The 57,671-nt window shown below is 57.2% G+C and carries 39 protein-coding genes (1 of these 39 running past the window's edge); 19 read left to right on the plus strand and 20 right to left on the minus strand.

All coding sequences use genetic code 11. The features are described from left to right. Positions 1 to 1,861, plus strand: a 1,861-nt coding sequence (locus JNN07_02855) for a hypothetical protein (protein MBL9166653.1), incomplete at its 5' end; no start/stop codon positions are given. Between the two features lie 55 nt (positions 1,862 to 1,916). Further along, complete coding sequence (locus JNN07_02860) at positions 1,917 to 2,522, plus strand: hypothetical protein (protein MBL9166654.1); 606 nt, start codon at positions 1,917 to 1,919, stop codon at positions 2,520 to 2,522. Positions 2,523 to 3,217: 695 nt separating this feature from the next. Here JNN07_02860 and JNN07_02865 read toward each other — a convergent pair. Then, on the minus strand, positions 3,218 to 5,209 hold the full coding sequence (locus JNN07_02865) for a hypothetical protein (protein MBL9166655.1): 1,992 nt from the start codon (positions 5,207 to 5,209) through the stop codon (positions 3,218 to 3,220). 1,262 nt (positions 5,210 to 6,471) lie between these two features. Here JNN07_02865 and JNN07_02870 point away from each other — a divergent pair. Both JNN07_02870 and JNN07_02875 read left to right on the plus strand, forming a co-directional pair. After that, on the plus strand, positions 6,472 to 7,206 hold the full coding sequence (locus JNN07_02870; protein ID MBL9166656.1) for a DNA alkylation repair protein: 735 nt from the start codon (positions 6,472 to 6,474) through the stop codon (positions 7,204 to 7,206). A gap of 121 nt (positions 7,207 to 7,327) precedes the next feature. Then, positions 7,328 to 7,693: a hypothetical protein gene (locus tag JNN07_02875; protein MBL9166657.1), complete on the plus strand. Its 366-nt coding sequence runs from the start codon at positions 7,328 to 7,330 to the stop codon at positions 7,691 to 7,693. A gap of 58 nt (positions 7,694 to 7,751) precedes the next feature. Here the strand turns inward: JNN07_02875 and JNN07_02880 are convergent, their stop codons facing one another. Further along, positions 7,752 to 9,494: an Ig-like domain-containing protein gene (locus tag JNN07_02880; protein MBL9166658.1), complete on the minus strand. Its 1,743-nt coding sequence runs from the start codon at positions 9,492 to 9,494 to the stop codon at positions 7,752 to 7,754. A 277-nt stretch (positions 9,495 to 9,771) separates the two neighbouring features. Between JNN07_02880 and JNN07_02885 the strand changes: the two genes are divergently transcribed. From JNN07_02885 to JNN07_02910, 6 genes are all read left to right on the plus strand, one after another. Continuing rightward, entirely contained in the window at positions 9,772 to 10,578 is an 807-nt protein-coding gene (locus JNN07_02885; protein ID MBL9166659.1) for an SGNH/GDSL hydrolase family protein, read from the plus strand. A 523-nt stretch (positions 10,579 to 11,101) separates the two neighbouring features. Further along, positions 11,102 to 17,863 carry a carbohydrate-binding protein gene (locus JNN07_02890; GenBank protein MBL9166660.1) on the plus strand — a complete coding sequence of 2,254 codons (6,762 nt, stop codon included), beginning with the start codon at positions 11,102 to 11,104 and terminating at the stop codon, positions 17,861 to 17,863. A gap of 368 nt (positions 17,864 to 18,231) precedes the next feature. Continuing rightward, positions 18,232 to 19,251, plus strand: a complete 1,020-nt coding sequence (locus tag JNN07_02895; protein MBL9166661.1) for a hypothetical protein — start codon at positions 18,232 to 18,234, stop codon at positions 19,249 to 19,251. A gap of 5 nt (positions 19,252 to 19,256) precedes the next feature. Continuing rightward, positions 19,257 to 20,276, plus strand: a complete 1,020-nt coding sequence (locus JNN07_02900) for an ATP-grasp domain-containing protein (protein ID MBL9166662.1) — start codon at positions 19,257 to 19,259, stop codon at positions 20,274 to 20,276. 460 nt (positions 20,277 to 20,736) lie between these two features. After that, complete coding sequence (locus JNN07_02905; GenBank protein ID MBL9166663.1) at positions 20,737 to 22,038, plus strand: PRC-barrel domain-containing protein; 1,302 nt, start codon at positions 20,737 to 20,739, stop codon at positions 22,036 to 22,038. 151 nt (positions 22,039 to 22,189) lie between these two features. Beyond that, a complete protein-coding gene (locus JNN07_02910; GenBank protein MBL9166664.1) occupies positions 22,190 to 23,458 on the plus strand; it encodes a hypothetical protein in 1,269 nt (422 codons plus the stop codon). A 175-nt stretch (positions 23,459 to 23,633) separates the two neighbouring features. Here JNN07_02910 and JNN07_02915 read toward each other — a convergent pair whose 3' ends face one another. Beyond that, complete coding sequence (locus JNN07_02915; protein ID MBL9166665.1) at positions 23,634 to 27,164, minus strand: AAA family ATPase; 3,531 nt, start codon at positions 27,162 to 27,164, stop codon at positions 23,634 to 23,636. 172 nt (positions 27,165 to 27,336) lie between these two features. Here JNN07_02915 and JNN07_02920 point away from each other — a divergent pair, with 172 nt between their 5' ends. Beyond that, on the plus strand, positions 27,337 to 27,816 hold the full coding sequence (locus JNN07_02920; GenBank protein MBL9166666.1) for a hypothetical protein: 480 nt from the start codon (positions 27,337 to 27,339) through the stop codon (positions 27,814 to 27,816). Next, positions 27,813 to 28,505 (plus strand): ribose-5-phosphate isomerase RpiA, encoded by a 693-nt coding sequence (gene rpiA, locus JNN07_02925; protein ID MBL9166667.1) that lies wholly within the window; start codon positions 27,813 to 27,815, stop codon positions 28,503 to 28,505. The genes JNN07_02920 and rpiA overlap by 4 nt, the downstream gene beginning before the upstream one ends. A 6-nt stretch (positions 28,506 to 28,511) precedes the next feature. Here rpiA and JNN07_02930 read toward each other — a convergent pair whose 3' ends face one another. From JNN07_02930 to JNN07_02940, 3 genes are all read right to left on the minus strand, one after another. Next, on the minus strand, positions 28,512 to 29,054 hold the full coding sequence (locus tag JNN07_02930; protein MBL9166668.1) for an SRPBCC family protein: 543 nt from the start codon (positions 29,052 to 29,054) through the stop codon (positions 28,512 to 28,514). A gap of 252 nt (positions 29,055 to 29,306) precedes the next feature. After that, on the minus strand, positions 29,307 to 29,489 hold the full coding sequence (locus JNN07_02935) for a hypothetical protein (protein MBL9166669.1): 183 nt from the start codon (positions 29,487 to 29,489) through the stop codon (positions 29,307 to 29,309). 4 nt (positions 29,490 to 29,493) lie between these two features. Beyond that, entirely contained in the window at positions 29,494 to 30,414 is a 921-nt protein-coding gene (locus JNN07_02940) for a helix-turn-helix domain-containing protein (GenBank protein ID MBL9166670.1), read from the minus strand. 165 nt (positions 30,415 to 30,579) lie between these two features. Between JNN07_02940 and JNN07_02945 the strand changes: the two genes are divergently transcribed. Beyond that, a complete protein-coding gene (locus JNN07_02945) occupies positions 30,580 to 31,317 on the plus strand; it encodes a trypsin-like peptidase domain-containing protein (protein MBL9166671.1) in 738 nt (245 codons plus the stop codon). A gap of 64 nt (positions 31,318 to 31,381) precedes the next feature. Here JNN07_02945 and JNN07_02950 read toward each other — a convergent pair whose 3' ends face one another. Then, positions 31,382 to 31,801 (minus strand): cytochrome c, encoded by a 420-nt coding sequence (locus tag JNN07_02950; protein ID MBL9166672.1) that lies wholly within the window; start codon positions 31,799 to 31,801, stop codon positions 31,382 to 31,384. A gap of 405 nt (positions 31,802 to 32,206) precedes the next feature. On the opposite strand from JNN07_02950, the gene JNN07_02955 reads away from it, so the two are divergent. Then, positions 32,207 to 35,350, plus strand: coding sequence for a hypothetical protein (locus tag JNN07_02955; protein MBL9166673.1), 3,144 nt, complete (start codon positions 32,207 to 32,209; stop codon positions 35,348 to 35,350). Between the two features lie 283 nt (positions 35,351 to 35,633). Continuing rightward, positions 35,634 to 38,465, plus strand: coding sequence for a CRTAC1 family protein (locus JNN07_02960; protein MBL9166674.1), 2,832 nt, complete (start codon positions 35,634 to 35,636; stop codon positions 38,463 to 38,465). Here JNN07_02960 and JNN07_02965 read toward each other — a convergent pair. Together JNN07_02965 and JNN07_02970 are read right to left on the minus strand one after the other, a co-directional pair. Beyond that, the gene (locus JNN07_02965; GenBank protein MBL9166675.1) at positions 38,462 to 41,782 is read right to left on the minus strand and encodes a VCBS repeat-containing protein; all 3,321 of its coding nucleotides are present in this window, start codon (positions 41,780 to 41,782) and stop codon (positions 38,462 to 38,464) included. The two genes, JNN07_02960 and JNN07_02965, sit on opposite strands and share 4 nt — an antisense overlap. A 53-nt stretch (positions 41,783 to 41,835) precedes the next feature. Then, a complete protein-coding gene (locus tag JNN07_02970) occupies positions 41,836 to 42,294 on the minus strand; it encodes an Rrf2 family transcriptional regulator (GenBank protein ID MBL9166676.1) in 459 nt (152 codons plus the stop codon). A 261-nt stretch (positions 42,295 to 42,555) separates the two neighbouring features. Between JNN07_02970 and JNN07_02975 the strand changes: the two genes are divergently transcribed. Further along, the gene (locus JNN07_02975; protein ID MBL9166677.1) at positions 42,556 to 43,557 is read left to right on the plus strand and encodes a tyrosine-type recombinase/integrase; all 1,002 of its coding nucleotides are present in this window, start codon (positions 42,556 to 42,558) and stop codon (positions 43,555 to 43,557) included. A 102-nt stretch (positions 43,558 to 43,659) separates the two neighbouring features. Here the strand turns inward: JNN07_02975 and JNN07_02980 are convergent, their stop codons facing one another. The 5 genes from JNN07_02980 to JNN07_03000 form a co-directional block, all read right to left on the minus strand. After that, the gene (locus tag JNN07_02980) at positions 43,660 to 44,736 is read right to left on the minus strand and encodes an AAA family ATPase (GenBank protein ID MBL9166678.1); all 1,077 of its coding nucleotides are present in this window, start codon (positions 44,734 to 44,736) and stop codon (positions 43,660 to 43,662) included. A 506-nt stretch (positions 44,737 to 45,242) separates the two neighbouring features. Beyond that, the gene (locus tag JNN07_02985; GenBank protein MBL9166679.1) at positions 45,243 to 47,249 is read right to left on the minus strand and encodes a hypothetical protein; all 2,007 of its coding nucleotides are present in this window, start codon (positions 47,247 to 47,249) and stop codon (positions 45,243 to 45,245) included. Next, the gene (locus JNN07_02990) at positions 47,246 to 48,406 is read right to left on the minus strand and encodes a hypothetical protein (protein ID MBL9166680.1); all 1,161 of its coding nucleotides are present in this window, start codon (positions 48,404 to 48,406) and stop codon (positions 47,246 to 47,248) included. Before JNN07_02990 ends, JNN07_02985 begins: the two co-directional genes overlap by 4 nt. Positions 48,407 to 49,056: 650 nt before the next feature. Continuing rightward, a complete protein-coding gene (locus JNN07_02995; protein MBL9166681.1) occupies positions 49,057 to 49,425 on the minus strand; it encodes a hypothetical protein in 369 nt (122 codons plus the stop codon). 420 nt (positions 49,426 to 49,845) lie between these two features. Beyond that, positions 49,846 to 50,769: a tyrosine-type recombinase/integrase gene (locus JNN07_03000; GenBank protein ID MBL9166682.1), complete on the minus strand. Its 924-nt coding sequence runs from the start codon at positions 50,767 to 50,769 to the stop codon at positions 49,846 to 49,848. Between the two features lie 490 nt (positions 50,770 to 51,259). Between JNN07_03000 and JNN07_03005 the strand changes: the two genes are divergently transcribed. Both JNN07_03005 and JNN07_03010 read left to right on the plus strand, forming a co-directional pair. Beyond that, positions 51,260 to 52,063 carry a hypothetical protein gene (locus JNN07_03005; protein MBL9166683.1) on the plus strand — a complete coding sequence of 268 codons (804 nt, stop codon included), beginning with the start codon at positions 51,260 to 51,262 and terminating at the stop codon, positions 52,061 to 52,063. Positions 52,064 to 52,104: 41 nt separating this feature from the next. Then, positions 52,105 to 52,542: a hypothetical protein gene (locus tag JNN07_03010; GenBank protein ID MBL9166684.1), complete on the plus strand. Its 438-nt coding sequence runs from the start codon at positions 52,105 to 52,107 to the stop codon at positions 52,540 to 52,542. A gap of 156 nt (positions 52,543 to 52,698) precedes the next feature. Here the strand turns inward: JNN07_03010 and JNN07_03015 are convergent, their stop codons facing one another. The 6 genes from JNN07_03015 to JNN07_03040 all read right to left on the minus strand — a co-directional run bounded on the left by JNN07_03015 (position 52,699) and on the right by JNN07_03040 (position 56,668). Beyond that, a complete protein-coding gene (locus JNN07_03015) occupies positions 52,699 to 52,962 on the minus strand; it encodes a hypothetical protein (GenBank protein ID MBL9166685.1) in 264 nt (87 codons plus the stop codon). Between the two features lie 3 nt (positions 52,963 to 52,965). Continuing rightward, complete coding sequence (locus JNN07_03020) at positions 52,966 to 53,691, minus strand: hypothetical protein (GenBank protein ID MBL9166686.1); 726 nt, start codon at positions 53,689 to 53,691, stop codon at positions 52,966 to 52,968. Positions 53,692 to 54,307: 616 nt separating this feature from the next. Next, a complete protein-coding gene (locus tag JNN07_03025) occupies positions 54,308 to 55,165 on the minus strand; it encodes a hypothetical protein (GenBank protein MBL9166687.1) in 858 nt (285 codons plus the stop codon). Positions 55,166 to 55,204: 39 nt separating this feature from the next. Next, positions 55,205 to 55,672: a type II toxin-antitoxin system VapC family toxin gene (locus tag JNN07_03030; GenBank protein ID MBL9166688.1), complete on the minus strand. Its 468-nt coding sequence runs from the start codon at positions 55,670 to 55,672 to the stop codon at positions 55,205 to 55,207. After that, complete coding sequence (locus tag JNN07_03035) at positions 55,672 to 55,923, minus strand: CopG family transcriptional regulator (GenBank protein ID MBL9166689.1); 252 nt, start codon at positions 55,921 to 55,923, stop codon at positions 55,672 to 55,674. Before JNN07_03035 ends, JNN07_03030 begins: the two co-directional genes overlap by 1 nt. Positions 55,924 to 56,290: 367 nt before the next feature. After that, complete coding sequence (locus JNN07_03040; GenBank protein MBL9166690.1) at positions 56,291 to 56,668, minus strand: hypothetical protein; 378 nt, start codon at positions 56,666 to 56,668, stop codon at positions 56,291 to 56,293. A 134-nt stretch (positions 56,669 to 56,802) separates the two neighbouring features. Here JNN07_03040 and JNN07_03045 point away from each other — a divergent pair, with 134 nt between their 5' ends. After that, a protein-coding gene (locus JNN07_03045) for a type IV secretion system DNA-binding domain-containing protein (protein MBL9166691.1) crosses the window boundary here: on the plus strand, positions 56,803 to 57,671 show its 5' portion. Its footprint extends 727 nt past the window's final position; only the first 869 of its 1,596 coding nucleotides appear in the window; its start codon is at positions 56,803 to 56,805; its stop codon lies off the right edge, out of view.

Genomic DNA, 57,671 nt, shown 5'->3' on the forward strand with positions numbered 1-57,671 from the left:
GGTGGACTGGTCGGTGGAACATCCGAACCCAGACGAGTTCACCTTAGATTTTGCCCAAGGCAATGGTGTGATGGTGCGCGTCGGATACGTTTGGATGACGGACGGTACCCAGCATACGGCCATTTGGTTTTCTAGGGACGGTTCTCGATGGACCCTGTCGGACGCTGGACGGAGTCATGTGTCTGGAGTCGAGCATGTCGCCTTCGGCAATGGGCGATTTGTGGTCCCCTATGAGGTGCGCACTTCCCAGGGCCTGGGTGGCTGCTTGGTGAGCACGGATGGGGAGCATTGGGTCCAGAGTCAACCGGTTGACCCCCCGATTGAACGTGTTCGCTTGCTTCACTTCAGCGAAGGGAGGTTTACGGCTGGTTTTGGAGGGAAGGTGCTTTATGAGAGCGAAGATGGCCTTCGCTGGAGGCGGCTTTCCGGACCGGCTCTGCAAACAACTCCCATCGGCCTGGCGAGATCCGGTTCCATTTGGGTTGCGGTTGGACCGTCGGCGGCCATCTTGTGGTCCAAGGATGATGGTGCATCATGGTCTTCTGCGGTACACCCCGAAGCTCGTTCGTTGAGCGACGTGGCTGCGGCCGAGGGAGTCTTTGTCGCCGTCGGGGAGGGCGGTAAGATCCTCACTTCCACTGATGGCGCCACCTGGACGTCTCGAGACAGCGGGATTGTAGCACCACTGGACCGCGTTCAGCATGAGCGGGGAGTGTGGTGGGTGTTTGGGGCCAAGGGACTCGTCCTCACCTCAGCGGACGCTCTCACCTGGAACATTTTATCCTCGCCCGCTCCTGGTCTTTTCAGTGTCGCGGGTGGTGAGAAGGGCTTCGTGGCGGTCGGGCCCGATGTCAGGGGATATTCGCCCGATGGACTAAAATGGCAGTTCGAGCCGGCTACCAACTTACGCTCGGTTGCTTACGGCAATGGCATCTTCGTCTGCAATTCGGATCGCCTCCTGGTCTCAAGCAACGGGCTGGATTGGGTCGACGTGGACATCGGACTGAAGTTGCTTCATGGTCGAGTGTTGTTTGGCCAGGATGAGTTCCTGCTCGTGACTCAAAGGGGCCCGTTTAATACAGCGTTTACCTCCAAGGACGGGTTTCACTGGGAGGAACGATATCGGTTTGAGACCTGGGTCTTGAATGATGTCATCGCCGTTGGAGGACGTTACTTCGCAAGCGACGAGATTTTGCAGAGGGCAGGCTTTCTCGATGAACTCCCTTGGACTACAGCCGGAAGTCTTGACCCATTCTCACGTGAAGCTTTCTCAGCTATCGCTTCCGTCCACAATAAGGTGCTGTTTTTTTCGGAAGAGGGTTGCTTCGGTTACTCCCCGATCGCTGATTGCAGCAATAGGGGAAATTTTTTAGGTGTTCCTGTGATTCAGGATGCTATGACGGTTGGACGAGACATTTTTCTTATCGGAGATGGGCACGGTTACATGAATTCAGGGCTACTTCCGCAGCTCTGGAGACTGGATGTGGACGAGTTGGGTTTCGCGGTCGACACCATGCCTCCCGTGACGCGATCTATACGGAGTGTTGCCAGTGACGGACGTTCTGCAGTTGTGGCCGTCGGGGATGGCCTGGTGATGCATCACCGCTTGGGAGATGATTTTCTGGATACACCCAAACTTAATATCTACAGTGACACCGTCGGCACCATCGGCATCTCTTTCTATCATAGCCCTGGGTTTATCTACACCCTTCAATATTCGACGGACCTTGACGACTGGGAACTCGAACCGCACTCGCCTGAAGGTGTCAGGTTTTGTGCCTTCGATTTCGTGGGAGGCATGACGAAATGGAAGCTACCCGCGTTTCTAGGGACCAAATTTTTGCGCCTGCTGGTGGAGTGAGATTACGACAAACTCGAGGCGTCGTTCTACATAACCTTGTAAAAATCGGATGCTTATGGAGATACCTATCACTCAAATCACGAAGTCCTTTCGGGAGTTCTATCCTGAAGCGGTCCTTCGCAATAAAGTCCATTACGCCTTCGCGCATCAGTTTCTGCCCGGTTACGTCTGGCAGAATCCGTTTGCGTGGTTCTCCTATCTGCTGAATGAGGAGATGCCCGGTGGAAAGGATGAGCCGACTGATTTTATCCAACGGCGATGGTCGGCGATTTTCGAGACTCGTTACCAATTGGTGCGGCCTCATCCGAACCCGCTTGCGGAGGGAATGACCTTTCGGCGAGTGAGCGATTTGGCCATGTCGATGGAGTTCGTCGGCGGGCGACACTGTGCTTTGGTGTCGATGCCCACCCCCGAGGAATCCCCGCAGGCCTACTTTGTAGCAGTGGTCCAGACCAGCGGTGGAAATGATCCTAAAGCGTGGACGCAAGGTTCAGTTGCCGCTCGGATTTTCACTTTGGAACTCGCCCAGGATGGCAATCCTAACAATGCGGCTCTTGGAGAATGGGTCAGGGAAGGGAAGCATGCGTTGATAGGTTTTGGTGTTAAGGCGACGCGCGAGGACGTTCTGAGAGCGATAGCCGGCGTATTGGATCGTGGCTAGAGGCGAAAGATGCTGCCGACATCGCCAATCCACGGCCATGCGTTCAGCGGGGGATATAAGTCGATTGTCGTGTACGGCTTAGGCACCGTTGAACCTCAACCAGTTTGTGATTTTGTATATTCCAATCCGGCAAAGGCGAAACTTTTTACGAGCAAGCAACCGCTCCGGACGTTCACCTGAATTGGCTGGCCGCTGTATCTTTTAGCTCCCTTCAAACGCCCCCGTTGGTTGTGAGTGAAGGGATGGCTCGGGGAGCATGGGATCCCGAAAGGCATTACTGCCGGACGCCGAAAACTGGAGTGCCTGGACGGCGATCAGTTTTGCACGGAATTGCTAGCTGACATGACGTAACCACAGGCAGCTTACTGAGGGTGGTGATGATGCAAGCCCCCGACCTTCGGGATCTCATTTACCCCTTCCACAACAAGGCGACTCCAATGGCCGTGGGATAGGACTGTCGTGGGAAAGCGATCTATGAGTGTGTAATGACAATTGGTTTTCCACAGCGAGTAGTGCTCGAAAATTCGAACGAACTTAAGCGGTGACTTCATGCGACGCCTCCATACCGGCTCGCGCCACTATCCGCCAGGGGCTCGCTAAATCAGCGCTTACGCGACAATTAGTATTTGGTAACCGAGAACCGGGTCCTGCGCGGGCAGATCAAAGGCCCGCTCCAACTCGAACCGGCACACTGGTTAGGGAACTTGAGCCCGGTAGAATCTCCATCCATTTGTCGTAGAGGCTTCATCGGCAATCCGAACCGTGGCGTTGGAGGTTCGGAGTGTGGTGATCGTCGACCAGCTGACCAGGTTTGTGGAGGACTCTACCTGGACCAAGAGATTCGACGACGCATTGAGCAAGAGATGGAACTCAGTTCCGGTAGTGGGGAGAAGGATTCTCTCTAAGCTCAACTGGAGCATGAAGGAACTGGGAGACGTGCAACGCACGGTATTCGTGATCGATCGGTTCCCATCCTGGTCAACCGAGTATGCTCGTATCGTGTTGGTTCCGGCACTCAGAAGTGCGGTCGAGCTCCAGTTGGTGTACTGGTTCGTGGACGCCGCCAGCTGCCATGGGCCACTGCCGTTCTGCACATAAACCATAGCCACCTTGAAGTTGTCTGTGGTTGTGCCCTTAACCGTGGCTATAGCGTTGGAGAAGCGCTGATTTGCGGTAGGCAGTTGAATGCTGAGTGTGGGTTTGGTGATGTCCTTGAAGTTTGCGACTAGGGTTAGGTTGGATTGCATTAGGAACTTGAGCGTGTTGGCGTTGCTCACGTGCCCTTCAGTAAAGTTGGTCGAGATAACCCAATTGGTAAAAGCGAACCCCCCGACGCCGTTGGCCGTTACGCTATAGAGTTTTCCGATTTGGAGCAGGGCGTTGCTGTAGTTCGGAGTTAAGGAACCACGCCCTATGCTTTGTATTCGCAGGAAATCGCTCGGTACGTATGTGAATCGGACCAATCCCGTCGTGGAGTGGTTTCCTGATGGATCCTCAGAATACGCACGCAGCGAGTTCGTTCCCGGGGAGAGTAATAGTTCTGAAGTCCACTGAGTAAACGTGTTAGTAGAGGAAGCCGCCTTCCATCCCTGCCCGTTGAGGTCCAACCACACTTTAGAAACCTGGCTGTTGTCCGAGGAGCTTCCGATGGCTATCGCTACAGCGTTGCTGACTATCTGGTTCTGCTTTGGCTGTGTTATGGTGATGAGGGGCTTGCCAACGTCAGTGAAGTTAGCAGAGAGAGAATATCCCACCTCCATGGTAAAAACGATGGTGGCTGCATTGGTGTTGCGACTCCCAGTCCAGCCTGAAAAGGCATAGCCCGGACCGGGCGTCGCAGTCATGCTGTAGGTTTTTCCGAACTCGAGCAGTTTTCCGTCGTGATTAGGAGAGATTGCTCCCTTGCCAGTGATCTGGACGGCCATGGGGGCGGTAACTATGTAGACAAGCGAACGGCTTGGAATCGTCGAAGTGTTGTTACTCACGTCTTTCGCATAGGCTTCTATGAGGTTGCTGCCTGGATTCAATACGGCATCTGCGGACCAACTCGCCCATTGGTCCAACGTAGAGGCAGGGGACCAATCGGAACCATTTACCCTGTAAAAGACCGCATCGACTTGGTCGTTGTCCGCGGCTCGACCTTCAACGCGGAACACTGAATTGCTCCAGCGTTGTCCTGCCGTGGGAGCTATGAAGGTCAGAGTCGGGGGAACTTCATCTGGAATGGTAAACTCTCCAAGTTGGAAGGAACCCGAAGCGGTTCTCAGGGCGTAACCACCGTGTCGTGAGCCGAAGAATCCGACATAAATATCGGCTGTCCCTATTAGCGAATCAGAGATTCGCATTCGAGCGGTACTGCGGTTTACCAAGGTGTAAGAGTAAGTCCCCGCGCTGTCGGGAATCCCGATTTCACCTTGGATCCGGTAACGATTTCCCGTGGAAGGGATTAAAAAGCGGAAATTGCCTGCGGAGGAGAACGGCGAAATACCATCTTGGATCGCACAAGAAATGGTAAGCCCAGAAAGCGAACCAAGGGCGTTGACGCTTGCTCCTAGAAACTCGCCGGTTTGGTTGAGGCCCGGAAAGGATATCGAATCAAAAGAATAGAGCCCTGAGTTCGATGTTAGAAAATCCACGGTTATTTCTCCCCGGCCAACTTGGGAGCTGACCAGGTCAATTGTGGCCATAGATCCGCTTGCACGACTGTAGGAGTAAGTGCCTTGAAAATCGGGTATACCGTAGATTCCAATGGCCTGATACGTGTTCCCGCTGTTTGCAGGAAGCAGCAGGAAATAGCCTGATGTCCCGAGCGGTGGGGTACCGCTGTTAATGTCGATGAGGAACCCGTCGCCGGCAATGGAAGCTGGTGGGGTCTGAGCCTGTAGGCCTAAACAAAGTAAGAGGGGGAGAAGAAACGGCAACAAAGCCATCACGCGGTTGGTATTTCGTCGAGACCGGAGAACGTCCAAGATCACGCACAAATGGTAATGGTCACGTCCAGATGGATTTTTCCTCATCAAGTGATGACTCTAGAGAAACGCTGTGCGGATGGAAGCTGAATCAGCAAAAGAAATCCGCGCTGCCTCACCTTCGTTGAGTTGTTGGTGTAGACTCAGGCAGCTTGCCGGAGGCACGGATGATGTGTGAGCGAATGGAAAAAAGCAGACTAAGCCTGCCCGGGCGGCGCTCTGTTTCTCTCACCAGCCCTGCCACAAGGCAAGCTTGGCAGCACTGTTCTTTGGATTAGTGACCAACGCTTAACCGCAAAACGCGACAAAGTATCAGACAATATCAGACAGTCCGGCTTCGCTAACCGTCGTTTATCTTCTTGGTTTCAAAATTGGGATGCCGAAGCAAGTCGCTGATTTCGAGCTGCTAAGCGGATTTTTGCGAAATCATCCGAAAGCCGCTAACGGATTCGTAAACCGTAGGTCAAGGGTTCAATCCCCTTCTTTGGCTCCATTTTTTGCATCCGCTGCAAAAAATGCCACGCCATAGCTCCTCCGAGGAGCGACGGCGGGCGGGCAGCCTGAGCGGTTTGGGCCTGGCCACGCAACTTTCGGTCGGCACGACGCGTGTGGTGATTTCCGGGTGAGGCTTGTAAAGGCTACGTCACCAAGGTAGGGAGAAACTCTGTTGAGCCCACCAGGGCTCCAGGCTCAGCTGCACAGGGAAGGTTGCCCCCCGATGAGGGCCTCTCAACGTAGGTTATCCCTGTCCGCTTCTCGCCGCGGCTCCTTCAACCCTTTCGAACGTTTGGCATTCAGGGGCTCAACAGAGTTTCGCCCTACCTCGTCACGCGGAGCGCAACCTGAGGCTCACCCACGTCTAATCACACCCCTGCACGGCTGGGGATCCCCTTTGCCATTCTATTTCTCCCTGGGAACGCGTAGCTTCTCCCAAGCCGTCCAGAACCAGTATTACCTTCTGCGACCTAAACCCGAATCGAATGAGAGCTGCCTCGCCACCCAATCCCCTGACATCCCTACGGCGGGAACTGCACGCGCTGGGCAATCCGGTGCGAGCTGCAAGCTCGAGCCGGTTTTTTAAGACGGGGCCGGGCGAATACGGCGAGGGTGATCAGTTTCTGGGGTTAAGTGTGCCGCAGGTCCGCGCACTTCTTCCTGCGACCGACGCCCTCAGCGAGCCCGACCTGCTCTCCTTGCTGTGCTCGGAGTGGCACGAGGAGCGATTGCTTGCTCTCTTCATCCTGGTGCGCCGTTTCGGCAAAATGAAGCGAGACGAGGCTGGTCAGAAACACCTTGTCGATCTTTACCTGGCCAACACGCGATGGATCAACAACTGGGATCTCGTGGACACCAGCGCACCGCACATCCTCGGTGTCTGGCTACTTCAGCGGGACCGACGGGTTTTGAAACGGCTGGCCGCCTCGTCGAGCCTTTGGGAACAACGCATCGCGGTGCTGGCGACCCAGACGTTCATTCGTGAGGGCGATTTTAACGACACCCTCCAGCTGTGCGAAACCTTTCTGGGGCACCGGCATGACCTCATGCACAAGGCTTGCGGTTGGATGCTGCGCGAGATCGGGAAGCGCGAGCTATCCGTCCTTCGAACCTTCCTGAATTCCCATGCTCCACGAATGCCGCGCACCATGCTGCGCTACGCCATTGAGAAGCTTTCCGAGAAAGAGCGGCGGCATTACCTATCATCGACCTCGAAATGACGACTCAGTCTTTGACAACCCTTCCGTCCTATCTCGCCCTCCTAGGGAATGAAATATGAGTCGGCTTCCGCTGAAGACCTTAGATTAGAATGAGGAGATGTAACTCCGAGTCCCTCACTTGATGAAACCCCGCACGCTCAAGCCGCTTAGACCGAAGGTTCAACAGGAGCATCACCACAACGTCTATGTGGTGTTGCTGGATTCGGCGGCGGGTCGGATCCGAAAGATTCGTGCCGACAACCCGCATCGCGATCCCAAGATGCCCTGTGTCTACGTCGGGATGACCGGCTTGTTGCCGGACGAACGGTTTGCCAATCACAAGGCGGGAATCAAAGCGGCGTGGGTCGTGACGCGTTACGGTGTCCGACTGCTGCCGGAACTTTACGATCATTTAAATCCGATGCCGTTTGAAGCAGCGGTGCAAATGGAGATGGATCTAGCGGAGGATCTTCGTCGGCTCGGCTACACTGTCGCCGGCGGACATTGACTTCCAGAACAGACCGAGCTGTCCGCGCGACCGATTTTGCCGCCCGGGCGGCGGAGGCTTATCTGCCTACGCCGATGAAGTTACCGACGGCCTTATAGAACGCGGGGAGTTGCCCGACGGCGGTGGCATCTTCATAGGTGGCTGTCCCGATAGCGCTCATGGTGATTGTTCCGACTTGCGCCCAGGCCGTTCCCGGCAACGAGGAGGATCGCAAGATGGCGTAGGATTGTCCGGCGGTTCCGGAGAGGGTCAGTTCGGGATGGCCGTTGGGCAAGAGACGATACGTGAGGAAGGTCGCGGGAAGCACGGTCGGGGTGCCGCTGCCGGTGGCCTTCAACGGAAATGTCGTCGCCCGACTGACGGAACCGAAGCCGCTCATTTTCGGAACATCGTTGGTCGACAGGTAGAAGTTATACCCAAATTGCAAGGTCGCGCTGTAGCTGAAGCCAGCTTTGAAGTAATTCGCCGGAATCACGACTGAGGTGTCGGTCGGCGCGAGCGCACGGGGGACGCAGAAGTTGGGCGCTTGGAAAACGAGACTACCGAACGAATCGACGATAATGACGCTGATGAACGCCCCCGGCCGTTGCGGCGTGAACGCGTTCCACCGCAAAATGAAGTTCTGTGCGGGGTCAATTGTCTGCGCCTCTGCGAAATTAGAGATGGTGGGAATGCTCGCCGGCGCGGCGGGCATGTTCATGGTGACGGTCGATTCCATGGCGGCGCCTCCCACCTGTTCCTGAGTCAGGCGCATCTGGTATTGACCGGGCGGATAGCTCGTATCCAAAAGCGCTTCGGTGGTCGGAGTGGCGGCAAAAGTGAAGCCGATCCCAAAGAGGTTGGAAAGCGTCAGAGTGTTGCCTCCCGGAGGCGTCACCGAAGCGGAAAGCACTTTGCCCGAGGCACCGACATTCAATGGCGGGCTAGTGGCAAAAGCCTGGAACGCCGCCGGGGCATCTCCGGTGGGGATGACGCGATCCGCTGCGATTTGGGTATGCCCTATGTTTTTGTTAATGGTGTAGTACCCAGCCGTAACATTCGTTCCACCGCAGGTTTCGTTGGTGTTCGCACCCGAATTGAGGGCAATTCGATAGCTGCCGCCGATCCTGACCAACGGCGTTCCGACGGCACTGGTCAGAGGTGCTCTGGTGCCCGCCGGGTTGAGTGTCCAACTCACGGTGGTGCCCGGGAGGCTCACGGTGAGGGGGGAAAAGGTGAGCGATCGCTTGTCGGCACTCCAGACGCCCGACGACATGGGGACGGTGGACGGTTTGAACTCATAGTTGCCGATCAGGATGGGCGCCAAACTAGCCGTCAATACCACGTTGGTATCCATTTCGAGATCGAACAAGAAGGTGATGGGACTGGTCGGAGGGACGTTGGTCGCTCCTACCGCGGGTGTGACCGACACCAACGTTGGAGCCGGGCCATTCACAGAAAGGGCGGCGGTTCTGAAATTTCCGGAAACGGTGGCTAGCGGGGTTTTGGTGTCGCTGGCCAGGGGCGGAAACAATGTTCCGCCGGGAGGGTTCAAGGTCCATTCGATCAGCGTATCGGGCGGGAAAGGCTGCGTGCCCTTGATCGTGAGCGTTCGTTTGCCGGTTCCCCACGTCCCCGTAAAAAACGCGTTAGCGAGCTTGATCTCAAAGTTGCCGATCAAGGCGGGCCGAACACTGCCGATTGGCACCACGCCCAGTGTGTCCATATCCCTGTCGAAGACAAACACGAGGTCGCTGTTCGTCGAGACACCTGTTGCTCCGTTCGCTGGAGTGACCGTGAGGATAGTTGGCGCTTGTGCCATCGCGCCTTGGGCGCACGCGAGGAGCAACAGTTGAAGCAATCCAATCCACCCTGGGGAGAATCTTTTGATGAACGACATAAGGCATGAGGATGCTGGCGGATGTGAGGGGATTTTGCAACCTTCTTGCAGAGTTTTTGGAGACTTTAGCCTGGGTGACGATTCCCTTTCAGGCCCCCCTGAAAGAATCACACACCGTGGCTTCGGTCGGCGAATTCCAGCTTTGACCCTAGGCTCCGGAGAGGGCAGAATGCAGTCCTTAAGCCACCTCGATCCGCGCATGAAACAAAGCCTCCTGATCTCTCTTTTGCTGACACTAACGCTGGGCCACCTGGCCCTGGGTGCCGTCGCGGGATCCGGCCCCGAGCCGACCGAACTGAAGGTCAAGGAAGCGATCGGAAACAGCTCCACCCCAGCTGCTCCTAGCGGCAAAAAGGCTTCGGTTCCTGCGCCCGCGTGGGCGGGCACGCCTGATCCCTCGTTGCCGAACGTGTTGATCCTGGGTGACTCGATCTCGATCGGATACACGCTGCAAGTGAGGAGCCTGATCCAGGGTAAAGCCAACGTGTTCCGTCCGTTGACACCCAACGGCAGCAATCCCGCCAACTGCGAGGGCACGACACTCGGAGTCCTCAAGTTGGACGAGTGGCTCAAGGGACAAAAGTGGCATGTCATCTATTTCAACTGGGGGCTGCACGACCTGAAGCGGGTAAAAGTCCCAGGGTCAGGCCAGAACTCCAGCGATCCGGCGGACCCACCGCAAGCGGATCTCGAGGCCTACCGTCGCAACCTGCAGGCCATGATCCCGAAACTCAAGGCCACCGGTGCGAAGCTGATCTTCGCGACCACGACGCCGGTGGCGCCCGGGACGACCAATCCCTTCCGTGACCCCTCGGATCCGCCACGCTACAACGCGGCCGCGATATCCTTAATGCAAAGCGAAGGCGTGCGGGTCCATGATTTGTTCGCTCAGTGCGAACCGCTGCTGAGCAAGCTGCAGCAGCCCAAGAACGTGCATTTCACCCCGTCAGGCAGCCAGTTCCTCGCCGAGCGCGTGGCGGCAGTCATCGCAGAGGAATTGCGATGACCGCCTTAGCTTTTGCCCCTGGCGGAGCTGGGAGCTGGTTGTTCGCATTCACTGGTGGCAAATCGCCCGCCGGTCCTCGCCCGGGTGTTAATTGAAGAGGGGTAGAAGGGGGGTGAGTTCGCGACGGACTCGGTGGCCGTATCTCGGGCTTGCAGCCCTCAGCGTGTGCGGGTTGACGCAACCTGGGGTTGTCACCCCAGGCTGAGATGAGGTTGGGCCGGTGGCCCGCGGGCTCCAACTCCAGTGATGACTCCCGTAGGAATCTGGGACTAGGGTCTTGGGCTGGGTTTGGTATTGGGACGGCGGCTCGTCGCCCTGGAGCACCAACGGTGCGTGCTATCCCAGCCTGGGGTGAACAACCCCAGGTACGCATCCCCTCCCATCAAGGGCTGAAAGCCCGGCATAAGGGCACCGAGTCCGTTGCGACTCCACCTCTATCTTCACCCGCCCCTTTTCCGGGACCTCCGGAACCTGCTTGCCTTGCCAGCTGATCCGGTTAGTATCTGCTCTAATCAGAGTTGTTATGAATCCCCGCTCATTCTTGGAGGCCTTGCGCTCACTGCTGTCAAAATCTCTACGTCCTATTCTCTTGGCGGCGTGTCTGGTGGGGCTGCTCGGTGAGCCGGTCCTGGCCCAACAGGTGCCTCCGATTGTGATCCCGATCACGAAGGAGCGCGTCCGCTACTACAACATCTCCGAAGACGGTTCCCGCATTAGCTGCGGGATCGTACTGTATGGTTCCTTTCCGGTCTACAAGGGACGTACCAACATTTCCGATTACCGCACCTTTATCCCCGGCGTTCAGAACCCGGGCGCCTGGCGCTTGCATGCCGACAACCGCTTCCGTTTCACCGCCTGGTTTAATGGCAGCGACTCTCCGGCCTGGGCTAACCCCGAATGCAACCACACCATCGGCGAGGGTCTGCCTGAGTGGTACGCCGAGTATCAACCGAAGCCGCCGAAAGCTAACTTCACTTCAACGGCTAGCGGGTCGGAACCGGGTGTGTGGGAATTCCTGTCCACCTCCACAGATCCGGAGGATCAACCGCTGATCGAGGAATGGAAGTTCGGCGATGGATCGGATGGCTTTGGGCACAAGGAAATTCACCGCTACACCAAACCGGGGAGCTTTGCCGTCTCGCTCACCGCCACGGACCCCGACGGGCTGACGAATCGCGCGACGCGCAATATCACCGTTCCGGCTCCGAAGCCGGTCGTATCGGTTCGCTTGTTCAACAAGCATTCCCGCAACCGTGTTGAGCTGGGCGAGACCTTTAGGGTGAGTGTGACGGTGCAATCAACTGCCGAAGGGGTGGGGAGGCTGTCGGATCTCGCCTTTTCAGGTCCGGCGCTTTCGATTCCGGACATTTTCACGATCGTCAGCGCGCCCTCGGAGACGCCCATCGGCACGTTAGCGCCGGGCGATCCACCGCGGGAGTTCAACTGGACTTTGACAGCGACCAAGGCAGGGCAGTTCGCTCTCACGGCTCCGAGCGTGCTGGGCAAGGACGACAGTGGTCGTTCGGTGTTTGGGTTCGGCGACACGGAGCAGGGGGAGGTGACCTCGTTGATCGTGGGCATTGAGCAGCGGCCTGCGCGGGTGCAGTTGGGCGCCGACAACAACAATGACGGGAAAACCAACGAACTCGACCTGCGGTTGGAATTGGTCGTCGGCATTACGAACGTCTCCAAGCAAGAGGTGACGGAGGTGAAGGCGGTGGTCGTGAATGATCACCCGATCCGGCTGACGAGTCTGGCGCGAGATCTCAACATATGGATAACGCCGACCGGGGTTCCTACCGGCGATTTCGGCACGATCGCGCCCGGCGTCGCCAACGCAGTGCTTCGCACGAATGTCTATGTGGCCTCCGACCGGTCCTATGCTGAAGCATCCATCCTGGTGCAGGGAAAAGTGGGGGACGCCGGCGTGCAGGCTCGCGGGGAAGGCCTTGTGAACGTGGGGGGGGAAACGTTGCTGGAGGCACGCTTTGACATCGAAGACCGTCCCTACAAAGCGGGACAGGTCGTACGTGTTTTCGGTTCGCTCAAGAATGTTTCCAAGTTCGTTACCAGGCAGGGAGAGGTTCTGGACGAGGGCAAAATGATTGGCGTGGTTGTTTATCCTTCAACGGATGGCAATGGCACCGGGGGGTATCTCGTCAAAAAGGGATTTGGTGGGCGCACACCCGACAGTCCAACCGAATTCATGCTCGCGCCAGATGAGGAAGTTGAAGTTTCCGCAATTCTGCCTACGGCGGAAGTTGCTGAGGCGTCCACCCTCGCTGTGAACTATGCGGTGCACGCGTACATCCATGGAGAAGATCCGAAACCCAGGCGAGCGGACCCCACCACCATCAAAGTCGTTGAACAGGATGGGTGGTCCGCTCGACACGCCATCTCCCTGGCGGGGGTTCCGGAGATCCACGATCCGTGGTTGGTCTGTCCCACCGATCTATCGTTTGGTGGTTTCGTTTCGTGCCGCTTCTACGAAGGCCTGGGAAATCTAGGCGGGGGCCTGGCGGACGTGGGAATGCTCACAGCGTCGGGCATTCGCGAACTTGCCGTGGCCCGATGGCGGTTGTTCGGTTGGAAGGCGTGGGCCACGAGAGAAGCCATCAAGGCACTTCTTGGAGACGAAGCGGCCCTTGCCCGTTTGGAGACGGAACTCTTGCTCGATCTCCAGGCGCTTCAGGAGGTCGGCGTCGAGTCGCTGCAAGGAATTCAGTTAGCTGCCGGATCGATTGGTCCTGCGATTGAAAGAAACCTCATGTTCACCTTGGAGACGGTAACATCCGGAGACTTGAAAGCGATTGCGGGGGGCATGGCGCGGATTACCGGTGAGAACATAGACATGCCTCTGGAGGCGCTGGTGGCGGCTCGCTCCGCACGAAAGGCCATGTTGATGTCGGAAGCTGCCGAGAGCGCCGCCAAAGCGGCCCTGAAAGCGTCGATCAAGAAGAAGGGCGACAATCTAGCTGCCGCGGTCGATGACTTCGCCTCGCGAGGAAACATCGAGGACTTGCCCACGAGCGATGTGCTCCCGACCGGGATCGACACGCTCCCACATCCCCGGATCTGGCGGGATGGCTACGGTGCTCTGAGAAGAGAGATAGATGCGTTTCTAAAGATTGCCGAGGAAGAGGGAGTTCTCATGGCGTTCCGTTCGCGATCGCCAGCCGCGGCAGCCTTGATCGATGCCGGTAAGGCCTTGCTCAAGCCTCACGGTGTTTCCATCAAGACCGTGGGTGACTTGGATGTCCGATTTCTTGGCTACCCGAAGAAGTATGAAGGTTTGTGCGCGCTTGTTTCCCCGCCCATTCCGTGGACTCCCAGGGGATTTGATCGGGACCTGGCGGTGGAAAAGTACCTGGATCGTATCCCGGAATTGAACGGGCCCGGCCCTGACTCGATAGATCTCCGGGCGCAAGTGCGCGAGCGGCTTCATTTCCAAATGGACGAGTGGCCCAAACAGGTGAAGAACTTCAGAAAGTATAAGAATGACGGCGTCAACGTGGATTTCTACGGAGAAAAGAACGGTTTGGGTTTTGACGACATTCCCAACGAGAACCGGAACCGGGCAGCCAAGCTGACTCGTGAAGAACTACCCCCGGCGTTCGAAGGGGAACCGCCGCGCTACGGGTACCTTCTTGAGATGGAAGATGCTTACAAGTCGGGTCGGTTCTTGCCGATTGGAGGCGACATCGACTTCCTCGGCATGTTCAAGCTGGATGGGAGCCTGCCCGATCTCCCAACTCGGATCCGGATCTATCAAAAGATGCGGGCTGCCGGGATGCAGCACGGGGAATCATTCACGTTCTACCTAAAGGATTTGCGGGATAAGTTTCTGCGCTGCTGTTCTCCGCCGCCGTTGGGAGAAAACGAGAAAATGCTAACGGCCACGCCCAACGGACAACTGCTCACGACTCAGTTTAAGGATGAATTGTCGGTCATTGAAGGAGGTGCGAATGCTGCGCTGAAGGTGGGGGATGGCGAGTTCGCCTACCTTGAAGGAGTGATTTCCGAAGTCTCCAGCGCCGCGCGTCCCGGGACGCCGGTTCTTCCAACTTCGGCGGTGATCACCTACCAAGGGCCCCCGATCGTTGCTGTCGCCACGGTGGCTAGGATGGTCGACGATCTGGATGCCGTCGTTGATCGCCGTGATGGGCGACTGGTGCGCGTAGGACCGGATGGCCAGCCCGAGATCTACGTGCCTCCTTCCGGTCAAACGCAGACCATACAACCTCAAGGACTGCCTATGGGTGCAGGCATGCAAGTGCTCCCCAGTGCTGGGCCACGCCTGCAGGATGTCGAGGTGGATGCGGCTCTGGAGGCCGATCTGGCCAGCCTGATTGCTGCCGGTTATGTCAACACTCGGGAAATGACGCCGGAAGGAGGACAGGGAGGACAATGGTGGCCCGTTTCGGCGGCCGAGATTCGGTCAGAGGAACCCGGAGCCGGATTCAAAATTGCGCCATACACCTACATCACGCAGGACCTGCGGGCAGGATCGACAGTCCTCCCCGTGGTTAGCCCGCAACAGCTCGGAGTGACCAACGGTTTGCCGTTCTTCGCAGTAGGCGACCGGATCGTGCTCGATCCGGGCGGCGTTGACGAAGAGTTTGCCACCATCGCGAGCGTGTACCCGCTAACCCTAAGCCGTCCTCTCTCTTCCCCTAAGCTGATCGGGACAATGGTTCTGTTTCTCGATGGGGTTGATGATGCTGGAGCCTTGGGTGGCGAGTTGCCTGCTCGTCAGAATTTGCTCGTCTGGCTTCGGGCAGATGCCGGGCTGAGCCTGACCAACGGTACCAACGTCATCTCTTGGACCGACCAATCTCCGAACCAATTTGTCTTTAGTGCTCCCTCGGTCGCCACACAGCCGACCTGGGTGGCCGACTCCACTTCCGGCGTTCCAGCGATCCGCTTCAACAGTTCGAGCACCCCGCGGCTCCATGGTAACCTTGGTCGCACACTCACCAACGCCACGATCTTCACGGTCGCCCGCTACCTCAACAACAGCAATGGCGACCGCTACATCTATGCCTTTGGCACGATCAACTTCTCGGGACTGATGATGACCCTGGCCCGTGAGGGCGGGGATGACATTTACCACTATGACGGAGCCGCTCAGCGAATTGGACAGAACGCGGTTCCCGGCACCGGGCTTCGCGTCTTCTCGCAGGTCTATGGCGAAAAGGGTCCTGATCACCACCGTTTGGCGGTGGATGGCCGCACGGTGATCGAATCCCGCACCACGGTGGGCCGCGCGTATTCGGCCGCCGCCACCAACGTCGTGCTCGGCAAGTACGTGACTGCAACCTATGGCTTCACCGGAGATCTCGTAGAATGGATCGTCTATGACCGAGTGCTTACGGTGCAGGAGCGATTGGAAGTGGAAACCTATCTGCGGCAACGAGCCGGACTCAGTCCGGTTGTACCGCCCGGCAGTATCGATTTTGCTGGCTCTGAAGTCATCCAGTATGACTCGTCGTCCGACACGAATACTGCGTGGGTGTTGGATCAGGCCAACCGTCATCTCCGTCAGACGGGGGCGGGTGATCCGGCGATTGCGCTTTCCGAAGTCGAAAACTCGGATCAGATCATCCACACCAAGCTCACTGCCACCTCCGGCTCAGGTGCCATAGGCGTCGTTTTTGGCTATCAGGGCCGGGGCCAGTTCCACCTGCTGGACTGGCGGCAGACGTCGGACACTCGTTTTGACTGGGGCACGGCGCCCGCCGGGATGCGGTTGCGCAGTTTTCACCTGCCCGAAAGTGAGGATCCGACTGGGGCCGATTTCTGGTCCGGTGTGGATCCCGATCGGGTCACGACCTGGCGAACCAGCGCGCTACCCTGGGTGGCCGGACGCGAGTATGACGTGATACTGCGTCTGGGGGCCGATCAAACCGTCATCGAGGTGAAGTTTGGCATGACCACTCTCGTGTCGTGGGTTTTGCCAGAATTGAAGAGGGTCACGGGCCGTTTCGGGCATTACGCCCATGCTTCGCCCGAGGCTCGCTTCGGCCCGGTCTTGTTGCCGGGGGCTGATCCCGTCATCACGGACCTCGAACCGAACGCCGACGGCACCTGGACTGTCCGATGGAAGAACGGGCTACCACCCTACGTCATCGAGTCCATCGACGACCTGTCCAACGGCAGCTGGTATCCCGTGGCGCCAGCCACCGTGAACTATTCGCACACCTTTCCGAGTTCGGAACAGGCGGCTATGTTCCGCATCCGGAGCGCCGGAGTGGTGGCGGAAGCGGAGGGCTCGGGACAATCCCAGACCTTCGGCAACGGCGGCAATCTTTGGCCCATCAAGGCCACCGGGACAACCCGCATCGAGGCGGAAAACTTCGATCAAGGTGGCGAAGGCATCGGCTACCACGATACGACGTCACAGAACAGCCTCGGCGCTTACCGGCTCGAGGATGTCGACATCGGCCCCACCGTCGACCTAGGTGATGCCCACGCGGTGGGAAATGTCGTTTCCGGCGAGTGGCTCCACTATACCATCCGGGTTGAGGCTGCCGGCACCTATCGGTTGCGCGCACGGACTTCGCGGGGCAGTTCCGGAAGCCGTACTGCCCGATTCCTTTTCGCCGGCGAGGACAAGACGGGGAACCTGGTGATCCCTGCCACTGGCAACTGGGCCATTTACGCCACGGTGGAGTCGGGTCCGTTTGAACTCGCCGCTGGCGAGCAGGTTCTTCGCGCCGAGTTGGGTAGCGGTGGCTTTGGCCTCAACTGGATCGAAATCGTTCGAGTGGAACCGAGAGGGCGGGCTGCGTTTGGCAATGATGGCAAGCCATGGTCGATCAGTGTTAGCGGGCCAACCCGTATTGAGGCGGAAAATTTCGACGACGCTGGCGAAGGTGTGGCCTTTCACGACACGACTCTGCAGAACAACGGGGGTCTCTACCGCGAGGATGCCGTCGATATTTACGCGACCCTGGACGCGGACGGTGGCCACGGGGTGGGATGGATCGTCGCGGGTGAATGGCTCGAATACACGATCCAGGTCGACTTCCCCGGTGCGTACCGTCTACGTGCGCGCACCGCGCGAGGATCGTCGGGGAACCGGACCATCCGTTTCCTGGTCGGTGGGGAAGACAAAACAGGGAATTTGGTGGTTCCGCGCACCGCCAACTGGAACACCTACGCGACGGTGGAATCTGGAACGTTTGAACTGCCCGCCGGCACCCACGTCCTGCGCGCGGATATGACCAGCGCGGATTTCAACCTGAACTGGATCGAAATCGTTCCGGTGGAGCCGGCGCCGTAACCCTACAACCGGAAATGGACTAACCCCAGATTTCACGGATGGCGCGGATCAAGAAGGGGTCGTGACATTCCTGAGCGGGAGATCGCGGTTACGCTTGCCGCGAGGGGGCCGGCTCGATGTTCGGGGCAACGGGTCACTGGTGACTCCGGCGTTTCTCACTTTGTCGGCCGGGCCCGAACCCGCAGGGTTCAAAGAGATATGGCCGGGGGTGCTCGCACCCCCGGAACCGTCAAAAATACGGAGCATCGCGCAGCGATGCCACCGGCTTCGAAGACTTGCATCATCCGACTCAAGGAACCTAACGAGGCTTCACAGATTGCCCCACATTTAGCTAGATTCCTGGCGAATAACGAACCTAGCCTTGGGGAATGGACCTCCCCGACTGGGTTAACCTCGACGACGAGCAACTGCTCGAGAAGAAGATTTCACAGCTCGGCCTGCAGATCGAAGGCACGGAGCTACAAGCGTTGATTCAGCAGCTCTACGAGGAGCTGTCGGCCAAAGGGCTGACTTTCCATCCGCCTTGCCACCTCGGCGACGAGTGGTTCGTGCCGGTGGGTATTCCCGCCATCTTTATTCCCTTCTTCCTGGCGCATGAGCGGCTGCGAAAGCTGGAGCGGAAACAGATGCTTGAGGTGGAGGGCGAGACGCCGGAATGGTTCATGAAGCTGATGCGGCACGAGGCAGCCCATGCGTATGCCTATGCCTATCAGCTTTACCGGAAAAAGCGGTGGCAGCGCACCTTTGGGCTGACCTCATTTGAGGAAACCCCACAGTTCTATCGGCCGCGTCCCTACAGCCGGTCCTACGTCGTCCATCTCGATGATTGGTATGCGCAGAGCCATCCCGACGAGGATTTTGCCGAAACCTTCGCCGTCTGGCTGACCCCCGGGCTGAACTGGCGCGAACGTTACAAGGGCTGGAAGGCGCTTGCGAAACTCGAATACCTCGACGAGCTGATGCATTCCATTGAAAGCCAGCCACCGGTCCATCGGCCGGAATACCGTGTGGCCGACCACCATTGCTTGAACGTCAAGCTCAAGACCTACTACGCCGCCAAGCGGAAGCTATTCGAAGACTCGTATCCCGACTTTTACGACAACGATCTGAAGCAGCTCTTCTCCGTCGGACCCGAGATCGCCCAACGGGTCAAGGCCTCCGTTTGGCTGCGTCAGGAGCGTCGCTCGCTGATGGACTCGATCTGTCGGTGGACCAACGAGAACCGCTACGCCGTCAGCAAGCTGCTCACGCGCCTGATCGAGCGATGCGATCAGCTCGGGTTGCATGTGCATCCGGAGGGGCAGCAGCACAGCCTGCAGGTTTCCGCCTACATCACCACGTTGGTGATGAATCATCTCTTCACGGGAAAGTTTAAACGCACCAAATAAACTGCGTGAAAAAGAAACTCAAAATTCTTGCGCTCTTCGATGCCATCGCCCCCACGGTGCTCGATCAGGACCTCAGCGCTGAGCTCAAGACCGACGACTGGAAAACCGAGGCTAACGTGCTGGCAGCGCTGCAGGCGCTCGGGCATTCCGTAGAGTATCTCGCTCTGTTCGATGAGCTGGATCTGCTGCGCCAGAAGCTGGGCACTTTCAAGCCCGACGTGATCTTCAACCTGGCCGATCAGTTCAAAAACAACCGGTCCTTCGACCAGAACATCGTCTCCTTCCTGGAGATGCAGGGGGCACCCTTCACCGGCTGCGGCTCCACCGGCCTCACCCTCTGCAAACACAAGGGCATCTCGAAAAAGATTCTGAGCTATCACCGCATTCACGTTCCCGAGTTCTGCATCATCCCCCGCGGGAAGCGCATCGCCCGGCCCAAGCGGCTGAGATTTCCGATCTTGGTGAAGCCGTTGAAGGAAGAGGCATCGATAGGCATCGCCCAGGCCTCCTTCGTCGAGACCGACGATCAATTCAAGGAGCGAGTCCTCTTCATCCACGACAAGCATTTGGCCGACGTGATTGCGGAGGAATACATCGAAGGGCGCGAGCTCTATGTCAGCATTCTGGGAAACCATCGACTGACTGCGCTGCCGATTCGCGAGTTGATTTTCAAGCAGGTGCCGCCCGACGAGCCCAAGATCGCGACTTACCGGGCTAAATGGGATGAGGAATACCGGAAGCGGTGGGGCTTGGAGAACCAGTTCCCAGAGGGGCTCGACCCGGCCGTTGCTGCCACTATCGGCCAGGTGTGCAAACGCATCTATCGTTTGTTGACCATTGACGGGTATGCACGGCTCGACCTCCGACTCACTTCGGCCAACGAGATTTATTTTATCGAGGCCAACCCCAACCCGATCCTCGCCGCGGATGAAGATTTCGCCCAGTCGGCGCTCAAGGCGGGCTTTACTTACCCAGAACTGCTCGAGCAGATCGTGCGCCTGGGACTTCGGGCCACCCGCGGCTGACCCCCATCGGACCGATCCTCCTCTTATCAGAACCCTAGAAGAGGCCGCTGACTACGAGAACGCCGCAAGTGCGCAGGTCTTTCTCCAATGCTCGACTCCGTCACGTTGATTTTGCGCCTCGCTAATCAGCCGGGAGAAATCCACCGCTTTGGGGAGAAAAGATTCGAGAGGCAGCGAGCTTAGAAGCACCCACAAGAGGCGCTTTCCCTCAATGCCCAGCTCTAGAATCTCCAACGCTTCAACTCGCCCGAGCAACTGGCCGTCCGCGTCGGCGAGTTGGAGTTTTAAGCGTGAGCGGCATGCTCCGTGGGCTCAGCATCCGGAGTACACCTTATAGCACGCCCAGGGAGGGAGACTTACGTTGCAGGTCATCGAGCACTGTGCTCTTCACACGAATTAAACTCTGTTACACCCCACAAAAATGAAACGGGAACTGCAATTTATTATTAGCGCTTCAGCTGTGTCCATCTTGACCCTCACCGGGTTTGCTCAGGACACACCGTCGTCGCGAACTGACACTACGAACTTCAACCGCGATCGAACGCCTGACACCCGGCGAGCGGATCAACTCCATGGGGCCGTCAAGGCTAGCGAGGTCATGGGAATGGCGATTAACAACTATCAGAACAAGAAGTTGGGCAAGGTCGAGGAACTCGCCATCGACGTTGAATCCGGGCGTATCGTCCAAGTGATTCTTTCCACCGGAGGATTCCTCGGCATCGGGGACAGGCTGACCGCGGTTCCCCCGGGCGCTCTGCACTACGACCGGACCAATAAAGTGCTTCATCTGGATGCGGATTCAGAGAAGCTCAAGGGCGCGCCCAAATTTGAAAATGAACAGTGGGCTGAGTACTCCGGCTCCAATCACCTGTCTTCCGTGTACGGTCACTTTGGCCAGGGGGACGCGTTTAATTATATCAACAATGTTGATGCTAGCCAAAAGGACGGTCGTGAAGCGGAGGTTCAGCGGAGCACTGACGTCCCCGCCACTCGTGACGCAGTGCGCAACGTGGATGGCTCGGCGGACGTTGCTCAAAACCGGTTGACGAATGACAGTTGGGAGACAGGTCGCAAGGCCAGGGAGCGCCAGTCCATGATTCCCATGTCCCGCTTGGGCCACATTCAGAAAGCCAGCAAAATCATAGGAACCACGGTGAAAAACCATCAGGATGAGAGTCTCGGGAAGGTGGATAACATGTTGGTGGATGTGCAATCGGGTCGCATCGTAGCCGTCGTAGTCTCCTCCGGTGGATTTCTGGGAATGGGCGATGTACTGAGCGCCATCCCCCCAACCGCGCTACGGTTCAACAGCCAACGCGACACACTGCAGATTGACACGACCAAAGAATTGTTGAGCAGCGCGCCGCACTTCAAATCGACGGAATGGCCGGACTTCAACCGCCCCGGGTATTCAGACAGCGTTTATCGCGCATACAAGGTGGAGCCCTATTTCACCACGAACTCCCCGGCGGAGCCCGACAACACTGCGCGAAATGTAAGAGATAGAAACGACCGAACCTTGACCCCGCTGGACCAGGGTAACAGCCAGGCAGACACGGACATCACGGCACAGATTCGCAAGGGCATTCTCGCCGGGGGTGACATGTCGGTGAACGCCAAGAATGTCAAAGTCATTACCAACCAGGGCAAGGTTACTTTACGCGGTCCCGTCGACAGTCTCGAAGAGAAGCGCATGATCGCGGACATCGCCAATTCCATCGCGCGTTCGGCAAACGTAGACAATCAACTCGAGGTTCGATAATTCGTTATTCTGAAAACCATCAACAGCTCGTGGAGGGTTGATTTAGGTTTGTGCCCCCAGAAGGCCCCGCCTGGAGTGGGTTCGTACGACTCACTCCAGGCAACCTTCTATTCACCCCCAAGCGAGCACCCGCTCACTTAAGTTGATGATCATGATGCTGCTGGCCGTATTCCTCACGCTGGTGGTGACTCTCCTCTGCACCATTCTCCTGATAAACTTGCGAGCTAGTGAGAAGCACATTCGCTACGAGTTGAAGCATCAATTTGGGGTGACCGACCCGAGATTTGTCCGGAACATGAATCATTTGCTGGGTCTGGGGATCCTTCATGGAAATCGCATCAAGGCCTTGCAGAACGGAGACGAGATTTTCCCAGCGATGCTGGCGGCGATTCACGGAGCGAGCCAGACCATCACCTTCGAGACGTACATCTATTGGTCGGGAGCCATTGGCAAAGCATTTTCGGAGGCTCTGTGCGCCCGCGCCAAGGCCGGCGTCTCCGTCCATGTTTTGCTGGACTGGGTTGGAACTGGCAGGATGGAAACTCGATACCTCGACGACCTCAAGTCCGCTGGGGTGGAAGTGGAACGCTATCATCCATTGCATTGGTACACGGTGACGCGCATCAACAACCGTACCCACCGTAAGCTGCTCGTGGTCGACGGACGCATCGGTTTCACGGGCGGCGTTGGCATCGCCGATCTGTGGGCTGGGCATGCCCAGTCCGAGAACCATTGGCGCGACTCTCATTACCAGGTGGAGGGCCCGGCAGTGGCTCAAATGCAGGCGGCCTTCTCCGACAATTGGATTAAGACCCGAGCGAAGGTGCTTTTTGGGAACGGCTATTTTCCGGAATTGAAACCGGTCGGCCACTCACTGGCGCAGGCATTCAAAAGTTCTCGCGGGGAGGGGAGTGAGAGCGTGCGTTTGATGTATCTCTTGTCTATCGCTTCCGCCATGAGCACCATCCGGTTACAGGCGGCTTACTTTGTTCCGGACGACCTGGCCATCGAGACTTTTATCAGCGCGCGTGAACGTGGTGTGAGGATCGAAATTATCGTCCCCGGACCGCACGCCGACGCGCCCCTTGTTCAGGGCGCCTCGCGCTCCCTATGGGGTGCGTTGATGGATGCCGGGATCGAGATCTACGAGTACCAGGCCACGATGTATCACTGCAAGGTCATCATCGTCGATGATGTCTGGGTCTCGGTGGGGTCAACCAACTTTGACGACCGATCCTTCCGGCTGAACGACGAGGCGAACCTGAACATTTATGACGCCGCATTCGCAGCGGAACAGGTGAGGGAGTTCGAGAAGGACAAAAGTGTCTCACGTCTGATGACTCGCGCGGAGTTCAAGAAACGGTCCGCCCTCGGGAGAGCATTCGACATGGTTGCGTGCTGTTTGAGGAGGCAGCTTTAGACCGTCAATCCATCGACGAGAGCAGATGCTACAAGCTGCGGCAGCCAAAAAACGTTCACTTCAGCCCGTCAGGCAGCCAGTCCCTCGCCGATCGGCGGGCGGCTGTCATCGCGGACGAGTTGCCATAAATCCGCCCTAGGAGTTCCTGACGAGTGGCTGGGGGGGCGGACTCCCTTCAGATCTGTCCGAGATCCACCTTCCCGCGGAAGAACTGAGCGAGGCGGGTGGTGATACGCCCCGTGCGTAGATCTTTGATACGCGATCCGATGCCCAAATCGTAGCGGCGGACAACTCGGGTGGACGAGGTTTCGGTGGCGGCGGCAGAACGAACCTGCGAGTAGAGGATTTCGCAGGCCGTTTTCATCGCCTGATCCTTGGTGCCCGCCGTCCATACCTCGATGGACCGCAGGGTGGGCGGATGAAACACCCGCACCGACCAACTGGCGCTGTCGACCATCCGCGAGCGAGGGGGCTTCAGTGCGGAGACGCTCACCTGGGTGTCGACCTCGCGCATGAATTGGCGGTCAGGATCGCCCTGGCCGGGGAAGACCTCCACTCTCAACATGGCCGAGTCCTTAAACGTCTGCTCGCGGCCGGATCGAGGATTTTTCGACCGTCGGCGGTGGTTGAATTCGTGCAGTCCCTCCTCCGCGACAAACAAGGCCCGTGCGCCCAAGCCCGGAATTCGCAGCCAGACCTCATCGATCTGTCCCTCCCAGCGTTCCGCGACCACTTCGCACCGAAGACGGCGTCGCGCGGCGATATGGCCGTAGGTCTCGGCCAACTTCCGGACTGCATCCAGGGAGTCACCATCGGCCTTGACCTGCATGATCAGCAGGAGGGCGTCGCCCATCAGCGAAGTATCCTTGGCGCTGCGGCAGACCAGTTCCAGTTGTTCCAGCTCCGACCGAAGCTCAGCTTTCCGCTCTTCGAAGGAGAGATCCTGTTTGTCGGGAGAACGGCTCCGGACCGCGCGGCTGGCGCTAAACCGGTCGATCCCTTCTCGCAGCGCGGCGCAACGCGCCAGAAACTCATCGAGCCGATGCAATTCCTCCAAGACCGCCTCGCGCTCGGCCTTCTGGTCGAAAAACCCGCGCTCGCGCGTGCGCGACATCAACTCTGATTTTCTGGCAGTCAGCGGCTCCAGGAATCCCTCCAGTTTTTGCATCCGATCCAAAAGCTCGGGTGTTTCTTCCAGGCTTTGCTTCTGCGGCTTGGACGAAGTGGAGACCGAGTTCGCGCCCGGCCCCGAGGGGGGCGTCGGCGTGGAGAGCAGATGAATGTCCACTTGGTTGCCTCGGGCCACCAGGCTGAGAACGGCAGATTCCTGGTTTGGATTCGCTGCGATGAAACGGGCCAGGGGCAGAAGCACATGTCTCTCCACCGTGCGTTTCAACGGACGCGCTCCGAAGTGCGGTGAATAGCCCTCCCGAACCAGAAGCGTGATCACGCTCGAATCGGTATTGATGGTCAGCCCCCGTCTCAGGATGCCGCTCCGCAACAGGACCTGCTGCAGTTCCCGTCGAGCGATCCGCTCCGCGACTTCCAGCGATAGCGGGCGGAAGTTGACGATGCGATCGATTCGGTTGAGAAATTCCGGGCGGAAGACCCGCGATAGCTCGCGCAGGGTGCGATCCGGATCGGGCGTTCCCGCCGCGCGATCCTCGCCTCCCGTGCCGAAGCCGAGACGTGCTTCGAGGCCTGCGGCTCCGACGTTCGAGGTGAGAATCACGACAGTCCTGCGGAAATCAACCAGCCGGCCCCGGCCATCAGTCAGTCGCCCGGCATCGAAGATCTGCAGGCAAAGGTCGAAGACGTTGACATGCGATTTTTCAATCTCATCCAAAAGCAGGACGGAAAATGGCCGTTGCCTGATGGCATCGGTTAAGATCCCGTTGTCATCTCTCCCGCCGATCAGGCGGTTGAACCCTTCGGGGCCGGCAAACTCGCTCATGTCGAAGCGAAGGAGACGGTCGGGATTGCCAAAGATGTAGTTCGCCAACGCGCGGGCCAACTCGGTTTTTCCTACACCGGTGGGACCTACAAACAGCATGACATTGAAGGGTCTCGCGGGATCGGTCAGACCCGCTTTGATCAGAGTCACCACATCGACCACGGCTTCAACCGCCTCGGGCTGTCCGATGATCTGGTTTTCAAAGAACTCCCGCAGCTGTCGCTGGTCCAGCGAACAAGTATCGTCCAGGAGTTTGATGGGGAGGCCAGAGGACTGGGAGATGACGCTGAGGATGTCGAGTCGCGTTGCTTCCCGTTCCGCCGCCCTGGCCCAGGCGATCACCGAGCGGAGCAGGGTCGCCGCATTGCCCGGGGCCGCGAGATGTCCCATGAAGAATCCGCTGAGCTCAAGAATTTCGCTGAGCCGCTCATCAGGCACCACCTTGGCGCCTTCCTCTTCGCGAATGGCGCGCAGGATCGCGTCGGTCTGATCCATCGACGCCTCCTCCACCAGGACCTTGTCGAAGAGCCGGACCAAGGAGGCTTCCCGGCCCATGCCGCGCTCGAACTCCTCCGGTGTGGCCTCTCCCAGCAAAACGATACTTCCATCGTCCAGATAGGGCGCCAGCGCCGAGGCGATGTTGGAATCGGATTTGCTCGAACGGCCGACTGAGGATAGCTCGCCCAGGTTGGGCACATAAATCAGGACACGGCGGGGAAAGCGGGCGGCCGCGACCAGCTCGCGCACCTTAGTCTCCCACTCTCCGAGAAATCGCGTTCCTGATATGAGGTCGGACGGCGAAACGCGGATCACCAGCCACGCGCCATTCTCGGGAAGGGCGAGCGCGTGGACGAGCTCTTGGACAATGGCGCTCTTGCCGCACCCGGATTTACCGATCAGCGCGATTGACCGTCGCCGCTCCCGCTTCAGCAAGTCGACGAGCGTGGCTGTGAAGTTTGCGATGTGATGTGCCCGCGGTAGTAACCCTGAGTGGGCCAGGGCGGTAAGATCGGTCCCAAACCGGGCGAGTTCACGTGGGTTGGCCGCGACTGACGTGCGTTCGTGCAGCCATTCGAGCAGGTGTTTGAACCGTTCGCCCATCGGCGCGACGACGGCTTCCGCTTTCGCCAAGCGCTGGATGTCGGACGGGAGCACTGAGGTGGCGGCCTCCCGGTCTAGTTCGACCAGACGATCGAGCTGACGAGCGCACTCCGTTTGCACATCCTCGTCGGAGTCGCTGATGAGGGCCTTGATTAATCCGCTGGCGGCCGGGCGGGTGGGGCTGGCCGATTCGCCCAAGGCCTTCGCCGCCGCACGCCGAACCGCCCAATGCGGGTCCGATTCAAGCAGTTTTGTGTGACTATCCGCAAACACAGGCCGGCCTTCAGATGCTTTCACTGCCCGGCAACGTACTTCGTCGTCGGTATCCTGCATCAGCCGGGTGAGAATCTCCTGTGTGGTTTTTGTGTCCGCATTTGGCAGGCAGTCCAGCAGCTTGAGTCGGACCCTGGATTCCGCATCACCACTCAGCATCACCAGGGTTAGTTCGGCGCAGCGAGGTCCACCCAGGCGACAGGCTTCGAGCGCGGCGAGGCGTAGCGGTATTTGAGGCGCCCGTAGAAGCCCTTCGATGAGGGACTCCTCTGCTGGCCCTTCCTGGAGGGCGGCGGCTAGCAGTGCAATCTTCTCGCTGGGGTCCTCGTACTGGCCCCGGCGGAGGCTGTCCAATAAACTCCGTATTTCGTCGTTCATTCTTGATGATTTCGCGTTCTACTGCGTTGCGCGGCGGTGGTGTTGAGCACTCAGACATGCCTCCTAGCCTGGGAAAAGCTAAATCTGTCCGAGCCTGATTAACAGACCATTTTCGCCCGGAACGTCCCGGTTTTTCACTTTCATCCATGTAGGGATCCGGGCAGTTTTGGGGATGGGTGTATTTCAGATCATCTTGGCTTTGCATATCGGCTTCGGTGTGGCCGCCCTCATCCTGGGCCCTGTCAGCATGTTCTCGAGGAAACGACGGGGAGTTCACACACGTGCCGGCGAGTTCTATCACTGGCTCGTTTTAGGAACCTGCGCTGGCGCGGTGGCACTATCCATCCTGGACTGGGCCCGGATTTGGTGGTTCCTGCCGATCGGCCTTGGCTCCTACGCGTTCGCGCTCCTTGGCTACCTGGCGGCCAAACGACGCCGCTCGGGTTGGGTTCGCCTGCACATCATCGGGCAGGGGGGCTCCTACATAGCCCTCGTCACCGCCGTGCTCGTGGTGAATTGGCTGCCGTTGTTCGGCACCCGGGGCATTCATAGCCCGCTGGCCTGGACTTTGCCTACGGTGATCGGGTCGCCACTGATCGGCTGGGCGATCGCCCGATGGCGCAGGAATACTCCCGCACACCCTGGGTTATGACTCAACATGAACTCAAGAGATTGGTAGCCAGGTCAGCGGTGGCCTATGTGCTCCCGGGCTCAGTGATCGGGGTCGGATCTGGGTCGACGGTCCACCAATTCATTGAAGCGTTGGCGGCTTCTCGGATCCCAATCGAGGGAGCGGTCTCCAGTGGCGAAGCCACCAGCACACGCTTGCGCGCCCACGGTTTCCGCGTTCTCGAGGCCAATTCTCTCGAGCGGATTCCCCTCTATATCGACGGGGCCGATGAAATTGACCCGGGTGGCCGAATGATCAAGGGAGGGGGAGGGGCGTTGACGCGAGAGAAGATTGTGGCCGATCTTGCGGATCGAATCCTCTGCATCGTCGACGAATCCAAGCTCGTTCCTGTGCTTGGCCTCTTCCCGTTGCCTATCGAAGTGATTCCGATGGCAGCGGGCCAAATAGAGCGACGGTTGCGCGGCCTTGGCGGCCTGCCCGCAGTGCGACGCGGGTTCGTGACCGACAACGGCTGCCCGATCATTGATGTGAGCGGTTTGCGCATCCCCGATCCTTTGGCGCTCGAGGTAGAGATCAACCAATGGCCCGGAGTCGTGAGCGTCGGCATCTTCGCTCATCACAAGGCTCATGTTTGTCTCCTCGGCACTCAGCGCGGGGTTAGGACAATCACCTTTGGGGATCCGGTGGGCCCGGCAGCATCCTCGGCATGACGTGCTTCAATCCTGGTTGGACTTAGGTGCCGCTGCCGCAATTTCACCCAGGGCCGCGAGGCCTTTTTCGAATTGAGGACCGCAGATCTTGTCGCAGTCCAGGAAGAGGCTGACGGCCTTGGCCATGAAGCTGTTCTTTCCGTACATACTCCAAGTCACGACGGTTTTTTCGCCTGCTGCTTTGAACGTAAAGTCTACAGTGCTCGAGCCGGCCATGGGCCGCTTCCAGTCCATGCGGCAGCGCACCAGCTCCGCCGGTTTGCTCTCGGTGATCGTGCAGCTACCAGCTCCGATGTCGTTATTGCCCTCCCAGCTACAAACTGCCCCGACACCGGACTCTGGGCCGCTGTAGGTGTTTTTGACGTTGGGATCGAGCTTCATAAACGGGTTCCAGACGTTGAATTTCCGATGGTCGTTGACGTGCTCGAATAGAGATGTCGGCGAGGCGTTCAAGGTAGCACTGCGAGTCACCCTGAAGTCAGCGGGTCGCGTTGCGACCACGATGAGAAGGAGACCAATGACAACAACCAGGCCGATGACGATTTTCATGAGTATGTTTCGTTGAGCGTTGCCGCGCCAATGGCAGATCGTTGGTGATCCCCAGGGCTTCGCTTCCCTTTAACGACGAACGGGCCTGCCGCTTGAGGACAGTCAATCAGGATTGGGGGTAGGCAGGTGCTAGGTTACTCTAGTGAAGAAGATTACGAATGCTAGCTGGGCGCTCCTGATGTCCGCCCTTAGAGGGAGCGGGGCGAATCGTCCAGCAGGGAGGAGCCTCTTTGCCGTCCGCTGGACCGAGTGCTAACTCTCGTAGCGTACCATGCCCTGCATGACCACGAAGGTATCGCTCATACCCGCAACGGGCGCGTCGGAGAGATAGGGGCTTCCGTAAGGCTGAAAGCCCCTGCTGATCAGCTCGTTTACCATCTGGTCGAGTTCGGTGTAGTTATCTCCGTGGGCGGTTTTGTATTCAACGATCTTCATAGACTCAGGCCTTGAGCGACATCTTGGTGACGGAGTTTCGGGATGCCGAGATGGGCAAGCGCTCCCGGTAACGAGTGGGAGATTCACCCGTCACACTCTTGAAGACACGGTTGAAGTGGGTGATGGACTGGAACCCGACATTGTAAGCGATCTCGCTGATGCGCAGGTTTGGGTTGATCAGCAAGTTCTTCGCCTTCTCGACCCGCGTGCGCGACACGAACGTGGTCAGCGTGGTTCCGGTTACTTTTCGGAACAGCTTGCAGAAGTAGTAGATGCTGACGTGGGCCGATCCCGCCACCCTGCTCAGGGAGAGTTCTTCCGAGTGATGCTCTCGAACGTAATCCTTCGCTCGGGCGATGATCGGGTGCTCGGCGTTGGCCCTCAACATGGCGATCTGATTGCTTTTCATGGAAAGGTGCTCCGCGAAGATCGTCAGGAGGTCTGCCACCGAGCTTAGCTTCCTCTGCGACGCCACGGGAGTCGAAAAGTAAGCCTCCTGGGCTTCTGCTGTCGGCAGACTCACGCCGAGTTCCTCCACCTTAGCCAGGGCCCGCTGGAAGGAAGCGGTCGTCGGTTTCTCGCGCAACACCTGCCCGGTTTGGAGGAAACCGATCGTGAGCGGCCCCAGTTTTACGGGCACGGCTGTTTCACACAATCCATAGGCGCAGATGACCGTCGCCGGACCATTCGACGAAGCTTTTGCCAGCTTTTCCTGCACCTGTAAGCAGGAGGCGCACGTGCGACTTTGTTCTGACATGAGGGCGCACCAGGTGTTCTCCTTGTGCTTGCCATGAAAGGGCAGTTGCCAGGTTTCGACGGGTCGCAGAGCGATCGGCATTCCGGTCGTTTCGCTGTAGGCCCGAGCGTAGGTTCGAAACAGTGCCGAACTAGTCAGGGCCGTCAATAACTGTCCGTGTGAAATCATGCTCGGATGTGTTGGGTTCTTCGTTGATCGGACCAGGTCGTTGATAGCTAGAGTGTGGCTCGCCACGACGGCTGGGAATGGGGTATACTACGTAGAGAGCCTGGGGGTGCTAATCTTCTTGCGCGGATGATCTCGGGACTCCACGGTAGATCCATTCTAGCTTCCATGATCGAACCTCTGTTGCTGACCACAGTTCGAGTATCCACGTTTTCCGGCCGATGCCATCTTACCGGAGCGACCGGCTTTTTCTTCGAGCGCGAAGATCGGCTGTTTCTCGTCACGACGCGCCATGTGGTAAATAATCAGGCTACGCGGCACTTTCCTGATCGTTTGGAGATTGAGCTGCACACGGATGTGAAGAACCTGACTCGCTCCGTGGCCTTTTCTGTGCCGCTCTATCGAGGGGGCAAAAGCCTCTGGCGTCAGGGCAGCGATGTTGGGGGAGATGTGGACGTGGCGGTGCTCGAGTTGGATCGCGCTGCCCTTCCGGAGTCGGGCGTTTGGGAAGCCTTTACCCCGGTCCATTTGCAGCGACCCCTTCAGGAGGTGGAAGTGGGAACGTCCCTCCTCATCGTTGGGTTTCCTCTTGGTTTTCATGATGCCCTCCACCATTTGCCGGTGGTGCGGCAGGCGGTGATTGCCTCCTCATTTGGGCTCCGGTTTCAGGGCATGGGTTACTTTCTCACTGATGCCCGCACGCATCGGGGCACCAGCGGCGCGCCGGTGGTGATGCGCGCGCCGCATCCAGAAGCTCCGCTGGCGTGGAAGCTGTTGGGAGTTCATTCAGCGCGCATGGATGTGGGCACTCGGGATGCCCAGTTGGATGAGACCCTCGGGCTGAACTGCGCCTGGTATGCTGACATTTTGATGACCCTCACCAACGCAGCGGGGAACTCAGTTTGACCGGTCACGAATCGTCACGCCGCGGACTGCTCCGCGACGCTTTCTGGGTTCGCCGCGGTGTGGTTCAACGTTTTTTCATCTGTTCAGCTCGGAAGAGCACGTGGCAGCTCACACAACTGTCCACGACTTTCTTGTAAGCCTCCTTCGCCGTGTCGAGATTCTTATCAGCCGCCGCCATGAACAAGGAATCCGTCTGACGGTAGAAGTTGGTGATCGCGGCTTTGTAGTCGGGATTGTTTTTCAGGAACCATTCTCCTTTGAGGAACCAGTCCCCTTCCTGGCTCATATTCCTCATGCGAAGGGCGTTCTTGGAGACGAGGTCATACTTCTCCAAGGTCAGTCCCTCCAGAATGGCCTGAGAGTAGACTAACTTCGTTTTCATGAAGGCCTGTTGGCGCAGTCTCATGTCGGACACCTTCTCAGCGGAAATCACTACCGTCGCTGCTCCGGTCAATAATAGGAGTAAGGATGCTTTCAGGTTCATAGTTTTAAAGTAGTAGTTTTGTCTTAGTGCCTACCATCAACCTGGGGCTGCCTTCCATCCGCCACTGCTCGGAGGTTGGTAGACACTGACCACCCTTTGCACGTCCCCAGGGTATTTTCGGGGTGTCGTTGTTTGACATCCTCCCATCTTTGACATTGCCATCCCGTCGGATCCTGCCTATAGAACCATCACAGCCCAAACCCCTGAACATGCTCAGCGATGACATGTCTGCACGTGCCGCGATGGTCCATGCCCAAGGGGTGAGGTGTGTTCACATGAGGTGCTCGTCTGCGCCTCGAGAGGGGTGTGCTGCCCAATCCGAGTTTGCCCGTGCGTCAATGGCTCGGTGCACGCCACTCTTCCCTTCGGAAAACCCAACCCAACGCAGTTACCCACTCCCTCGTTATGAGAGCCTTATCGCGTCCCATCCTACTTCTCCTGTTCGCTTTTCACCTTTTCGGGGCCGCAGTCTGCGCCCGTGCCGGCACCATCCTTCAGGCCCCCGGCAGCTCCCAGGTTGCCTTTGAGGCCGAGGAAAATGTCTTGCTGAAGGCCGGGGCCCCCACCTCCTTCGTCATCACCAACGATGTGACGCCGAGCGGCGACACGGCGCTCTTCGCCGCGGGCGTCAACAATACGGGCTTTCCCAGCAGCTTTGCGTCGTATCGTATTCTGTTCACGACGGCGGGTCAGTATAAGGTGTATCTCCGGTGGCGAGCATCCGAGGAGTACACCAAGAACGATCCCAATGCCGGGAATAGCTATCATCTGCCCAGTGTGTTTAACAGCTCCACGGAGCCTCTGAACCCGAACCCGGACTATGTCACTTCCAGCATCAACAACTCTCGTGTGCCTCCGGCGGTCAACACCTACGGATTCAGCAGTGAAGCGACTCTTCTCGAGGTGACCCAGGAACAGGTCGATGCCGGACAACCGCTGGTGTTCAGCATTGGCACTCGCGAGGCGGGCCTCTTTTTGGATCGCTTCGTGCTCAGTGTCGACACCGCCCTCAGCGAGGCCCAGTTCAATGCGACGCCGAATTCCGACACCGACGTCTTGGTTCAACCGGCCGGCGTCAACTATGTGGCCTTCGAGGCTGAGAGTCCCAAAGTTCGTCTCGTGGCGGGAAGTCCCACTTCCTTCGTCATCACCAACGACTCCACCCCCAGCGGCAACCAGGCGCTATTCGCCGCGGGCGTGAACAACACTGGCTTTCCTACCAGCTTCGCCAGCTATTCCATCCGATTCAGCTCTGCTGGAACCTACCGGATCTATCTGCGCTGGCGGGCTTCGGAAGACTACACCAAGAACGATCCCAATGCGGGGAACAGCTACCACGTTCCCACTCTGTTGAATAGTTCCACGGAGCTGGTGAATCCCAATCCCGACTACGTCAGCTCCAGCATTAACAACTCCCGGGTGCCCCCGGCAGTGAACACCTATGGCTTCAGCTTGGAAACCAGTTCCTTCGAGGTGACCCAGGAGCAAATCGACGCCGGGCAGCCCCTGAATTTCACCATCGGAACCCGGGAGGCTGGCTTGTTCATCGATCGGTTTGTGCTGAGTTTGGACGCCGCCCTGACCGAGGCGCAGTTCAACGCGGCGGAGAACACCGGCGCAGCCGTCCCTCCGGTCATCTCCCGAGCCGCGGGTTCTGCCTCCTTGGTCAACGTGAAAATCGCTTTTAGCAAGGCTTTGGACGAGAACACAGTGCTGCCCGGGGCTTTCAGCCTCAGCGGCGGATTAAACGTGATCGCCGCCGCCCTGGATCCTGTCACCTTGAAGGATGTCACCCTCACAACGACGCCGCAAACCGAAGGGGTGAGCTACGAGCTCTCGGTGAGCTCCGTCGCTGACCTCAGCGGCAACGCGATCGCGCCGAATTCCAAGACGAGCTTTTTTGCTTGGAAGCTGGTAGAGGGCGTTGCCCAGCGCGACTATTTCTTCGGGATCACCGGTGCCGGCGTCAGCGCCTTGGTCGAAGATCCAAGGTATCCCAACGCACCGGATCGCAGCAATGTTGCGAAGGATTTCACCTCCGTCAGCGAGCCTGCCGCGCAGAACTACGGCCTGAGACTGACGGCCTTTTTCATTCCCGAGCAGTCCGGAGTTTATGACTTCTTCATGGTGAACAGCGACGACGCCGAGCTTTTCCTCAGCCCCAGCAGCCAGGCGGAACAGCTGCAATCCATTTTGGCGCTGCCTGCCAACGCGTCGCTCAGTTATGACCCTTCCACCTATGGGTCCTCCGCCGGAACTCTACAGGCCGGCCAACGCTATGTGCTTCAGGTGCTGATGAAGCAGGACGCCGACTACGTTGCCGTGGTGCGAGTGGCCGCCCGGCGGCAAGGCGATGCCACGCCGGTCGAGGCGCTAAGCCTTCTCGGCGGGAGCCGCATCGCCTCGTTCGTCGATCCTGCCAGCGCGCGAGTGGACGTGCTGCGCCAGCCCCTCGCTGCTGTCGTCACGCAAGGACGCCGCGCCCGATTTGAGGCGGAGGCGGCCTCTCCCGGCGGCCCGGTGTATTACCAATGGCAGAAGAATGGAGCGAACATCCCCGGCGCCACCCGCGCGGCCTATGTCACCCCGGTTCTCGGATTGGCGGACAGTGGCAGCCAGTATCGGGTGATTCTCTCGGGCGGCGGCGCCACCGTGCCCAGCGCAAGCGTGGGCGTTACGGTGAATCCAGGACCAGCCCCGACCTCCGTTCCCTGGATCGGCGCTAGTTTCGGTGGCGGTGCAGCCGGAGTCGGTCCCGCGGGAATTCTCCGTCCTGACGACGTGGTCGGAGTCGTCCCGCAGGCGAACTGGAACAACTTGCCCGATCCCACGGGAGTCGATCTCCCGCTCGTGGACGCCGATGGCGCCTCCACCGATATCGTGATCGATTACGCGGGGGCGAACTACATGACGGGCACGGGTGAAGCCACCGCCGAGAACGTCCTTTTCCAAGGATACTTGCACAACGCGAACGGCACAGTGACTGCAACGCTCAAGAACGTGCCGGCGGGGAACTATAACCTCATCGTGTACTGCCTGGGATTCACTTACAACGCCAGCTATGAGCAGCGTTTGGAGTTGGTCGGCGGCGGGAGCTATCCCGCCTACACCGTCCTGGCCGAGCACGCTGCGGAATATAGTTTGGCCCCGAATGTCTTCCGCCGGATGTCCAGCCTGAATCCGGAGGCGCGCGACCACGGCAACTACGTCATCTTCGAAAATGTGTCTCCCGATGATGCCGGCAGCCTGGCCTTGTCGGTCGCCAACGAGTCCACCTTCACCGGCGTCAACGTCAACCCAGCCTTGAACGCACTGCAGCTGGTTCGGGTATCCGCGTTGCCGCCGGCACTCACCGTCGGGTTCGAAGGGGGTAACGCGACCGTATCCTGGGCTGGGGAGGCTGCTGGTTACGTTTTGGAGTCGAGCCCCTCGCTCAGTGCACCCGTGGTCTGGACCCCGGTTGCCGGCGTCAGTGCCCCCATTACCGGGGCAGGCACCAAGGCGGTCTCGCCGACGGGCAGGGCGCAATTCTTCCGTTTGCGCCAGTAATCGAAATCGATTCAGGCACCCCCGGGATCCCATGGCGGGCAGGGGGTGCCTGACCGTGCTTTCTAGTTCCTCCGGAAGCGATAGAACCGTTGAGCTTCCTGGCCGGGCAGGTAGCGAAAGCTCACTTTCCCTTCCGCGTCGGTGCGGATCGAGTGAGAATAGGTCCAAGTCCTTCCTCGAGGTCTATGGAACGAAAGGTGGGTTGATTGGGTGATTCGGACACCCTTCCACCCGGACAAATCTGCTCGACAGGAGGAGGGCGGATATCTAGTTCTCAAGCCCCGTGAAGAAGAAACCCAGCTCAGGCCCTGTGCCGAAAAGCCCCGTCCCGTCAGCCCTTTGGTTTTACCTCCTCCTGTTTCTGTCCTGGGCCTGCGTGGCGGCCCTGTTCAAATGGGACGCGGCGTGGGTCCCGGTCTCGGTGGTCGTTTTCGCCTTGGTCGCCTCCTGGCTGGGACGGCGCCAGCCTATCGTTCTTCGGGTGCTGGTACTGGCGACCTTGGTGTTTCCCATCTGGAAGAAGCTGGACCCAAGATTTCCGTCCGCGGGATCCTCGTTTGCTTCCTATCGTCCCAAACTCATGGGCGACGACGCGGTCATCAGCACCCTGGTGACAGCCGAGGAAACCTGCCTGGCTCTGACACCCCACATGAGCGTGCTGTCCCGGGGCTTGATGACCTTGCGCTTGCCAGGTGCCGGTGGAGAAGCTGTGTTTGCTCCCTCCGTGCAAGTTTTGGACCTGGGGCCTTTGCCGCCGATGAGCAGCACCGACTCTCAGGGCATCGAGTCCCGCGTCTGGCCGCTTGCCGCGGGGTTCAAGGTCATGTCGCCGGTGGATTTGTGGCGTCCGTTGTTCGATGCCGTGGCCTCGTTTGACCACGCCAAGGTCATCATTGCCACCGGACAGCATCCCGGTGGTGATCCAGGTCGGTTCGAAGCGGAGGGACGGTTTGACGCGTTGGCAAAGATGAAGACCGGCGAATGGCGATCGTTGCATGCGCAGCTATCCCTGGTTTTGGAGCGAACCGTGTCTCGCTCGGGCCAAGCCGAATCGGATTGGCGCATTACCCGCTGGAAGACCGAGAAGATGGATTGGATCGGAGGCGCTCGGAAGTGGTTCGTTGAGACTCTCGACACCGCCCTGCCGCGTGCTGAGGACCTGGCCAAAGCGCGTCACTCCGCGCACTATGAAGCGACGGTGAAGTATTATCGGGAAGGCATGAAACCGCCGCATCCCTACTTTGCGCCCATTTCGGTAAATCAGAAGGAGGGCATCGCGATCGGCGACGTCAATGGGGACGGATTCGATGATATTTATGTGACGGTCCGGATCGGTAAAAATATGTTCTTCCGCAATCGTGGCAATGGCACGTTCACGGAGGAAGCGGCAGCGTTCGGACTAGATCTTCCCGGGCACACCACCTGCGCGCTTTTGGCGGATTTTGACAACGATGGGGATCTGGATGCGATGCTGGGGCGCAGTTTGCTTAAGACCACCTATCTCGAGAATCGGCAAGGTCGGTTCGTGCAGCACCCGATTCCCAAGTTCATGCCGATGGCGGTCATCTCGATGTCCGCGGCTGACTTCAACGGCGATGGACTACTGGACGTTTACCTGTGCACGTATCGCCCCGCTTCGCCGGCCGGAGCCAGTCCGGCCGGAGGCGTGGCGCAGGTTAAAGAGGGTGATTTCGATTGGCCGGACGAGTTCTTCTCGCCGGAGTTGGCACGGGACTACCGGCGTCGGTTGGCGGAGCACAAGCAGCGCAAAGGTGTCACGGTGTTGGATCAGCTCGGCCCCCCGAATGTGCTGCTCGTGAACCGTGGAGGCGGGCGTTTCGAGCCAGCCTCCGAGAACAGCACCGTAGGAATCTACCGCAATTCGCTCCAGGCCACCTGGGGCGATTACAACGAGGATGGGAAGCCGGATCTTTATGTCGCCAACGATTGGGGAGTGGATGTGCTTTTTCGCAACGACGGGGCGGCTGGCTTCACCGATGTGACTACGGAAATGGGGCTGACTCCGTACGGGTTTGCCATGGGAGCCTCGTGGGGTGACTACGATAACGATGGTCGTGAGGACCTTTACGTTTCCAACATGTATAGCGAGGCTGGACGCCGGATGACGGGCAAGATTCCGGGCCTGGACAATATGTTCATGGAGTCGGCCATGGGAAATTGGCTGTATCATCGGCAGCCCGACGGCAAGTTTAAGCAGGTGGCCGGCATGGAACCGCCGGCGATGACCGTGATGAACGCGGGTTGGTCCTGGGGTGGATGCTTTGCTGACTTCGACAACGACAGCTTTCTCGACCTGTATGTGCTGAGTGGGTATTTCACCGCTCCGGCTGAGCTGTCGTCCGAATTGGACATTGAGAGCAATCTGTGGCGGACGATGGTTCGTACTGATGAGAGCCTGGCACGGCCTTCCTTCCGATTTTCACCCGAATGGAAACGCACCCATGCCCCGGATAACCTGGGACCGCAGATCGACGCACGGCTGGCGGGAATTGAACGTGAGGGTGACAAGGTATTGGTGCACTCTCTGAATGGTAACGAACGCAATCATTACTTTCACAATCGGGGAGGGCGCTCGTTTTTGGATGTATCCGCAATATCTGGGCTGGATAACGTGGCTGACAGTCGAGGGTTTGCGCTTTTGGACTATGATCGCGATGGCTGGCAGGACGTGGCGTTGGTGAACGCAAACCAGCCCCTCTTCAATCTGTATCGCAACGAGATGTCCGCAGCCGGACGCCAGGGCGGGATGATTGCCGTCCGTTTCGTGGGTGGGAGCCGCAGCTCCGCGCCGTCCAAGGGGCTGGCGTGTCGGGATGGATACGGTGCGCGCATTTCCGTTGATTTGGGCTCGCAGAAACTCGTGCGCGAGCATCGTTGCGGCGATGGTTGGTCGACACAGAACTCGGCCACCCTGATCGTCGGCGTGGGCCAGCAGACCACCGTGGCTGCTTTGTCGGTCCGGTGGCCCTCAGGCAAGACCGCTGCCACGCAGAACATTTCCGAGGGAACTCTGCTGACGATCTATGAGAATCCTGCGGACTCGCCGACTCGAACTGAGTTCGTCCGCGCGCCCTACCGTGGTGCTAAACCTTAGCGCGACGCTGCGGGAGCTTGCTTGGCGATTTGTTTCAAGACACGGCCTTCTACCCAGCGTGTGTTGTAGGTGCGGTGCAGCTCATCGCTTGGGAACGACGGGCGCTTTTCCCGCCCAATGAGCTGGCCGTTCATCCCGTGGAAGGGCAGGGGCTCTACTTGCGTCCCGGTTGCCACGTGGAAATCGGAGTCTTTGTCCCATCCATCGACGTAGAGAAAGAACTCTCGGACCTGGCCGGGGGGCTTGGCAGGGAGGGAACTCACGGAGAACCGGAGGCTCAACTCGTCGCCGGCATTGATCAATGCCAGCCCTTCGTCGCGCCGAGCGACAAGTTCCAAAACATCTCCATAGCGCGTGCACCATCCTCCGGGCGTGAGGGTCCAGTAGAAATTCGGGCTTACCTGCTCGTAATCCGGAGTGAGAGGCCAGTCCGATGGGAGATCTCGCAGCTGGCTGAAGCCACGAAATCTCAAGTCCGCCGTGTTGGGTGACACGTAGCTCAGCCTGGTCTCAGCTGCCGACTTCTTTTCCATCAGGGCGATGCGATCCCAGTGGATCTCGAATGCTCCCGTGAGGCGCAGGCGTCGTGTTCCGGGAGTCAGTTTGCCTTCGAGGTCGACCAAGATGGTCTTGGTTTTTCCCGCCGGGGCACCCACGACCACGTCGACCGGTTTCCAGTTGCCATTGGCTAGCTCTGCTTCCAGAGATGGAAATGGGAAGGGTAGCGAAGGGTCGTGCGATGCGGCGATGTTGGCCATGCCGCCCCCAAAGCGAAGCCAACCATTCAACACCAGCACCAGAGGGCGGCTCGCGTCGAGGACTCCGAAGTCCAGCGTTAGTGGATGGGGCTCCGCCAACCCGCGCAGCTGCGGCGGTCGGAGGCGCGGCGGGGACACGCGCTGGCCATCGACGGACTTGAGAGCCGAGGTTACATCACGTCCCCCTTCCAGCTCGGCTCGGTGCAGCGGGCGTTCCTGATGCAAGGTGAGAAACTCGCCGGACGGATACGGCTTCCCTGGCAGGAGTTTGTCCGTGACGTGCACCTCGGTGGTGGGCTCACGATCGACCACCACGAGCCTGGCCTCGTCCAGGTACAGGACTTCGCGCAGTTCCTCGGTGATACGAACCTCGTGGTGCCCGTCCCGAGGTGGGAAGCTTTGCTCGTTGCCCACCCAAACCAGCTCCTCGGGGTCGGGCTCGATATAGCGGCCTTCCGCGACTGGCAAGCCGAGGGGGGAAGCGCCCAGGATGTCGGTCACGAATTCAAAGCGGTTTCCGTTCCAGGCGTAGAGATAAGGACAGGAACCCTCCTGGATCGTCAGCTCGAGGGCGAATAGTGGCTCATGGCAGTTGAAATTCAGCTCGGCCGAGCCTTGCGGCCAGTTGAACCAGTGCACCAGAAATGAGTCTAGCTTTTGGGTTTTCCCCACGCCCACTTCGACGGGCAGCGAATGGACCGTTCGGAGCAGCCGCAGTCCTCCCGTTTCGATCTCGATCTTGCATCCGATGCCACTGGCATTCGAGCGGTTGCCGATCATCTGGACCTTGACCTGGGCATTAGCGTTCCCACCCTCGTTGCGCAGGTAGCGAATGCCCCCGGCTACCAAGCCCACGACCACATCCGAATCGCAATCTCCGTCAAAATCGGCGAAATGGACCTCCGCTACGGAACCAGCCTCGAACCGGTTGAGACCTAGCTCGACGCTTTGTTCCCGGAATCCCGACAGCCCCCCATTCCTCCAGGCCCGCAGCCTGTCGCCGACCATCCAGAGGTCCAGCCATCCGTCGTTGTCATGGTCCAGGGCTACGATCTGGCGGATGCCTCCCGTTGGCCCGAGGGGAAACTCCTGACGCTCTCCTCTGTTGAAACACAGCTGGAGGGTGTTGCTGCTCACCACGGCGAGGTCCGGACGGAGATCGTTGTCGAAGTCCCCCGCGCAAACGATCGATCCTGGAGCCCAACGCTCGATCTCGCGTGCGACCAACGGGCCCCCTCGTTGCTTTTCCAGCAGGAGGGGAGGGGCGGTCGTGCGGCTGGCGATAAGATCCTGGATCTCGTCGCGATTCCAATCGCTCATGGCGAGGGCGTGAGCGCTTTTTAACGAGGCAGGTATTCCTGAAGTGCGCGTGATGTCACTGAAGGCCAGGGGACCAAACTGACGGTAGATCACGACCTCCCGGCTGGGTTCGCTGACAGCGGCCAGGTCTAGCTTCCCGGTGAAATCCAGGTCGATGAGGAGTCCGTCCTTCGCCTTGAGGGTGCTCAGCCCACTTGAGGCGGACACATCGGCGATCAGTCCATTGGTTGCCAGTCGGAAGACACGGCTGCCGTGCTCGCCGAGGACGATGATATCGTCGTATCGGTCGTTTTGCAGATCTCCGACAAGGATTTTCGAGAACGATCCGGTTGCCGGCAACTCGTTGGGGGCAGGGGAGGCGGTTGGCCGAAAGCTTCCTTTGGTATTTCGCAGCACCCGAAATCCCCCACTGCCATCGCGGACGAACAGACTGCTTTCCGTGGTTCGGTCCAGCCGGATCACCCCGATGGGTCCGCGGAAGTCCCGAGCGTTGGCACCGAGAGTCTCAGCCGTGGCGTCGACGAATTTTTGAGGGATTCCCCGGGCGTCCGGCTGGTCCAGGCGGAAGGGCACGCGAGCCTGAGTGTACTTACTCCGCTCGAACGTGGCTGCACTCACGGCGGGTCCGCCCCCGTCGGTGCTGGCCAGGTGGTGTTGGAGTTCCTGCTGGGCTTCCGCTTGCCGGCCGGCGCGGAGCAGCGCTTGAGCCAGTTGATAGCGCGCGCCCGCATGCAGGCGGTTGGGATCCATGCGCAGACCTTCACGGAAAGCGGAGATCGCCTCGTCCCATTGTTTCAACCCCATTCTCGCCATTCCGAGCTGGAAAAAGGTGGAGGTTTCGCCGGGGTCGATCTTTTTGACATTCTCCAGGGCCTTCGCGGCTTCCTCCGCATTGCTGAGTCGCAGAAAGGCGGATCCCTTGATGAAATACGCGGCGGCAGAGTTCGGCTCCAGCTTCAAGGCCTCCTCCGCTTCCCGGATCGCCTCCACGGATTCCCCATTCAATAGGTAGCAGTTCGCCAAATTGAGATGGAGATCGGAATCATGGGGAACGATCGCCTGCGCCTTCTGGTACGTGAGGAGCGCGTTCGTCGTATCGCCTTGGCTCAAGTGGTTTTTGCCAGCGATCATCAAGCTGAGGAACTGATCCGACAAAGCGCTTGCCGCCGTATCTTGTTTGCTGGCGGTGTCGGACTCGTTGCGATGACAGCCGGCGATCACCAGCGCGAGAACTAGCACGCCGACAGTTCGTAGAGCACTCCAGCACATTGATAGTCTTCTGGCTTTGAGGGTCAAATGGTGAAATCGAGCAGGGCGTCTTCGGTACGGAACTGTTCCTTTTGCTTGAGCAGGCCGTCCAAGGTGGTGTTTTCGAGGATCCGCGCGGTGACGTCGCGAACCTCCTTCATGGTCAGACGGATGAGGCAGGTGCGCTCATCCTTGCAGTCGTCGCAGGGCGCATAGGCCATCTGGCTGACGCAGGGGATGGGTGCGAGTGGCCCATCCATCAGGCGGATCACCTGGCCCAAATTGACCTCGAGCGGCGAGCGAATGAGTTCGTATCCGCCGGAGCGGCCGGACCGGCTGCGTAGTAACCCTCCGGCTTTGAGGTCCACCAGGATCGCCTCCAGAAATTTTCGAGGCAGCCGCTCGGACTCCGCGATGTCCTTAATCAGGACAGGCCCCTGTCCGCGCCGCTCCGCGAGATAAAGCAGCGCATGGATCGCATATTTGGCCTTCTTCGAAAGCATTGAGGACAGAGTAGGGGGATATGCTGGTGAGGCTCCATTCAAAAATGGCCGATGCTGTAGTGTGGGCCGTCTCGGCCCTTTACTCCTCAACCGAGGTGCGTGTGCATCAACCGGTTGCTTTTTGTTCTAGCGGGCTCTGCCAGCAGTTTAGCCAGCGGCGGAGCTACTCCGGAGTAGCTCTGGATAAGGATGGCGGTACTCCGCCACTGCTCGCTAACGTGGAATGGTTTCAGCGCCTTAGGCTCATAACCGACAAAGATTATGAAGCCAAAATACCGATTGTATCGACGGGGTGCCAGCGGTCGTTACTACGCCCAGGACCGCACAACGAACAAGCAGGAGAGCCTCGGGACGTCCGATAAAGCCGAGGCAGTTCGGCTGCTCAACGCCAAAAACGAATCCGCCTATCATCCTGCTTTCAACATTCACCTCGCGCGCACTTACCTCTCAGCCGCGGATCCAACGGTTGCTACGCGAACTTGGCAGGATGTGATGGATGCTCTGGCGAAATCGAAAATCGGGAAAGCTCCAAGCACCGCCGCGCGATATGAACGAGGACTCAAGCAGCCTGCGCTTGATACATTCCGAGATCTACCTGTGCTCCAGACACAGCCCGAACACATCCTTTCCGCGATCCAGAAGGGGACGGTCTCCACGAACAACTACCTTCGCCGATTGCACAGCTTCGCTCATCAGATGGGTTGGTTGCCTTGGCCTGTGTTGCCGATGAAGCAATGGCCTCGGATGAAGTTCAAAGAGAAGCGTGGTGTGACACTGGACGAACATCAAAGGCTCGTCTCCGCCGAATCGGACCCCGAGCGTAAAGCCTTCCTCCAGCTCTTATGGCATGTGGGGGCGTCTCAGATCGATTGTGCTTCTCTGGTCGCTGAAAACATCGACTGGAACAATAAGACAATCAGCTATCGCCGTCGCAAAAACGGGATGCCCGCCGTCTTGCGATTCGGGGAGGAGGTGGCGTCGATTCTCCGGACATTGCCGACGAGTGGGCCGCTTTTCCCGAATTGGTCCAAACTTCGCTCGGAGGAACGAGCCTCCAAATTTTATTCAAAGTGCAAGACTCTGAAGATTTCTGGAATTAGCCTTCACTCTTACCGTTACGCCTGGGCCGAACGTGCTAAGGCTGTGGGATATCCGGAGCGCTATGCCCAAGAAGCTCTGGGGCATTCTAGCGCAGCCGTTCACCGTGCCTACGCCAAAAACGCGAACGTGGAATTGCCGCCACTAGAGGATTACCGATGCTGAGCGATCCTGGGCCTTGGGTGACCTTTGGCGGGTAAGATCGGATCGGAGAACCCGGCGAAGGAGGCTGTAATCTGCCTACCGCGAATAATAACTTGCGCAAGGTTATGTTAGTGTCAGGCTTACGATGTCCGTTTTGAGAACTGATTCAACCGATTCTAATCCGCGCGCAAAGCTACGGTAACTAGGATCATCCCTCTCGAACATATGGCTTAGAGTTATTCTATTCTCTGATGCAGCAAGTCGATTGTTTGCGATAAGCCGAGCCAGCGCTACGACACCCCGTGCCGAGAGGCATTCCTTGTCTAGCAACAAGCGGTAGAGCGCAAGCTTTTCGATACCCAACACGGGGGCGGTCGTGTTTCGAACTTCCAGCACGGTCTTAGCGAATAGGAGGATCTTGTCGCCCGCATCGAGCTCCGGTACGGCTAGCTTGTAGCCCGTTCCGCGGCCTATACAGTCGATCAGGTCACTACCCTTGTTTTGAAACCCTCTGATTAACTCCATCATTCTATCTAGCCCGCCGCTTGCACTCCCCCCGATTACGCAGACAATTTGCTGATTTGGACGCTCTGAATTGAGTCTAAGCATATTGAAAGCTGCCTCGCACGCCCAGCTAGACGATACTTCCCCATCAAGTTCATCGAAAAAACAAAGCACTGGCCGTCCTGAGATCGCTTTGGCCGCTTGAACCCTCTGTTCGAAATCTTCCCGCGTTTGTTTGGTTCCGTTAAAGTAGAAGTAATCAAACTGTTCCTTGTGCTTAGAGTGCAGACTCTCGATCATGAAGGTTTTTCCGGTCCCTGGTGGTGCCCACAGGACATAGTTCTCATAGTTGTCGCTGCTCGCAGCAAGGCTATTTAGGATACTGTTAAGAAACGCTACTAGTTTTGTTCGCACATTGTGCGCGTAGCGCACTAATCCTCCGATTACCTGAAAAGAGCTTATCGAAAGCTCTTCAAGATCTATTAGCACCGCAAGGTTGGGATCTGCTTGAGAATCAGCCGCGGTCGAGGCTTCGACTGAACCGGAGTGGATGGCAATGGGTAAGTCAGCGGTCAAAACGAAATGACGGGGTCGTGAGCGTTGTGCCAGCTGCACTTTTAGTTGAATGGTTAACTTTCTAAAACTCAGACTTGAGTTCAAAGGACGATCTACCAACAAGAGCGGTTCATATCTCATGAGCCCATGCGCTGGCGTAACGAGTATCTGGTTTTCCTCCTCATCAGGAACTGACCGGCTCCAATCTCGGTTGTTCCCGGGAGGCTTAATGCCAAGCGGATCACTCGCCGTAGCCGCCCATCGGAGGCTGGCTGTTTCGGGAGCGCATCCCGTAGGTATCGCGAATAGCCAGATCCCTGTCCCTTCAGGTTTATCGCACCGAAGTAGTCTGTTTGCAGCTGGTAGTCCAGGGCAACAGTGGCTATCGAAGACAGCGAAGAACCGAAACGGACGGTCCTCGCGCTTTGCGAGAGAAGGGGTTTCGGTCTGGAATTCAGCGACGTGTTTGCATCGCCCAATCAGTAGTTCTAAGCGCCGAGCGGTACCGAGATGGTCGGTTATATCTAATCTACAGTCAGAAGTACAAGAGAGAGGTTCTTTGCTCATGAGGTTGGGTGTTGTCATCCTCCACTGCTCCGTTAGCGCGAGGTGCGTTCAGTCTTGATCCTTAAAGCACCGAGGATTTCTTATGGACTTACTCGATCAGCTTCTGTGAACTTTGGGAATTGGTTGAGGAGCAGGGCTAGCCTCCCGCTGAGCGTCGATCTATCTGTTAGGCAGTGGGAGGAGTAATACACAAGGGTTGCGATTTGTGTGCTCAGGTTCAGGCTTGATGTAATGGTCATGAACCGCTCTCCTTGTTTTGGCCAGATTTCATAAGCTATCTTTAATGCGGGCAAGTTGATATAGATCGTTTCGATCCTGGGTACTAGGTTGATGCTGTTCTCCAGAAGCCTGCCAAGGTATCCAAGTTCTAGCCATTTCCAGTCGCCTGAAGTGGAGGGCAACTCAGCGCCGAACGCGCCCTTTGTTGTTTCCAAAATGACACCTTCGCGTGAAAATGGATTCTCAATCGGATCTATTGCGCTCATCCGTGTTGGGTTAGCAACAGGAGAGTTAACCCGGGAGCCCGGAGCCAACATGAGACTCTCTGCTAGGGCGCTGCGTAGCTCCATGTCGCTGGTAGTAACGCTCCACCACATCGTGTAGGATAGCGGCCCGGAGACTCTTAGCGGGTCGAAACAGAACATGCCGGACAACACTTCGCGCCTGAGCGAGGGCTCCTGGAACAACATAAACCTCGCAGCAGGCACTGCGTCCCTTTCAAACCGGATCTTGTATGTAGGATTGGGACGCCGCTCAATCGCTAGCTGAATTTGCTCCATCACTCCCGTTGCTTCACCATCCAGGAACTCGGATTCGAACGGTTCATCTTCAAATCCTTGGTTGGATTTGTTCGCTGTGGATGGCTTATTTCCGATCAAACGATGGGAGAAATCCTTGACTGTAGAAAGCATCCGCCGTTTATCCCTCATAGGACGGAGTTCTGAAGCAATTCTTATTAGTGCTCTAAAGCTCTGCAAGAGGTGTCGTTCACGGGCTTTGTAAAAATTATCTATAGTCACACTCCTCTCTCTTCTCGATATCAGTGCTCGGACGTCCTCATGGACCGTTCTGCACTTTTGCCCGTATTCGACTGCAAGTCGATGTAGCCTGGAGGCTTCTTCAGGCCGAGAGACTCCCCCAAACCATTCTAGAAGAGCGAGGCGTTGAGGGCTGATGACGGGGAATTCGTCTCGAAGACCCTCCGAAAGCGTTCCAGAAAAGTAAGCTTGGAACCGCTGATTCATCTCTGGGTTTTTTGTGGCATTACTCAAGAGGTTGCACAGTGCGCCTGTCTTACTAAGAAGCAAAAACCCTTCTCTAGCGTAATGTCGGGTACCATTCCTTGCGAACGCGACGAAATCAGAGAGCGCGATCGCCAGATTCATAGAGTCGTGCTCTAGGATTGTGGAAATATCAGGTTTCCGCCATTTCCTTACATGTGGCTCCTGAACGTAATACCAGCCGTCCTTTTCCCTGGTATTATATACGGACCGCAATCCGTCGAACCTCGGACTCAAAAATATCGAGAGCAACCGAGCCAAAGTTCCATGGGTTCCCCATGTTGCTTTCCGAACCTCGGCTTCTAACTCATCAATGTTCTCATCCTCTTCGAAGGTCGAACGCGTAAGGCACCCGATCAGTTCACGGACTACCTCCTCGCGCGTGAGTGTCCTGTTCTCAGCAACACCCTTCGGCACATGATCTGTGACTAGGCCGAGATGACGAAGATGGCCGAACAATTCTCGATATGCACCGATGGGTAGGGCATACTTCATTTCCCCTTCGATGAAAAAGATATCAAGCGCTAGGGCGTCCAACCCAGCTTGCGAGTCTGCGCTAGAGGGCGGAGAGGCGAAGTGAGCAATTACATCGAAATCCAGCAATACGCTAAAGCATTCATAGTGGCGTAGCCTTCCGTGGATGACTTCAAACTCACGGAGTAAACGTCCTGACGTTTCGGTGTCGTTTCTCAGTTCGAGTAGGTTCCTTTCGTTTTTCAGGATTTCGAGGAACTCTGGATAGTGGCTGGGACTGCTCCCGACCGGCAGATCCATTCTAGGAATGTAAGTAGGGGCAGACGGGTTCATAGGCTTAAAAGGGGCGGTGATGCCTTAGGATCCATGCGAATCGCGACCTGACGCTGCTCCGGGGGCAAGCCATCTAAAAGCCCCATCAGTCTGACTGCCTCCCCATGGCTGGGTAGGTTAGCAAACCCGAACGCTGCCATTATAGCGGCACCCACGACTGGCCGGTATTTGGCGAAGAGAACTGGGCCTTCGTGAAATTCTCGCGAACTGGTGGTCACTACCTCACGGTAACGTTTGCTATGCTCGAACATACCCCCTTGGAGCACCAGCGGTAATGTTCGAGCTTCGGGGAAGCGGCGGCACGCTAGCTGGATACTTTCCGTCATCTGTTCTGCTGATTTCACGATCAGATCCCTAGCCAGAGTGTTGGCTACGTCACGGTCACACACATCCGTGACGACTTGTGCTAGTTGCGCAAATGAGATTCGCCATCCTCGGGGTTCAGATTCGACCAGAATATCAAACCATTCCTGGAGTTGCTCAAACCCATCGATCGGCGCGTGAAAAACGCTCTCATGGTAGGTCTCCTGTGGCGTGTCCGTGTTCCGTCTAACATAATCCGCAAGGGGAAAAAACAATTCTGGGATCTGACCAGTGCGTGCTTCTTCACGACCCAAGCTTCTGAAAAGATCCACGACCAATTGGAATCCACTTCCGAAGTCCCCAATAATTGGTCCCCAACCGTCAATTTTTCGGTTGCCACAATTTGGAATTCCACCGTCTCCAACAAAGACCGAGGCCCCGGTGCCTGCGAAAGCGCACATGCCCTTGTAGGAGAATACCCCCGCCAATAATCCTGCCCAAGTATCATCCGCGACTAAGAACTTGGCCCTGTTGGTGGGATCATCCTCACCCAAGTATGAACTAGCCAAGTTTCGCCAAACTCGGTCTTGATCATCGATTCGTGCAGCACCAGCGCAGACCACCGTAGTTCTCTGAGCTCTGCTGATCAAGTGTTCGATCCCGGTCTCCTTCTCAAGATCGGCAATCAGTCTATAGAAGTTCGCGGATGCCTCATTGTCATCATCCGTGTGGAAATTCACCCGCTTGCCCTCGACAGCTCCAAGCGCACCTCGTTCTAGGTCGAACGCCAAAGCGGAGCTCCGCGTATGTCCTCCTGATACTCCAACAAAGAGACGTTCGTATGTATCGCTCATTTAGCAGTAGCAAGTTTGCCTTGGTTAATGGAAATACTCCATAAATCCATCGTTAAGGAATGGTACCGCTGTCGTTCTATCGCAGTCCAGAAAATTCTCTTGAAGTTATTCGCCAGTTCGCCAGGGGTGCATGACAAATTTCTTCGCAGGAGCAGTTTTTGTTAATGGCGGCGTGAAAATGGGGTAAAAGCGCCGGTTTGAAAGTGCAGTGACCAGGCTGCCTTTCTTGTATCGGCGGGCTTCCTTCTGATGCAGAAAATGGGACCAGACCGCAAGCCTCCGTGGGCGGTCAACCGTTGATCGGTGAAACTAATCCGGATGGATGGCGAGCCCGTTTTCGTATCGATTTGTAGCCGCACCGTTTGGTTCGCCTCCTGTCGAGGCTCTGGATCTTTTTTCGTTTCATCAACGACAAGCTCACCAGACGGTGCATTTCCTTTCAACTGAATCGTTCCGGCTAAGAATGAGACAAGCCCAACGGGGTGGTAGGGAGAGTACCAAGGATAGTTTCCGACGAGCATCGTGGCGAGCGCTTGCATTCTCCAAGATTCCTCGGCCTCTCTAGACCAGTAGGTCGTTCTTAAACGGGTGTGGGTGAGCGCCGATCCGGAATGAGCATCCTCATGCTGGTTTACAAATCTACTGTGTGCTCAGCGTTGCTGGTTCTGGGCGAGAATCTCAACAAGCGTAAACGATTGAAGCGGGTTTGAGGGAGCCAGAAATGTTGTGACAACTAACGCTTTGCCACCAGCGGATTTCTGGATTGAGAGGATCTTTCCGCCGTTCTGGATCGCTCGATAGTTTGCATGAACGCGTGTATCCTCAAGTTCTCCCCAATCGCCGCTCTCATGGCGACCCACCACTGACCACAGTTCTTCCGGGGCGCAGGAACTTCTTGCGTCTTCCGACCAAATCACGCAGCCTCCACAAAACCTCGAGAAACCTGCGATTCCTCCCTCCTGTGTTGATGTTGCCGCTGCCGGTGCTGGGTCAAGGCGGTCCGTGGTAATCGTCAACATAACGAACACCAGTAACGCCGCCTCGCGCTAATCCAAGTCACGATAGAGCACCAGGCTGTTGTACTCGATATGCGCACACTCAAAACCATAGGGTACCTCCTCTAACAACGTACCTATCATAATCCCCCGTACCTGTCCATTAATCGATTCCCGGCAGCTTCCCGCAGCATGCCAGCAAGATACATCTCAACTGCCTCACTGCGCGACACCCGTGGCCCGCGCTTGCCTAAGTCATTATCGGCTGAGCAGGGAAAGGACTAAGGCCAGAAATAGTCCCTACCCACCTCAGGAGGCTCATCGAACTTCAACGCGGAGGAGATCCTTCGCACGGGAAGAGGCGGCGGATTAGTGGTAACCTATGGAGCTCCTAATGAAATCGCACTGCTACAGCCCCGGCGCTGAGGTGTGAACCGATCCTCTTCAGTACTCCACCTTAAACGTCGGCGAGTCCTCCACCCGCATGTTTCGCTTGTCGTAAAGTCGAGTGGTCGAAATACTCGAGTGCCCGAGCCACTCCTGAACTCTTGCGATATCCGAACCATGCTCAAGCGCGTTGGTCGCCGCCGTGGCTCGCAACGAATGTGGCCCCACCCCCTCGCTCAAAATCCCAAGCTCCCGCGCATACCGCGCCACAACATCCCGATAAACCGACCCCGGAGAGATCCCCATCCCTTTCTGCTTCTCCCGGTGAGTGATCACACGAAAAAGGGGACCATCCATTTCTTCCGCATGCCCCGCCACCAACAGATACTCCTCAATGAGCCTCACCGCTTTCGGATGCACCGGCACATACCGAATCTTCCCGCCTTTCCCGTGAACCGTGAAATTCTTAACGCCGCGCCGAAGAGAGAAATCTTTTACGCGGAGCGAGCAGAGCTCAGCACGCCGGAGTGCATGGTAAAGAAGGACTGAAAGAATCGCTCTGTCTCGTTTCCCCTTAAGCGTCCCCTCGGGCGGTGCATCACCGAGCGCCTTGGCTTGAGCATCCGAGAGTGCCGGAGTTTTTCCTTCATTTGCCCCGTCCTTCGGGCGAGCTACACCCTTTACCGGGTTGTGGGTCACCGCGTTTGATTCGCAGAGATACTCAAAAATGTCAGAGACAGCGGAGAGCTTTCTTCGGATTGAAGCGGGTGAGAGATTTTGACGTTCAAGATTTTTACGCCAAGCGATGACATGCGATCTGGTGATGACCCGGAATTCTTCCGGTGCTTCGATTCCGGTAAATTTCATGAAGGCGGATAAGTCTGCCCGGTAAGCTTTCCGGGTGTTTTCGTTTTTGATGTTGGCAAACCACTCGACCTCCGGCGGCACCTGGGCCAGGCGTTGAAATTCGGGCCGCGTCAAAATCCTGTTTGAATCTTGGGCAGTAGGGGAGGCGGGCGTGAGAATCTGTTTTGGAACGGGTAGTGCCATGAAAGTGTGCTCCGGGTGGGGTAGGCTTTGGAGCACTATAAAATAGGTTATGGTACTCCGAAAGAGGGGGACTGCGGGGAGGGACGAAGAAGGTTGGTTTGGCTCGGGGCCGGGTGGCTTGGGTCGGGACAACTGTGAGGCGCGAGGGTTTTGTGTTTTATTGCCGAAGAACCCTTGCGCAAGGAATGGTTATGATCATACATCCGACTTCTTGCGCAGCCTTTTCCTTTAGCATCGCATTTTTTTCATTCCGAGGAGTCATCCCTTCTGCAGTGTGGATTCCAATTGCTGCTCTGACATCCCCCTTGAGCCCTTCAACGCGCCCCACAAAACTTCACTCAAGAAGAAACAGTTGACACAGACCTACTCTTCCGTAGGGTCACTCGCTCATCAACATTAGGGGTTTCTAATCGTCCCAACTATGTCGAGTGCAAAGACGAATCATTGGATGGTATTCTATCAGGTACTTTCAGTCGCACAAGTCGCGAGTGGATTCATCGTCGCCTCTACAGGCGCTATTCTGAAAGCAGACGCAGCACTTTGGCCTGTTTTTAAGGGACTCATCGTACCGGCGCAGAGCAATGCATTCTGGATCATCCCGACATTTACCCTTCTTACCGGCACTGCAAAGCTTGCAAAGGATCAGATCAAAGAGCCTTGGTTCTGGGATACTTTGCACTCGGTTCTCGAGAGGATTCGGGAGTCAGTCTTTTCTGACGCACCGGAAACTGAGGTTTCCGCCTTAAACGAGAAAGTTATTCTGTTTCAGTTCCGTGAACGACGTTGGCGATTTTTTGTCTACCCATCCAAAGACTGGCTATGCGGCATAGAGCGATCAGGACATATGCGCAGACGACGACGGCGGTGGCTGAGAGTTCCTGACCATGGTCGAAGTGCCGAAGGAGTTGCCGGCCAAGCCTGGACCAAGAATCAGATGGTTATCGTAACTGATCTGCCGCCGATAAATGGGGACAGCGGAGAAGATGTTTATGGAACTTACTCCAAACTAACCTCAATGTCGTTAAAGTGGCTACGAGCTCAACGCTATGGGAGCGAAAACCTCGCCCCACGAGCACTTTGTGCTTTCCCGGTCGAGGTCGCTGGGAATCCTTGGGGAGTGCTGCTCATCGTGAGTTCGTACCCCAGTTTACCTGATCCAGCGAGGATCCGGGCGGCCTTAACGCACAGCACCTTCTTTCTTGAAAAACTACTCAAGAGACGATAAATTGACTTAATCAGAATAATAATTGTCCATAAGGAATACGTATGATGACATGGTCTACTATTGATTCTTCCCGATTCGACTCTGCCACAGCTTCTCCCGATCAGGGAGACCACGTGCTAACTCTGAAGGCACCATACGAGGTACCAGAGGCAATTCGCGCCTATCGAAAGAAGGACACGCAAGAGCTTGTAATCGATCTAAGGTACCTAGGCGAAGAGCAGACGAAATCAGTGGTCGCTTTGGCTCCTAGTGATGCTTCTCCATCAGCGACGGTGGATGTTGGGATCAACAGTGGTCGCGTATACCAAGTCCATATCCAGAACCTGTCTCCTTCGAAGAGCCTGATCGGAAATGTTCTGGATTCTATCATCCAAAAACTGACCGAACTTGCTGGAGACGATCATCGGAGGTCTGAACGTTACAGGCTCACCGGGGATGTGCTAAAAGCCAGCGGAGAAATTATCATGGCAGCGAAGTAATCTGCCGAGCCCCGTTCCAAACAATTCGAAGCGAACGGCTAGGGCTTGCTCCAGATGAGGGAAAACTTCTCCGTTAAGGAAACATCGATCAGTCATTCCAGAAGCTTTCGACCCTTTGGGCAGTTGCTGTCGTCTGGCGGATAGGAGTGGATCGATTCAAAGTAGATTTTTGTAGTCTCGACGCCGTGGGAAACTCAGCGTGTCCAACTCCGGCTGCATGCGCTTCACCAGCGCCTGGGCGAGAATCGAAGCGCCGTCCAGGTTGCGCTGCGAAGCTACCTGTAAAACCAAAGAAGCAAGGTTTGGATCCCGTTTTACAGCGGCGAAAAGCTCTTGCCAATCGTTTAGCCCGCCCCTCTCGAGCGCGGAGTCAATCGCGGCAGCCGACCATGCGTGAGTGTTAAGATGGCGGTGTTCCATAACTCAATGTCCTTCCTGCACCAGCATCCCGCCTAAACGGATGCCAAAGCGCTGACAGATCGCACGAGTATTTTCCCATCGATGCCACTTCTCAGTTAGCCCTTTATAATTGGGCAATTCAGCTTCGTTTAAATCAAAGGGAGCGGCAGCACAGAGTGCTTTGGCAACTTCAAGTCCCACCGATGCGCTTTGCAGGGCACCGTAGCGGGCATCAAGCTTCGCTAGGGATCGGAGCACAATCTCCTCAGGCGCGCACTCCGAGAGTGCAGCGAAGTCGAGGTAATCGCGGGTGGCATTTCGGTTGTAAGCGAGAAATGCTTTCATGCAAATCATCTCATCTAAAGTCGGGACCACGAGCGGCCCAGATTCGGTCTGCATCGTTTGCGTCTCCACGGGATCGGCGCGCTTTAGCTGTCGGAACCCTACCTCGACATTCCCGATGCTGCCTAGAATCAACACCGGGGGACTGACACGGGCGGTTTTCCACTCGGGCTGCGCCTCAAGGTGTGAACGGACATCATCGAAATGATCTCGCAAAGCGAGCATAAGATGATCGGTATCGAGCGAGATGCGATGCCCAGCATACAAGGCCGCAGCGGTGCCACCGACACAGACTGACCCCGGTACCAGTCGCTGGGCCTGGACACCGGCTCGCAAAATCCCAGCCCACTCAGCCATTCGCTTCGGGCTGTCGTGTTGACCAGGCTCACCAGATTTTTGCTTGTTCATCTCCGCACTCATATAATCGCTGAGTCAAGCGTATCATAAAGCTCGAATGAATGAAAATCGCGAATCATTCAACCGCAGTCAGCTTTGATTTGCGAGAATTCAGTCCGTTCCGAGGCAAACCTTGGCGCTCACCAGAATTGACCCAGGTATGCTGAGAGACGCGACCTCAGTTTGTGTCCGTCCTGTTCTTCGTGCAACAATCCATGTTCCTAAACTCGATACCAGGAGGAAGACGCAATGCCCGGCACTGGACACCACCGAGAGATCTCTCAGCAACTTCCCGCTGTGGAAGTGGGCGACCGATTCACGGTCGATGAGATGCCACACCTGCCGCTAGTTGAACTTGTTCGGAAATTGCCCACCACCTGGGTTGTCGCTGAAGTAAGGCCGGACGGGAGCCGAGATCGGTGGACCTATCGGTTGAGTAAAGGGGGTCTTGCTGGGAAGACACTGAGGATTTTGTCTCCGGACTTTCGACCTACGCCCTCCCCAGCAGCAACCCTTCCACCAATCCCAAATGCGGAAGAGGAGCCACGGTGATACGCACCCAAATTTTTCGAAGCCAGAGTGAACCTTGTCGATTGAATCCCAAATCGGTTCACGCACACCGAATGGATCAAGAGGGCGAGCAGCGTTTGAGAATAATTTTCCACCCGTTTCTTTTTCCGACAGCCTCGCTCAAAATATCGAGAAGCTCAGTTTGGTCGACCCTGGCATCGGCGATTTGCAGCTGGCTGGCAATAGCCTTCAGTTTAAGACGTCTATCTTTTGAAGATTTTGTTTGGTAGTGAATGCATCCGTAGAATTCACAGGCGTAAGCGAAAGTTTCCCGCTTTCGAAAATCGATATCGAGGAGCCACTCCTTTTTCTTCGAGCACGGCAAACGAATGGTTTTCCGTTTACAGTTGTGAAAAATGTGCGCTGCTTCATGCACTACATAATTCGCAAATGGATTCTTAGTCTCGAAATGCCGGGTCGACACGTAGCAGATCATCTCCTCGTTAAATCCGACCGGCACCTCCGCTCTAGGAGCAAATGGCTTGCCATTGATGCTCTCCAAATAAACGTTGGCGATAATCCAGGCGGTGTGAAGATAGGACACAGCGTTTATTGCTTGGTAGACGACATCTGCGCTCAAAAATACGATCGACCGGTCTACAACTGTGCGCACTATCTCGCGCTCGGCCTTGGGAAAGAGACCCGCGATCATCCGATGCAGCGCATACTGTGTCGAAGGCATGAGATTTAACGTTTTCGAGTGAAACGGTTTGGGAAGACCTCTCGCTCGGCGTTTAACTTCCGCGCAGAGCGCCTGAAGCAGAAGTCGCTTATGGCAAGCCATGGACTGAATAGCATTATCCGCGTAGCCAAGTGGACACGAATCAGACTCACCCGTGTTCAGATACCGGGCGATCTCCTTTGCGACCATCGAGGAGTTGGCCGGACTTTTCTCGCTGTTGGCAACCTCTGTCATAGTCCCATTCCCGTTTTTCTGGAGTCCTAAGTAGCCCACTCACTGAGGTTTCGTTTTGTCGTGCTCCACCACTTTCGCTGGGCCAAGAACGCTGATGGTCTCTTTGTAGCGCCCGAAGTCAGCCTCATCGAAGGTTGAAATGCGGTCGATTCCGTGCACCTTCATCGCCGCCACAATCCTGGCATCATGGGTGTCCTTGCCGCTCACCACAAACGAAGTCACAATCTTCATCCACTCACCAAAGATCAAAGGAGTCTCCGGAAACAACTGGAAGGCGCTCAAAATCTTTTCAATCTCAACGGCTGCTTCGCCCGGACCGAGCCCAAGTCCGTTGTTTGCCCGAGGTCTTGTGGCAACCGCCCAAAATTCAACCAGGTTTTGGGGAACCACCGCGAGGCGATCCGTGAGACGTCCGAGAATTTGAAGGGCTGAAAGCGTTATGCCGAAGAGCGGATCGGTTGGTTGGATGCTGCGGAGCAGGATATTCGTGTCTACCAGGGTCGCCATCAATCTTCGTAGTAGGATTTCCTACTCACCGCCTCGCTCGAAAGTGGGGGCAAACTGCGTGAGTGACTTTTAGCCCAAGCGACGAACGATTCAACCTTGGCTGCTTGGTCCTCCTGCTGGGAATGGTTGGCGCTGGTGGAGATGCCGGGAATATAAACACGAATCAGTTCATCCACCGACACGCCCTTACCCGCTGCCAGAGATTGCAATTGTTTGGCCGTCTCCGGCTTTACTTCGATTGATATTCTCATAGAGCGCTCCAATAACCGTAGTGGCCCTAGCCAGCCTTCAGTAGGCATCATACCACAATCCAAAGAATTCCGGTAGTGGAACGTTGTCAACCCCATGCCTGGCTCAGGGAGGGGTGACCACCAATTTAGCCTCTCCGCTCCTAAGCATTTCCCGCATCGTCTTCATCGAGGCGATAAGCACCGGGATGCCCCTCTGATCCGCTCGGGTGCTTTGGCGGTAATGGGCAAGAGTTTTGCCGAGTTGGATGATTTGGATGTATCCCCTGTTTGTGCGCCACAGCTGTCCAGATTCCAACACGATCTCCGTTCGGTTCGCTTTGCGTGCCATGCAAGACCAGCCTGACAGCGGGCCTCCGAAAGGCAACTCTCAAGCGACTGGTTGTGTCAGCCCATAGCGCGCTTTCACTGCCCGAAAGTCGTCAAGCTCCGCTTGGTTGGTTCCTGGGATCATTCGCATAGCACCGAGCACGTTCTCCTCAAAGCCGTTCCTCTCAGCGTCTTTGACCAGCCGCTCCACATCCTCTCGAGTGATGGGGATTTGGAAGCGGCTTAGTGTCTCCTCGATCTGGGAGATGGTCATCACCACGCCGGGATGGTCGGTAATGTTGTTGAAGTAATATGTCTCTGGGCCACGGGGGTTTGTTTTATCCTCGATCATCACGAAGAATCCGGGGTAATTCCGTTCAAACCCGATGATCACATCGACCCCTTCCGGCACGCCATCAAAAATGGGGTATCTAGCCATACAAATCCTATCTAGCCTCGCCCCCTCAGGCTGGCAAGCGCGAACCGCACTTGTCCTTTGCCACCGCACTTGGTGAGATGGAATCAGTCACGTTCTTTGAAATGGAGGGTCCTATGTCGCTGCTCGCATATCTTATGCCGATAGCTGTGCTACTCATCGTCTTAGGAAGGCTTCTCCTTCCCCGAAGATCCATTCGACTCTCCCATCTGCGGGGCGCATCCCTTCGAAACGAAAATCAAGTCACGGTAATTCTCCAGAGCACTCAGGAAAGGACTGATCCCGGCATTGCGATCGGAAAACATCGTTTCCCCTCCGAAATTGCCAATGAGCACATAGCCTTCGTCGGAGCAACGGGTTCCGGAAAAACCGTTATGCAGCGGCTCCTCATGCAGAGCGCCCTGCCGCTCATCGGCACGGGCCAAAATCACCGTGCGGTGATTTATGACGCCAAGCGCGACCTCTTAAGTCTCCTGGGTGGCATGAAACTAAAATGCCCGATTCATCTTCTAAACCCAATGGACTCTCGCGGGGAGGCGTGGGATACGGCAGCAGATATTACCACCGCCCCGGCAGCCCACCAGCTTGCCCGAATCCTCATCCCAGCAAACGAGAACGATCACAACCGGTTTTTCCCCGATGCTGCGAGAAGCCTGCTGGAAGCAACGTTTCTGTTTCTCATTCGTAAGCATCCCGGCAAGTGGACCCTCCGCCAAGCGCTACTCTTGGTGAGAAACCCAAGGCATTTGGAGCAGGTCCTGGGTTCAAGCTCTGATACCCACGACCTTTTGAACCTCTTTGAATACAAACCGACTCTCCAAAGTATTATGGCAGCCGTGGTGACCTACCTCCGCCCCTACCAGTTGATAGCCGCAGCCTGGGAGCATGCACCCCGAAAACTAAGCCTCACCCAATGGATGAAGTCGGAGTCGATTCTCATTCTGGGAAACGACGAAGGAAACCGTGCTGCTGTCGATACACTCCACCGAGTGCTTTTTTACCGCAT

The sequence above is a fragment of the Verrucomicrobiales bacterium genome, from assembly GCA_016793885.1.
Lineage (GTDB): Bacteria > Verrucomicrobiota > Verrucomicrobiia > Limisphaerales > UBA11320 > UBA11320.

What these genes read in the sequence shown, in the direction of transcription:
- JNN07_02860 (MBL9166654.1), top strand. Translation starts at nt 1,917, where the DNA reads ATGGAGATACCTATCACTCAAATCACGAAGTCCTTTCGGGAGTTCTAT.
- JNN07_02865 (MBL9166655.1), bottom strand. Translation starts at nt 5,209, where the DNA reads ATGGCCACAATTGACCTGGTCAGCTCCCAAGTTGGCCGGGGAGAAATA.
- JNN07_02870 (MBL9166656.1), top strand. Translation starts at nt 6,472, where the DNA reads ATGAGAGCTGCCTCGCCACCCAATCCCCTGACATCCCTACGGCGGGAA.
- JNN07_02875 (MBL9166657.1), top strand. Translation starts at nt 7,328, where the DNA reads ATGAAACCCCGCACGCTCAAGCCGCTTAGACCGAAGGTTCAACAGGAG.
- JNN07_02880 (MBL9166658.1), bottom strand. Translation starts at nt 9,494, where the DNA reads ATGGCACAAGCGCCAACTATCCTCACGGTCACTCCAGCGAACGGAGCA.
- JNN07_02885 (MBL9166659.1), top strand. Translation starts at nt 9,772, where the DNA reads ATGAAACAAAGCCTCCTGATCTCTCTTTTGCTGACACTAACGCTGGGC.
- JNN07_02890 (MBL9166660.1), top strand. Translation starts at nt 11,102, where the DNA reads ATGAATCCCCGCTCATTCTTGGAGGCCTTGCGCTCACTGCTGTCAAAA.
- JNN07_02895 (MBL9166661.1), top strand. Translation starts at nt 18,232, where the DNA reads ATGGACCTCCCCGACTGGGTTAACCTCGACGACGAGCAACTGCTCGAG.
- JNN07_02910 (MBL9166664.1), top strand. Translation starts at nt 22,190, where the DNA reads ATGATGCTGCTGGCCGTATTCCTCACGCTGGTGGTGACTCTCCTCTGC.
- JNN07_02915 (MBL9166665.1), bottom strand. Translation starts at nt 27,164, where the DNA reads ATGAACGACGAAATACGGAGTTTATTGGACAGCCTCCGCCGGGGCCAG.
- JNN07_02920 (MBL9166666.1), top strand. Translation starts at nt 27,337, where the DNA reads ATGGGTGTATTTCAGATCATCTTGGCTTTGCATATCGGCTTCGGTGTG.
- rpiA (MBL9166667.1), top strand. Translation starts at nt 27,813, where the DNA reads ATGACTCAACATGAACTCAAGAGATTGGTAGCCAGGTCAGCGGTGGCC.
- JNN07_02930 (MBL9166668.1), bottom strand. Translation starts at nt 29,054, where the DNA reads ATGAAAATCGTCATCGGCCTGGTTGTTGTCATTGGTCTCCTTCTCATC.
- JNN07_02935 (MBL9166669.1), bottom strand. Translation starts at nt 29,489, where the DNA reads ATGAAGATCGTTGAATACAAAACCGCCCACGGAGATAACTACACCGAA.
- JNN07_02940 (MBL9166670.1), bottom strand. Translation starts at nt 30,414, where the DNA reads ATGATTTCACACGGACAGTTATTGACGGCCCTGACTAGTTCGGCACTG.
- JNN07_02945 (MBL9166671.1), top strand. Translation starts at nt 30,580, where the DNA reads ATGATCGAACCTCTGTTGCTGACCACAGTTCGAGTATCCACGTTTTCC.
- JNN07_02950 (MBL9166672.1), bottom strand. Translation starts at nt 31,801, where the DNA reads ATGAACCTGAAAGCATCCTTACTCCTATTATTGACCGGAGCAGCGACG.
- JNN07_02955 (MBL9166673.1), top strand. Translation starts at nt 32,207, where the DNA reads ATGAGAGCCTTATCGCGTCCCATCCTACTTCTCCTGTTCGCTTTTCAC.
- JNN07_02970 (MBL9166676.1), bottom strand. Translation starts at nt 42,294, where the DNA reads ATGCTTTCGAAGAAGGCCAAATATGCGATCCATGCGCTGCTTTATCTC.
- JNN07_02975 (MBL9166677.1), top strand. Translation starts at nt 42,556, where the DNA reads ATGAAGCCAAAATACCGATTGTATCGACGGGGTGCCAGCGGTCGTTAC.
- JNN07_02980 (MBL9166678.1), bottom strand. Translation starts at nt 44,736, where the DNA reads ATGAGATATGAACCGCTCTTGTTGGTAGATCGTCCTTTGAACTCAAGT.
- JNN07_02985 (MBL9166679.1), bottom strand. Translation starts at nt 47,249, where the DNA reads ATGAACCCGTCTGCCCCTACTTACATTCCTAGAATGGATCTGCCGGTC.
- JNN07_02990 (MBL9166680.1), bottom strand. Translation starts at nt 48,406, where the DNA reads ATGAGCGATACATACGAACGTCTCTTTGTTGGAGTATCAGGAGGACAT.
- JNN07_02995 (MBL9166681.1), bottom strand. Translation starts at nt 49,425, where the DNA reads ATGTTGACGATTACCACGGACCGCCTTGACCCAGCACCGGCAGCGGCA.
- JNN07_03005 (MBL9166683.1), top strand. Translation starts at nt 51,260, where the DNA reads ATGTCGAGTGCAAAGACGAATCATTGGATGGTATTCTATCAGGTACTT.
- JNN07_03010 (MBL9166684.1), top strand. Translation starts at nt 52,105, where the DNA reads ATGATGACATGGTCTACTATTGATTCTTCCCGATTCGACTCTGCCACA.
- JNN07_03015 (MBL9166685.1), bottom strand. Translation starts at nt 52,962, where the DNA reads ATGGAACACCGCCATCTTAACACTCACGCATGGTCGGCTGCCGCGATT.
- JNN07_03020 (MBL9166686.1), bottom strand. Translation starts at nt 53,691, where the DNA reads ATGAACAAGCAAAAATCTGGTGAGCCTGGTCAACACGACAGCCCGAAG.
- JNN07_03025 (MBL9166687.1), bottom strand. Translation starts at nt 55,165, where the DNA reads ATGACAGAGGTTGCCAACAGCGAGAAAAGTCCGGCCAACTCCTCGATG.
- JNN07_03030 (MBL9166688.1), bottom strand. Translation starts at nt 55,672, where the DNA reads ATGGCGACCCTGGTAGACACGAATATCCTGCTCCGCAGCATCCAACCA.
- JNN07_03035 (MBL9166689.1), bottom strand. Translation starts at nt 55,923, where the DNA reads ATGAGAATATCAATCGAAGTAAAGCCGGAGACGGCCAAACAATTGCAA.
- JNN07_03040 (MBL9166690.1), bottom strand. Translation starts at nt 56,668, where the DNA reads ATGGCTAGATACCCCATTTTTGATGGCGTGCCGGAAGGGGTCGATGTG.